Origin of the sequence: Dysosmobacter segnis (assembly GCF_014297285.1) — a bacterium.
Taxonomy (GTDB): Bacteria; Bacillota; Clostridia; order Oscillospirales; family Oscillospiraceae; genus Oscillibacter; species Oscillibacter segnis.
Genome location: NZ_JACOQI010000008.1, coordinates 1 through 57,671 on the forward strand (window position 1 = coordinate 1; position 57,671 = coordinate 57,671).

The 57,671-nt window shown below is 56.2% G+C and carries 54 protein-coding genes (1 of these 54 running past the window's edge); 39 read left to right on the forward strand and 15 right to left on the reverse strand.

Annotated elements, in window-relative coordinates; all coding sequences use genetic code 11:
* From H8Z83_RS09415 to H8Z83_RS20160, 9 genes are all read left to right on the forward strand, one after another.
* Positions 1-195 (forward strand): S-layer homology domain-containing protein (locus H8Z83_RS09415; protein WP_187014790.1); only part of this gene is annotated, 195 nt, incomplete at its 5' end.
* A gap of 205 nt (positions 196-400) precedes the next feature.
* The gene (gene tnpA / locus H8Z83_RS20375) at positions 401-682 is read left to right on the forward strand and encodes an IS66 family insertion sequence element accessory protein TnpA (RefSeq protein WP_418727570.1); all 282 of its coding nucleotides are present in this window, start codon (positions 401-403) and stop codon (positions 680-682) included.
* 220 nt (positions 683-902) lie between these two features.
* Entirely contained in the window at positions 903-1,460 is a 558-nt protein-coding gene (locus H8Z83_RS09420; RefSeq protein ID WP_187014791.1) for an RNA polymerase sigma factor, read from the forward strand.
* On the forward strand, positions 1,444-1,785 hold the full coding sequence (locus tag H8Z83_RS09425) for a DUF4179 domain-containing protein (protein WP_187014792.1): 342 nt from the start codon (positions 1,444-1,446) through the stop codon (positions 1,783-1,785). Before H8Z83_RS09420 ends, H8Z83_RS09425 begins: the two co-directional genes overlap by 17 nt.
* The gene (locus tag H8Z83_RS19570; RefSeq protein ID WP_243184876.1) at positions 1,778-2,401 is read left to right on the forward strand and encodes a histidine kinase; all 624 of its coding nucleotides are present in this window, start codon (positions 1,778-1,780) and stop codon (positions 2,399-2,401) included. Before H8Z83_RS09425 ends, H8Z83_RS19570 begins: the two co-directional genes overlap by 8 nt.
* Entirely contained in the window at positions 2,398-3,021 is a 624-nt protein-coding gene (locus H8Z83_RS19575) for a PrsW family glutamic-type intramembrane protease (protein WP_187014793.1), read from the forward strand. Before H8Z83_RS19570 ends, H8Z83_RS19575 begins: the two co-directional genes overlap by 4 nt.
* Before the next feature lie 324 nt (positions 3,022-3,345).
* Positions 3,346-3,687 (forward strand): glycosyltransferase, encoded by a 342-nt coding sequence (locus H8Z83_RS09440; RefSeq protein ID WP_187014794.1) that lies wholly within the window; start codon positions 3,346-3,348, stop codon positions 3,685-3,687.
* Positions 3,684-6,434, forward strand: a complete 2,751-nt coding sequence (locus H8Z83_RS09445) for a hypothetical protein (protein ID WP_187014795.1) — start codon at positions 3,684-3,686, stop codon at positions 6,432-6,434. The genes H8Z83_RS09440 and H8Z83_RS09445 overlap by 4 nt, the downstream gene beginning before the upstream one ends.
* A complete protein-coding gene (locus H8Z83_RS20160) occupies positions 6,421-9,222 on the forward strand; it encodes an S-layer homology domain-containing protein (RefSeq protein ID WP_187014796.1) in 2,802 nt (933 codons plus the stop codon). Before H8Z83_RS09445 ends, H8Z83_RS20160 begins: the two co-directional genes overlap by 14 nt.
* Positions 9,223-9,430: 208 nt before the next feature.
* Here H8Z83_RS20160 and H8Z83_RS09455 read toward each other — a convergent pair whose 3' ends face one another.
* The 4 genes from H8Z83_RS09455 to H8Z83_RS09470 form a co-directional block, all read right to left on the reverse strand.
* Complete coding sequence (locus H8Z83_RS09455) at positions 9,431-10,666, reverse strand: PepSY domain-containing protein (RefSeq protein ID WP_187014797.1); 1,236 nt, start codon at positions 10,664-10,666, stop codon at positions 9,431-9,433.
* Positions 10,663-11,238, reverse strand: a complete 576-nt coding sequence (locus H8Z83_RS09460; protein ID WP_187014798.1) for an RNA polymerase sigma factor — start codon at positions 11,236-11,238, stop codon at positions 10,663-10,665. Before H8Z83_RS09460 ends, H8Z83_RS09455 begins: the two co-directional genes overlap by 4 nt.
* Before the next feature lie 132 nt (positions 11,239-11,370).
* Positions 11,371-12,261 (reverse strand): Fic family protein, encoded by an 891-nt coding sequence (locus H8Z83_RS09465; RefSeq protein WP_187014799.1) that lies wholly within the window; start codon positions 12,259-12,261, stop codon positions 11,371-11,373.
* A 401-nt stretch (positions 12,262-12,662) separates the two neighbouring features.
* The gene (locus tag H8Z83_RS09470) at positions 12,663-14,033 is read right to left on the reverse strand and encodes an MATE family efflux transporter (protein ID WP_187014800.1); all 1,371 of its coding nucleotides are present in this window, start codon (positions 14,031-14,033) and stop codon (positions 12,663-12,665) included.
* Between the two features lie 221 nt (positions 14,034-14,254).
* On the opposite strand from H8Z83_RS09470, the gene nagB reads away from it, so the two are divergent.
* The 5 genes from nagB to H8Z83_RS09495 all read left to right on the forward strand — a co-directional run bounded on the left by nagB (position 14,255) and on the right by H8Z83_RS09495 (position 19,219).
* Positions 14,255-14,992 (forward strand): glucosamine-6-phosphate deaminase, encoded by a 738-nt coding sequence (gene nagB / locus H8Z83_RS09475; protein ID WP_187014801.1) that lies wholly within the window; start codon positions 14,255-14,257, stop codon positions 14,990-14,992.
* A gap of 349 nt (positions 14,993-15,341) precedes the next feature.
* On the forward strand, positions 15,342-15,548 hold the full coding sequence (locus H8Z83_RS20165; protein ID WP_366464093.1) for a GntR family transcriptional regulator: 207 nt from the start codon (positions 15,342-15,344) through the stop codon (positions 15,546-15,548).
* A 14-nt stretch (positions 15,549-15,562) separates the two neighbouring features.
* Positions 15,563-16,462: a dihydrodipicolinate synthase family protein gene (locus H8Z83_RS09485; RefSeq protein WP_187014802.1), complete on the forward strand. Its 900-nt coding sequence runs from the start codon at positions 15,563-15,565 to the stop codon at positions 16,460-16,462.
* 239 nt (positions 16,463-16,701) lie between these two features.
* Positions 16,702-17,451, forward strand: coding sequence for an acyl-[acyl-carrier-protein] thioesterase (locus H8Z83_RS09490; RefSeq protein WP_187014803.1), 750 nt, complete (start codon positions 16,702-16,704; stop codon positions 17,449-17,451).
* Between the two features lie 301 nt (positions 17,452-17,752).
* Positions 17,753-19,219, forward strand: coding sequence for a bifunctional metallophosphatase/5'-nucleotidase (locus H8Z83_RS09495; RefSeq protein ID WP_187014804.1), 1,467 nt, complete (start codon positions 17,753-17,755; stop codon positions 19,217-19,219).
* Positions 19,220-19,348: 129 nt separating this feature from the next.
* Here H8Z83_RS09495 and H8Z83_RS09500 read toward each other — a convergent pair whose 3' ends face one another.
* Positions 19,349-20,563, reverse strand: a complete 1,215-nt coding sequence (locus tag H8Z83_RS09500) for an ATP-binding protein (RefSeq protein ID WP_187014805.1) — start codon at positions 20,561-20,563, stop codon at positions 19,349-19,351.
* Positions 20,564-21,058: 495 nt separating this feature from the next.
* Between H8Z83_RS09500 and H8Z83_RS09505 the strand changes: the two genes are divergently transcribed.
* The 6 genes from H8Z83_RS09505 to H8Z83_RS09530 all read left to right on the forward strand — a co-directional run bounded on the left by H8Z83_RS09505 (position 21,059) and on the right by H8Z83_RS09530 (position 27,904).
* A complete protein-coding gene (locus H8Z83_RS09505; RefSeq protein WP_187014806.1) occupies positions 21,059-21,253 on the forward strand; it encodes a hypothetical protein in 195 nt (64 codons plus the stop codon).
* A gap of 372 nt (positions 21,254-21,625) precedes the next feature.
* Positions 21,626-23,344, forward strand: coding sequence for a biosynthetic-type acetolactate synthase large subunit (gene ilvB, locus H8Z83_RS09510; protein ID WP_187014807.1), 1,719 nt, complete (start codon positions 21,626-21,628; stop codon positions 23,342-23,344).
* Between the two features lie 18 nt (positions 23,345-23,362).
* The gene (gene ilvN / locus H8Z83_RS09515) at positions 23,363-23,908 is read left to right on the forward strand and encodes an acetolactate synthase small subunit (protein ID WP_187014808.1); all 546 of its coding nucleotides are present in this window, start codon (positions 23,363-23,365) and stop codon (positions 23,906-23,908) included.
* An 18-nt stretch (positions 23,909-23,926) separates the two neighbouring features.
* A complete protein-coding gene (ilvC, locus tag H8Z83_RS09520; protein WP_366464095.1) occupies positions 23,927-24,988 on the forward strand; it encodes a ketol-acid reductoisomerase in 1,062 nt (353 codons plus the stop codon).
* A gap of 19 nt (positions 24,989-25,007) precedes the next feature.
* Positions 25,008-26,669, forward strand: coding sequence for a dihydroxy-acid dehydratase (gene ilvD, locus H8Z83_RS09525; RefSeq protein ID WP_187014810.1), 1,662 nt, complete (start codon positions 25,008-25,010; stop codon positions 26,667-26,669).
* Between the two features lie 11 nt (positions 26,670-26,680).
* On the forward strand, positions 26,681-27,904 hold the full coding sequence (locus tag H8Z83_RS09530) for an ATP-binding protein (protein ID WP_187014811.1): 1,224 nt from the start codon (positions 26,681-26,683) through the stop codon (positions 27,902-27,904).
* 160 nt (positions 27,905-28,064) lie between these two features.
* On the opposite strand, the gene H8Z83_RS09535 is transcribed toward H8Z83_RS09530, so the two are convergent.
* A complete protein-coding gene (locus tag H8Z83_RS09535; protein ID WP_187014812.1) occupies positions 28,065-30,254 on the reverse strand; it encodes an extracellular solute-binding protein in 2,190 nt (729 codons plus the stop codon).
* A 259-nt stretch (positions 30,255-30,513) separates the two neighbouring features.
* On the opposite strand from H8Z83_RS09535, the gene H8Z83_RS09540 reads away from it, so the two are divergent.
* From H8Z83_RS09540 to H8Z83_RS09560, 5 genes are all read left to right on the forward strand, one after another.
* Positions 30,514-31,578 carry an ABC transporter substrate-binding protein gene (locus H8Z83_RS09540; RefSeq protein WP_187014813.1) on the forward strand — a complete coding sequence of 355 codons (1,065 nt, stop codon included), beginning with the start codon at positions 30,514-30,516 and terminating at the stop codon, positions 31,576-31,578.
* 125 nt (positions 31,579-31,703) lie between these two features.
* Positions 31,704-33,353, forward strand: a complete 1,650-nt coding sequence (locus H8Z83_RS09545; protein WP_187014814.1) for an ABC transporter permease — start codon at positions 31,704-31,706, stop codon at positions 33,351-33,353.
* Positions 33,354-33,370: 17 nt separating this feature from the next.
* Positions 33,371-34,459, forward strand: a complete 1,089-nt coding sequence (locus tag H8Z83_RS09550) for an ABC transporter ATP-binding protein (RefSeq protein ID WP_187014815.1) — start codon at positions 33,371-33,373, stop codon at positions 34,457-34,459.
* On the forward strand, positions 34,449-35,348 hold the full coding sequence (locus tag H8Z83_RS09555; RefSeq protein ID WP_187014816.1) for a ComEC/Rec2 family competence protein: 900 nt from the start codon (positions 34,449-34,451) through the stop codon (positions 35,346-35,348). The genes H8Z83_RS09550 and H8Z83_RS09555 overlap by 11 nt, the downstream gene beginning before the upstream one ends.
* A 304-nt stretch (positions 35,349-35,652) precedes the next feature.
* Positions 35,653-35,820, forward strand: a complete 168-nt coding sequence (locus H8Z83_RS09560) for a hypothetical protein (protein WP_187014817.1) — start codon at positions 35,653-35,655, stop codon at positions 35,818-35,820.
* A 225-nt stretch (positions 35,821-36,045) separates the two neighbouring features.
* On the opposite strand, the gene H8Z83_RS09565 is transcribed toward H8Z83_RS09560, so the two are convergent.
* Both H8Z83_RS09565 and H8Z83_RS09570 read right to left on the reverse strand, forming a co-directional pair.
* On the reverse strand, positions 36,046-37,476 hold the full coding sequence (locus H8Z83_RS09565; RefSeq protein WP_187014818.1) for a Na+/H+ antiporter NhaC family protein: 1,431 nt from the start codon (positions 37,474-37,476) through the stop codon (positions 36,046-36,048).
* Between the two features lie 21 nt (positions 37,477-37,497).
* Positions 37,498-38,481, reverse strand: coding sequence for a 1-aminocyclopropane-1-carboxylate deaminase/D-cysteine desulfhydrase (locus H8Z83_RS09570; RefSeq protein ID WP_187014819.1), 984 nt, complete (start codon positions 38,479-38,481; stop codon positions 37,498-37,500).
* A 609-nt stretch (positions 38,482-39,090) separates the two neighbouring features.
* Between H8Z83_RS09570 and H8Z83_RS09575 the strand changes: the two genes are divergently transcribed.
* The 4 genes from H8Z83_RS09575 to H8Z83_RS09590 are packed head-to-tail and all read left to right on the forward strand — an operon-like array spanning position 39,091 to position 42,432.
* Positions 39,091-39,771, forward strand: coding sequence for an amino acid ABC transporter permease (locus H8Z83_RS09575; RefSeq protein ID WP_207732034.1), 681 nt, complete (start codon positions 39,091-39,093; stop codon positions 39,769-39,771).
* Positions 39,772-39,778: 7 nt separating this feature from the next.
* The gene (locus tag H8Z83_RS09580) at positions 39,779-40,510 is read left to right on the forward strand and encodes an amino acid ABC transporter ATP-binding protein (protein ID WP_187014923.1); all 732 of its coding nucleotides are present in this window, start codon (positions 39,779-39,781) and stop codon (positions 40,508-40,510) included.
* Positions 40,511-40,560: 50 nt separating this feature from the next.
* Positions 40,561-41,589: an ornithine cyclodeaminase family protein gene (locus H8Z83_RS09585; protein ID WP_187014820.1), complete on the forward strand. Its 1,029-nt coding sequence runs from the start codon at positions 40,561-40,563 to the stop codon at positions 41,587-41,589.
* Between the two features lie 36 nt (positions 41,590-41,625).
* Positions 41,626-42,432 carry a transporter substrate-binding domain-containing protein gene (locus H8Z83_RS09590; RefSeq protein ID WP_187014821.1) on the forward strand — a complete coding sequence of 269 codons (807 nt, stop codon included), beginning with the start codon at positions 41,626-41,628 and terminating at the stop codon, positions 42,430-42,432.
* A 70-nt stretch (positions 42,433-42,502) separates the two neighbouring features.
* Here the strand turns inward: H8Z83_RS09590 and H8Z83_RS09595 are convergent, their stop codons facing one another.
* On the reverse strand, positions 42,503-43,879 hold the full coding sequence (locus tag H8Z83_RS09595) for a CapA family protein (RefSeq protein WP_187014822.1): 1,377 nt from the start codon (positions 43,877-43,879) through the stop codon (positions 42,503-42,505).
* Between the two features lie 186 nt (positions 43,880-44,065).
* Here H8Z83_RS09595 and H8Z83_RS09600 point away from each other — a divergent pair, with 186 nt between their 5' ends.
* The 4 genes from H8Z83_RS09600 (at position 44,066) to H8Z83_RS09615 (ending at position 46,892) form a co-directional block, all read left to right on the forward strand.
* The gene (locus H8Z83_RS09600; RefSeq protein ID WP_187014823.1) at positions 44,066-44,626 is read left to right on the forward strand and encodes an RNA polymerase sigma factor; all 561 of its coding nucleotides are present in this window, start codon (positions 44,066-44,068) and stop codon (positions 44,624-44,626) included.
* Positions 44,623-45,642: a DUF4179 domain-containing protein gene (locus tag H8Z83_RS09605; RefSeq protein WP_187014824.1), complete on the forward strand. Its 1,020-nt coding sequence runs from the start codon at positions 44,623-44,625 to the stop codon at positions 45,640-45,642. Before H8Z83_RS09600 ends, H8Z83_RS09605 begins: the two co-directional genes overlap by 4 nt.
* 411 nt (positions 45,643-46,053) lie before the next feature.
* Positions 46,054-46,314, forward strand: coding sequence for a hypothetical protein (locus tag H8Z83_RS09610; protein WP_187014825.1), 261 nt, complete (start codon positions 46,054-46,056; stop codon positions 46,312-46,314).
* Between the two features lie 179 nt (positions 46,315-46,493).
* Positions 46,494-46,892 carry a transposase gene (locus H8Z83_RS09615; protein ID WP_187014826.1) on the forward strand — a complete coding sequence of 133 codons (399 nt, stop codon included), beginning with the start codon at positions 46,494-46,496 and terminating at the stop codon, positions 46,890-46,892.
* Positions 46,893-46,940: 48 nt separating this feature from the next.
* Here H8Z83_RS09615 and H8Z83_RS09620 read toward each other — a convergent pair whose 3' ends face one another.
* The 3 genes from H8Z83_RS09620 to H8Z83_RS09630 form a co-directional block, all read right to left on the reverse strand.
* Positions 46,941-47,792 (reverse strand): IS3 family transposase, encoded by an 852-nt coding sequence (locus tag H8Z83_RS09620; protein WP_187014924.1) that lies wholly within the window; start codon positions 47,790-47,792, stop codon positions 46,941-46,943.
* A gap of 469 nt (positions 47,793-48,261) precedes the next feature.
* On the reverse strand, positions 48,262-49,572 hold the full coding sequence (locus H8Z83_RS09625) for an RNA/DNA-binding domain-containing protein (RefSeq protein ID WP_187014827.1): 1,311 nt from the start codon (positions 49,570-49,572) through the stop codon (positions 48,262-48,264).
* 816 nt (positions 49,573-50,388) lie between these two features.
* Positions 50,389-50,592: an Arc family DNA-binding protein gene (locus H8Z83_RS09630; RefSeq protein ID WP_187014828.1), complete on the reverse strand. Its 204-nt coding sequence runs from the start codon at positions 50,590-50,592 to the stop codon at positions 50,389-50,391.
* A 370-nt stretch (positions 50,593-50,962) separates the two neighbouring features.
* On the opposite strand from H8Z83_RS09630, the gene H8Z83_RS09635 reads away from it, so the two are divergent.
* Positions 50,963-52,441: an ATP-binding protein gene (locus tag H8Z83_RS09635; protein ID WP_187014829.1), complete on the forward strand. Its 1,479-nt coding sequence runs from the start codon at positions 50,963-50,965 to the stop codon at positions 52,439-52,441.
* Positions 52,442-52,585: 144 nt separating this feature from the next.
* On the opposite strand, the gene H8Z83_RS09640 is transcribed toward H8Z83_RS09635, so the two are convergent.
* Entirely contained in the window at positions 52,586-52,996 is a 411-nt protein-coding gene (locus H8Z83_RS09640) for a site-specific integrase (protein ID WP_187014830.1), read from the reverse strand.
* Positions 52,997-53,086: 90 nt separating this feature from the next.
* Here H8Z83_RS09640 and H8Z83_RS09645 point away from each other — a divergent pair, with 90 nt between their 5' ends.
* Positions 53,087-53,281, forward strand: coding sequence for a hypothetical protein (locus H8Z83_RS09645; protein ID WP_187014831.1), 195 nt, complete (start codon positions 53,087-53,089; stop codon positions 53,279-53,281).
* Here the strand turns inward: H8Z83_RS09645 and H8Z83_RS20170 are convergent.
* Positions 53,269-53,652 carry a transposase gene (locus H8Z83_RS20170; RefSeq protein ID WP_374044392.1) on the reverse strand — a complete coding sequence of 128 codons (384 nt, stop codon included), beginning with the start codon at positions 53,650-53,652 and terminating at the stop codon, positions 53,269-53,271. The genes H8Z83_RS09645 and H8Z83_RS20170 overlap by 13 nt on opposite strands.
* A gap of 222 nt (positions 53,653-53,874) precedes the next feature.
* Positions 53,875-54,786 (reverse strand): tyrosine-type recombinase/integrase, encoded by a 912-nt coding sequence (locus H8Z83_RS09655; RefSeq protein WP_187014833.1) that lies wholly within the window; start codon positions 54,784-54,786, stop codon positions 53,875-53,877.
* 634 nt (positions 54,787-55,420) lie between these two features.
* Between H8Z83_RS09655 and H8Z83_RS09660 the strand changes: the two genes are divergently transcribed.
* From H8Z83_RS09660 to H8Z83_RS09675, 4 genes are all read left to right on the forward strand, one after another.
* Positions 55,421-55,789: a hypothetical protein gene (locus tag H8Z83_RS09660; RefSeq protein WP_187014834.1), complete on the forward strand. Its 369-nt coding sequence runs from the start codon at positions 55,421-55,423 to the stop codon at positions 55,787-55,789.
* A 276-nt stretch (positions 55,790-56,065) separates the two neighbouring features.
* Positions 56,066-56,377 (forward strand): hypothetical protein, encoded by a 312-nt coding sequence (locus H8Z83_RS09665; RefSeq protein ID WP_187014835.1) that lies wholly within the window; start codon positions 56,066-56,068, stop codon positions 56,375-56,377.
* A gap of 659 nt (positions 56,378-57,036) precedes the next feature.
* Positions 57,037-57,429, forward strand: a complete 393-nt coding sequence (locus tag H8Z83_RS09670; RefSeq protein ID WP_187014836.1) for a type II toxin-antitoxin system PemK/MazF family toxin — start codon at positions 57,037-57,039, stop codon at positions 57,427-57,429.
* Positions 57,430-57,442: 13 nt separating this feature from the next.
* On the forward strand, positions 57,443-57,671 hold the 5' portion of the coding sequence (locus H8Z83_RS09675) for a helix-turn-helix domain-containing protein (RefSeq protein ID WP_243184879.1). The gene runs 17 nt beyond the window's last position; 229 of the gene's 246 nt are visible here — the first part of the coding sequence; the start codon lies at positions 57,443-57,445; the stop codon falls past the right edge of the window.

Below are 57,671 nucleotides of genomic sequence, written 5' to 3' on the forward strand. Positions count from 1 at the left end.
TACCGCGCACTGGGCACCGCGCCCACCACGGTGAACGGCTTCACCGACGTGACGGCCGATGCTTTCTATGCTGACGCAGTGGCCTGGGCCGTGGAGAGCGGCGTGACCAACGGTACGTCCGCTTCCACCTTCAGCCCCAACAACGGCTGCACCCGCGCCCAGATCGTGACCTTCCTGTATCGCACCATGAAGTAACTTCATACGCAAGCAGCGGGAAACCTCATTCGAGATTTCCCGCTGTTTTTTTCTGCCCGGCCGGGGCGCGGTTTACAGGGACCGACTCATCCGACTTTTGCAAAATGGTAACCGTCAAAGCTGAGGGCGGCTGGACAGACATGGGACAATAGTGGTGGGAAGTTGCGAAACGTTCCACCACTATTAACGTCAGGGGGGATACGCCATGACATCCATAGAGTTGAAGCACCAAGCACGGCTGCAGGAATGGGCGGGAGCCATTCGGGATTGCAGAAGCAGCGGATTGTCAGTCAGGCAGTGGTGCAGGGAGAGAGGAACCACACCAACTACATACTATCGCTGGGAACGTGAGCTATTGTCTGCTGCCAGTACAGCGAAGGCACTGTCTGAAACGCCTGCGGTTGCATTTGCAGAATTACCAGTACCGAAACAGGTGTGCTGCAACACAACGGAACGTTCCGCTACGCTGCGCGTCGGCAAAGAATGATTACCTACTGTCAAGAGATGGTAGGTAAAAGACGTTCAATGCGGAAATGAAGAAACCGGAATTGGCCTTCAAGCGTTTTATCCGCTTTTTGCTGGCACGGGCGGCGACGACCTGGGGCGTGGAACTGATGGCAGGAGCCTTTCGAGTATATCAATTCTATCGACAAGGGCGCATGGGGCGTGTTATAATCATGAAAAACGCGGCGAAGGGAGGCGGCGGAATGACGACAGACGAAACGCTATACCGCCGCTATCTCGACGGTGACGAGGACGCTCTGGGCGAGCTTATGGAGCGTTACGGCACCAAGCTGACCCTCTATCTGGACGGCTACCTCTGCGACCTTCACGAGGCGGAGGATCTGATGATCGAGGTCTTTGCCTATCTCATCGCCAAAAAGCCCCACATCCGGGACGGCGGCTTTCGCGCCTACCTTTACCAGTCGGCGCGGCACATGGCCCTGCGGCTGCTGCACAAAAAGCGGGCGGGAAATTGCTTTTCGCTGGACGCGCTGACGGAGGAACCGGAGGCGCGGGAGCTGGTGGAGGAAGCCGTGCAATCGGCAGAACGGGCGCGGCTCCTGCGGACCTGCATGACGGAACTGCACGAGGACTACCGGGAGGCGCTGTTCCTCGTCTATTTCGAGGGACTGAGCCACGCGGAGACCGCCGCCGTCATGGGCAAGCGGGAAAAGCAGGTGGCGGACCTCATTTACCGTGGAAAAATCGCGCTGCGAAAGCGGCTGGAACAGGAGGGGATCACGGATGCGTACAACGGCTGAACGGCTGGCCGCGGCCAAGCGGCGGGCAAGGGAACTGGAGCGGGAACGGCAGCGCCGCCGTGCCCGTGGGCTCCTCTGCGCCGGTACAGCGGCCTGTCTCGTTGTGATCGTTTCCCTCGCGCTGGTCATGCCCGGCATCACGGAGGGATTTTCCGACACGGCGCTGGGCGTCGGCATGGCCGCCGGCGTTTTCAGCGGCCGGAGCCTTGGCTATCTCGTGGTGGGCCTGCTGGCCTTCGCGTTAGGCGTGTGCGTGACGGTGCTGTGCGTCCGACTGCGCGGGCATGAGGAGGATTCGGCGGACGAGGAGCGGTACGATGATTGAGTTTTGGGACTATCTCTCGCAGTTTCTCGCCGTGACGGCGGGCTTCTGCGCCGCTTTGCGGGCGTATCTCAAAAGCCGCGAACAGCCGTGGTTTCTGCTGACCTGTTTCTACGGGACCTTCGCTCTGGGTACCCTCTACTGGACGCTGCACCTGCTGCTGCGGCAGGAGACCCCGCAGGTTTTTTACGTCTCCGACCTTGCGTGGCTGGCCAGCTATGTCTTTTTGCTCGCCCTGACGCTGACGCTGCTCGACGCAGGGGAGCGGCAGTCCCGGACGGGGCTATGCTGGCTGGCACCGGTGTTCTGCCTGCCGCAGTTCGTGCTGTACGTCACCCGCGGCGATTTGCTTCTCAACGTCCTCATGTGCGGCTTGACGATGATGCTGGCGTGGTGCGCGATGCGGGGGCTCGTCTGGGCGAAACGGACGGAAAACGGGCGGCTGCGCCGGTTTTACGGAACGGTACTGGCCTTCATCGCGCTGGAGTACGCCCTGTGGACGGCCTCCTGCTTCTGGGTGAGCGACACCCTGACGAATCCCTACTTCTGGTTCGATTTCCTGCTGACCCTCGTTTTGCTTTTGTTTCTGCCCGCAGTGCGAAAGGCGGTGGAGGCGTGACCTATATCGAAAATGTATTCGTCTGCATGGCGGCCCCGCTGGTGGTGGCGCTGCTGTCCTTAAAGCGGGGACAGCGCGCCGCGCTGGTGTTCTGCCTTGCGGGGATGGGGGCCTGTCTGCTCTCTGCCTACCTCAACACCTTCTTCGCCCGGCTTTATCAGGCGGACGCCGTCAATGCCGCCACCCAGATCGCGCCTGTGGTGGAGGAGATTATGAAGCTGCTGCCGCTGCTGTTCTTTCTGGCAGTGTTTGAGCCGACCTTCGCCCGCTTCCGGCTGGCCGCCGTCATCGTGGCCGCCAGCTTTGCCACCTTTGAAAACATCTGTTTCCTCACGCAGAACGGCGCGGACCAGATCCTATTTCTGCTGATCCGGGGCTTCGGCACCGGCGCGATGCACGTGGTCTGCGGGAATGTGTACGGCGGCGTCCTGCGCCCCGTGTGGGACAGCCGCCCCCTGCGGGCGGCCTGCCTGTTTGCGCTTTTGTGCGTGGCCATCATTTACCACGCCATCTACAATCTTCTGGTCAGCGCCGGGGGGACGCCTCAGCTCATCGCCTACTTTGTCCCGCTGCCCACGGCGCTGTGCTTCCGGCTGCTGGCGCGGAAAGCCGAGGCGTAAATACAGTCTCATCGGACCGTCCTGTTGGACGGTCTGATTCAGCGTGTCGAAAAAGTCTTTTCGCCCCGCTGAGCAAGTTTTCAGAACTTTTATAAAGTTCTGAAAACTTAGGATTTCAATGGCGCAGGACACCCTTCTTGGGTTTCCCGCGCACACCCTTCCTTTCCGTTGCGGAAAATCTCCCGCTTTATCGACAGCCTCCATCAGATCGTCCGACAGGACGGTCTGATTTTTTTTGAAATTTTTTCAATTTTTGGTGCATAGTTTTCTCCATTTTTGTCCCTATCAGAGTGTAAGGACTTTTTCGGGGAAGGAGGAAGGGGCATGTATGACACCACGGAGCGCGTCCGGCGTGTGAAGCAGACGGCCCTGCGGCTGATCCAAAAGCGGGAGCGGACGGCGCTGCGGCGGCTGGAAACCCTGTGTACCGCGCTGGCTCTGGGTCTGACCGGCGCGCTGGCTCATTTCATCGGCGGGGCACCCGGCGCCGCCGTCCAGGGGGCCTACGGCGCGACGCTGCTGGCGGACAGCGCAGGCGGCTATGTGCTGGTGGGTGTGGCGTCCTTTACGGCCGCCGCTGTCCTGACGGTGGTCTGTATGCGCCTGCATGAGCGAGAGAAACGAGAAAAGAACAACAAGACAGACAAGGAGGGAAACGCATCATGAAAAAAACGATCACCCTGTTATTGACGCTGTGCCTGCTGCTGTGCCTGCTGCCCACGGAGGCTGTGGCCTATTTGGGAGACATCCAGACGGTCGACAGCGGTACCGTGACAGCGAAAAAGCTGAACAGCGGGTCGTGGGAACTGCGAAACGATTATCTTCGCGTGATCGTGCGGAAGGACGGCACGCTCTCCACGGCCCCGGCGGCGGACAGCGCCGACCCCACAGACAGGCAGACGCCGTTTTGCAATTTTGTTACATTTAAGGGCCGCGGAGATAACAAGCGGGATATCGTGCATCCCGCCAAGCTCAGCCTGAAGCGCATCAGCTCTGTGGACAAAACGCTTAACGGCCCCGCAAAGGCCATCAAGGTGGAGTACGACCTGACGGCCACGGTGTCCGGGAAAACCGTCACAGGAACGACCACGGTCTACTATGAGATCGCAAAGCTGTCTTTGGACGGCACATGGGGCGTTCTGACAAGCGTTGACGCTATCAAGATCACCAGCGCGGATTCTAATGGCTCTCTGGGCATTGAGCTTGAGACGCGATGGGGCTATACCCTCAGCGGCTTTGCCGCCATGGGTCACAGAAACGCCGCTGACAGCCCCGCCCTCAAGCTGAGCCGCACCGTCTACGATCATACAACGAAGAAAGAGCTTTCCACCGAAAACTCCGTGCTTACCAGCAAGGTGGAAAATCTGGATACGGCGCAGGACTATCCGCCGGGGGGCAATTGGTGCTCCAATTACATCACCGAGGTCTATACGGACGGCTACAACTGGGCCAATCCCTTTGTGGGGCTGTCGAACTATTATGGATATAGATATAGCGACAGCAACAGCGGCACCATCAAGACCTATCTGCCGAACAGGGTCAGCGTAGCGCCGGCCAGCCGCCCCGGCGACACCCGGGTGGAGTGCGGGGATGAGATCGGTTATTATTTCGGTGATAGAAGCGATTACAGCATAGTTCCCTCACACTTCCTTTGGGGCTTCCGCAGCCTGACGAAGCTGACGCAGCCCATCCCCAGCGAACCGGACAAGGTGAATATCTCCATCAGTGCCAAGCGGCTGGCCGTTTTCTCCAGCGGCAGCGGCGTGACGGTGGAACACGTGGCCGACGACGCGGCGCTCGAGGCGCTGAAGCGGCAGTACAAGAAGGACCCCGCCGCCCTCATCAACGGCGATTATGAGAGCACAAACGGCGAAGCCTTCACCTTCACCGGCGGGGCGGCGCTGCTGTCTCCCTCCGTCACGGCGACGTGGGGCAGCGGCGGCAAGCTCGTCATCCACAAGAACGGAACCGTGGAGCAAAGCGGCGTGAGTTTGAACGCGCCTACCTTCAAATTCTACCAGCCCAAAACCGGAGCGGAAAATGACCTGAAAATCTCCCTCACGAGGGACGGCTTTACATTTGGCATTGCCCCCGAGAACAACGATGCCATCGTCTATGTGGACATTCCCTACGCCACGGTGAAGCTGAGGAACGCCGCCGCCGACGCGGCGGGAAACCTTGTGTTCAGCGGCGAGATCGGCTTTCAGACCATCTTCGACGGCGCGGAATTTTCGCTGGAAAAGCTGGGTTACGGCTTGAAGGGGAATGAATTCAAGGTCAACGGCGTCCACGCGAAAGGCAGCTTTGACACCGAAAAAATGCTGTCGCTGGAGCTTGCCAAGGTCAAGGGCGAGGTCAATACCTTCAATGGCAACAAGCGTTACGCCTTTGAACTGGAGCTGAACGTCTTTGACCTCTTTGAGACCAAGGCGGAGCTGGAGCTGACGCGCAGCAAAAAGGACGGCAGCCTGCTGCCCAACACGCTGTATTTCTATGTCAAGGCAAGCCCCGGCATCCCCCTTATTCCGCCCATTCCCGTTGGTCAGCTCAACGGCGGCGGCGCGGGCTTCATGGATCTGGCAAAAACGGTGAACGGCGATTACTTTGCCATTCCGCCCATCAAGCTGCGCGGCACGCTGACGGGCACCTATCTCCACCTCATCGAGGGCACGGGGGATGTGGTGATCGGCCCAAGTGAAATATCCCTCACAGCAAGTGACGTGGGCATTGTAGGCGCGAAGTTATCCATCATCGATAGCTTTGGCTACGCCCTCAAGCTCAACGGGCAGGAGCGGAAATATGGAAATGAAACCTACACGGGCATCTACTTTGCCGGCTCGGAGGCGCTCGAGCTCAATCTGCCGAGTACAGAGCTTGATGTGATCGTTCTGAAATCCTCCATCGAGCTGGGGGCCTTCGGCGGCGTGAATGAGAACAAGGACAAATTGTATCTCGGCATCGGCACCAACGGCAAGGTGCAGGGCATCTTGCAGATCCCCAGTAATTTCTTTATCCCCTGCCTCAGAGGGGCAAAGCTGTCGCAAACGGATATTCAGCTGATCATCGGCGGACAGACCACGGCTCGCATTAGCGGCATCAGCGTCAGCGAGGGCATGAAGGATGCGTTTAATAACATCAATGTCTACCTCGGCGCGATGGCACAGACGACGAACTGGCTCTATGATGTGCGCGCGTGGGTCATTCTTCCGAATATCATCAAAACCGACTTCGAAAAGGGTAAGGGATGGGATCTTGAGGGCAAGCTGATCAAAAAGCTGCCCGAGTGGAAATGGGAGGACCACGGCGTGACGCCGGTGGTGCAGGCGGTGTCGCTTGAGGACGGCGAGGAGGCTCTGATGCTGACGGCTCTGGAGCCCGTTGTGCTCACGAACGGCAGCAGTGAAAACTTCTAAGGTGATTGAGGTAAAAGTCACCGATCCGGCGGAAACACCGTATATCCTGCTGGCGTTTGACGAGAGCGTGAGCGAGGAGGATATCAAACAAGCTCTGATTGTTACGAAAAAAGATGAGACCAACCGCATCGACATCAACTGGGTGGGTGAGGACGGTCAAATCAATTCCACCTATGAGATCAACGCAGGCACCGACCTTATCGAGAATGTAGACGGAAACAAATACCGCGTGGTGCTGCTGCGGCTGAAGAGTGGCGGGACTTATGAGGTCAATACAGACTCCCTTACGCTTGTAAGGGAGAAATCTAAGGGAGTTACCGTTACACCGTTTGAAAAGCTGGATTTGAGCTTGCATAGCGGTGAGGTAACCGGCCAGGTCGAATACGCCGAAATGAACACAGAGTATACCCTGCGCACCTATCTTGCCGAGAAAGAGGGCGGCGCGGACTACCTGATCGACGAGCAAATTGTGACAGATTCCAACTTCATTTCCGTCACTGTTTCCCCCAGCGGCACACGCGCGCCCACGGGCGAGTACTATGTGACCTCCTTCCTAATGACGGAAAAGAGCGTTGAGGTCACCGAGAACGGAGCGAGCAAAACTGTGAACGCCCTTGCCGCCATCGACAGCTGGCAGTCTGACACCACGGTGGACTACACGAACAGCAATCAGCCTGCTGCTCCGGCAAACGTTACGCTGACCTTTGTCGGCAACGAGGTGATGAAGGCTGCATGGGATAAGGTGGACGACGCCGACGGCTACCGCGTGACGGTCTATCAGAAAGACGGCAACGAGTGGAAGGACACCGGCTTTGGCTATGACCTCAAAAAATCCAAAGATGGGCAGTTGGATAACTCCATCAACATGGCGCTGACCGTGGGCGGAAACGCCGTTAAGGCCAGCGGAGAGAACTCTGCTGTGTCCGTTCCCGCCGAAAATCTCGAGGCGGACAAGGACTACAGAATCGGCGTGAGCGCCTATAGAGAGGTGCCGTACTTCACGGAGAGTACAGGGGCGGGCTCTACAGAGAGTACGGAGACCGGCTCCATGGAAGGCGAGGAGACAAGCGCCGCGGAGGGTACAGAGGGCAGTACTGCGGGGAGCGGGGGAACCGGCACTCAAAAGGCGCTTACCGCGAAGTATTACAGCAAAGAAACGCAGTCTGCCGACGATGGAGTGTTCCTGCCAGAGTACAAGGAATTGAAGATCTCTTTTAAAGTGGGCGACAAGGAGTGCGACAAAGATAACGGTGTCTTCCACGCCTATGTGGGTGAAAATCCCGGCACGCTCACCGTGAATTGCGACGCCGACAGTATCACCATTACGCGGATGGATGATGAAGATTCCCCCACCACGCTGACGTCTTCCAACAGCTATGACATCCCCGATTTCACCGGCAGTCTGATGCTCCGGGTGGAAGGCAAGCAGAACAAGGACGTGACCAGCGTGTTCCTGCTGGTGAGCCGCGACGAAACGCCCCCCGTGCTGACCCTCTCCGACCCGGTGTTCTTCGCTGATCGGGACACCGGCGAGTACGCCGTCACCGGCACGGCGGATGCCGGCAGCGAGATCATTTATGGAAAAACCAGTCAGTCTGCCGCCCAGTCTGTCACCGCCGGCAGCGACGGCCGCTTTACCGTTTCCGGTGTGCTGCGTGGAGCGGATAATACCGGCGTCCTTTTCCTCAGCGCGAAGGACAGCGTGGGCAATGAATCCACGCAGCAGATGGCGATGATCACCCGGCAGACCCGGTACGCCGTCACTGTGAACGGCAGCTATGCGGATGTCTCCGGTGCGGGAAGCTATGCGGCGGGAAGCGTTGTCACCGTCCGCGCAGGCAGCCGCAGCGGTTACACCTTCAACGGCTGGACGTCCGGCAGCAATGTTGTCTTTGATGATCCCAACGCCGAAGAAACGATCTTCACCATGCCGGACGGCAGCGTGACCGTTACGGCAAACTGGTCGAGGGACGGAGGTTCGCCCTCGTCCGGCCGGGATGACTCTGATCCCCGCTATGCCGTCGGAATTCCGGATAAGACGGAAAACGGCAGCGTGAGCGTCAGCCCGAAGAACGCCAGCCAGGGCGACCGCGTGACCGTCACGGCGGAACCGGACGAGGGCTATGAGCTGGACAGCCTCAAGGTGCTTGACAAAAACGGCAAGGAGCTTGAACTGACCGACAAGGGCGATGGCAGATTTACCTTTATCATGCCCGCCGGAAGGGTGGAGGTCAAGGCTGCATTCACGGAGGAAGCGAAGATCAGCCCCTTCCGGGATGTTCCCACCGATGCGTATTACTACGAAGCTGTGAAATGGGCGCAGAAGAAGGGCATCACCGGCGGCATCGGCGACGGCCTGTTTGGTCCCAATCAGCCCTGCACCCGGGCCCAGATCGTCACCTTCCTGTGGCGGGCGGCGGGGGCTCCAGTGGTGAACTACGCCATGGATCTAACGGACGTTCCCAGTGACGCTTATTATGCGGAGGCCGTTCGCTGGGCGCTGAGTCAGGGTATCACCACCGGCACGGCTGACGGCCGGTTCGCCCCCGACGCGACCTGCACCCGGGCTCAGGGCATGACCTTCCTGTTCCGGGCGTCCAAGGCGTCCGCCGACGGTGCGCCTGCCTTCAGCGACGTGGCCGCCGACGCCTACTACGCCGAAGCGGTGAAGTGGGCCACGGACAACGGCATCACCAACGGCACAACAAGCTCCACCTTCAGCCCCGGCAGCGGCTGCACGAGAGCGCAGATCGTGACGTTCCTGTGGCGGCTGTACGCGGAGAAGTGATCGCAATATATGTAAAGTGGACTCCCTTGACTGCAAAAGCGGTCAAGGGAGTCCCTTTCAACCTATAAAACGGATTCTCTGATGTGGGTTTGCGGCTTCGGCACCTGCTGTGTATGCCGCGGGTAAGCGGTTGATGTTTTAAAAATCGGCTTGCCTAATACACGATCCGAAAGTAATCCAAATATGCTTTACTGGAGTGCTTTGCGCGTCAGTCATCCAACTCCGACTCATGCTTGAGGATCGCGCCGGTGGCGGCGTTGATCTCGTAGTCATATTTCATATTGCCGGATTTGAACTCGACCTCGTAGACGAGTATTCCATCCTCATCGTCCAGTTCGATATCCATGTCATACGCTTCATTTTCACTCACACCTGCGTGATTCAGGGCAATAGATTTTGCCTTGGCGTAGCCAATGTCCTGCGCTGTTCCGGACGGATCGGGTTTCTGATCAGAGGGCTTCGTTGTCACATTTGGCGTGGAAGGCGTGGAAGCAGTGGTCAGCAAGTCCTTCTGTCCGCTGATCACCTTTCCCGTGTAAGCATCTACCAGATACTCGAACTCGCCCCATGCCGTGTGCAGCTCCACCTCGTAGTGGGCGGGAAATTCGTCCAGTTCGGAATCGACCTCCGCTGTAACGGAATCCACCGCCGTCGTTCCGGCATACTCCTCCGCAGCGGTACGGGCTGCATCCATACCGATCGGCATGGCAGGCGCACCCGCTTCCGCGAGATCCTTTAGTTCCTCGACGGAGAGCTTTGCCAGCGCGTCAAACTTGAGTGCGGAGTTGAGTGCGAGCACGTGGTTCACCAGCGCCGCTTTTCCGGTGGAAATGTTGTTTTCCCGGGCCTGCTGTTCCCGCCCCGCGTCCTGCGTGAGCGTCTGCGTCAGGACGGCGGCCTTTGCTTCGCTCGTCTGCAAAACACCGTCCACAGTGCTGGTCAGCTCACGCTGGAGCTTTTCCGCACGGGCGGTATCCTTGTCCTCCACTGAGATCATGATGGCGGAGGAAATGCTGTCGAGATAACCGTTGCGCACGAGACTTCCCACGATGGCATTTACCGCCACATCGAGCTTTGCCCCCTTGAGGTCAGCTCCATTGCTCATATCCGCAAGGATGGCTTTTGCATCCTCGTTGAGCGGCGTACAGACGAGAACCTTTTCGCTCCGGTTCACCTTCAGCTCAATGCTCGGGTTCACATCCAGCGACACCACGGACGCCACCGCGTTCGCTCGCTGGTAGAACACGCCTCCGCCGCCCAGCAGCATTACAGCAAGGCAGGCGGCAATGAGCGATGTCCATTTTCTATTTGCCGTTTTCTTTGTTGTCATGGGAATTACCGTTCCTTTCCGCTCTTCACAGCGGGAGAGAACGCCGTTCACATCATCCGGCGCGGTCTTTTCAAGCGCCGCAGCCAGCCTCTGCTCCATTTTTTCATTGGTCATCGGGCGTCATCTCCTTCCAGAAAGCTGCGCATCTTTTTCAATGCTCTGTGATATTTCGACAGGACGGTGGGAAGCGGCAGCTCAAGAAGCGCCGCGCTCTCCCGGTGCTTCAGGCCCGTGACAGCGTGGAGCAGCACGATGCGCCGCTCCTCGTCAGCGAGGCTTGCCAATGCGCCTTGCAGCAACGCACGCTCGTCGGCGTCCAGTCCGCACTCCCGCGCGGGAATGGCGTCCCATTCCTCCTCGCTGAGGGCGGCATGGCGTTCTTCCCGCCGCAGGCGCGTCAGGCACAGGTTTCGGCATACGGCCAGCAGCCAGCCCATGGGCGAGCCGGTGGGCCGGTACTGCGCCGCGCAATCCCACACCTGCACATAGACGTCCTGTGTGAGATCCTGCGCGTCCTGCGCGTTTTTGAGGTACGACAGCGCTAAGCCGTACACCGCCGATCTCGTGCGCTGATACAGCTCCGCCAGCGCTTCACGCTCACCGCCGGCAATGTGGATCAGCAACTGCTGCAGCTCGTGCCGATCCTCTGCCGGAGCATATTCGGTTGTCATCAGCATACTGAGCATAGGTTTCCATCTCCTGTCATCCGTGTAATGCACGGAAAGGACGATTTATTGCATGGGATTTTATTTTTTATGATTCTTCAAGTTCAAATTGCCAGTTCTTTTCTGCTGACATAGCTGCACCTCGCTTCTTGCTTAATATGCAATCCTAAAATAATCCAAATACGCTTTATACTTATCCTGTACGGTCAGGCAGGTATCTGTCAGATAGCCTTTTTCATTGTTCCATTCCTTCAATCCACGGTAATAGAACATCTTCAGATCGTCCTCAATGATGAACGGAACGATATTGTATTTCAGACACTCCTTAAACATGATCAATCTGCCCACACGACCGTTGCCGTCCTGGAACGGATGAATCTGCTCAAATTTCACATGGAAGTCCAGAATATCCTCAAAAGTCTTTTTTTCCTTGGCGTTGTATTCCGTCAGCAAGGCCTTCATTTTATCGGCAACTTCTTCCGGAAGGGCTGTATCTCTGCCGCCGACTTCATTCGGGAGTTTCTTATACTCGCCAACAGCAAACCAATCTTTTCTGGAATCGCTGGTGCCGTTTTTCAAAACCAAGTGAAGTTCTTTGATGAACTTCTCCGTCAGAGCTGCTTTTGCATGATCAATAATCATGTCAATGCAGCGGAAGTGATTTGCTGTTTCGATCACGTCATCCACATTCAGCACTTCTTTTTCTACGCCGATGGTGTTGGTTTCAAAGATATATTGGGTTTGATCGTGTGTCAGGCGGCTTCCTTCCATATGGTTGGAATTGTATGTCAATTCGATCTGTGTTTTATGGTAGATCCCACCGGAACATTTACTTGCCTTCTGTTCTTTCAGAATATCCAACAGAGTAGTCGGTTTATCTTTTCTTTTGTTGGTACGCTCCGGCTTTTCTGCGTTTTCCGAAATGTTCCATGTCTTGCCGGTAAGAAACGCACCGTTCACACGCCCCTGGGCGCAGTAATTTCTAACACTGCGCTCGGACACATCCCATTTTTTCGCTATTTCAGCAACTGAAAGATATCGCATCCATGATCCTCCACCATAAAATCCATCAAAAAACCACGTTAATCTATTACATAGTATACCATGCCATCGGCAAAAATATCAATAGCATTCAAAACGAAATTGTTGTACTTTTTGCCGACACAGGAAATGCTGCTTCTGGATATAGAAATCCGGACTCCATCGAAAATGAAGTCCGGTAAGATATTATCTATAAACTTGACCTCGATCTCAAAATTTTTGTCACATTGAGACTCACTGGTGTAGCAGTGGTGTAGTAGCACTACCTTCAAGCCTGAAAAACCTTGATATTACAGGGGATTTTAGAGATTTCTGCAAATAATGCCGTGACACACAAAAAGCAGTTTTGCCAAAACGCAATTCCTCTTATGAGAAATATAAAAATCCGGAATGGGAGCCGCTGCTTATCGGGCGGCCGTGTTCTCCACCATCAGCCTGCGGCGGTCACGCTCCAGATAGATCAAGTGGATCAGGAAAGTCAGGAGCCAGCTGACCGGATAGGACCAGTACATGCTCTCCACGGTGCCCACCGCTTCAAACACGGTGTACCGCCAGACCACCCGCAGCAGACACGCGCCGATGAGGGTGGTGACGGTGGGATTCATGGAGTGGCCCAGTCCCCGGAGGGTGCCGCAGGCCGTTTCCATCAGGCCGCCGACCCACTGGAACCGGCTGAGTGCCAGAACCCGGACCACACCGGCGGCGATGACCGCGTCGTAGGCCGGATCGGTGGACTGGACGTACAGTCCCAGCAGGGGCGCCTGAAAGATCTGGGCCAGTGTGCACAGCACAATGCCCAGCCCTGTTGTCAGGGCCAGATTGATCCGAAAGACCCGCACGGCCCGGCGGGGATCGGAGGCCCCGATGCTCTGGCCGGTGAAGGTGATGGCGGACTGATAGAAGGTATTCAGCGCGGTGTGGATGAAGTTCTCAATGCCGGAGGCGGCGGAGCTGCCCGCCATGACCACGGAGCCGAAGGAGTTGATGGCAGACTGGATCATCACGTTTGAGGCGGAGAAGAGAACGCCCTGCAGCCCGGCAGAGAAGCCCAGCCGCAGCATCTGGCCCGTCCGGTCCGGATACAGCCGGATCTTCCGCAGCTCCAGACGGCACGGTCCCCGGAAGGTACACAGGCGGACCGTCACCAGCACTGCGGAGAGCAGCTGAGAGACAGAGGTGGCAATGGCCACGCCGGCCACATCCAAAGGGATAACCACCACTAACAGCAGATTCAGCGCGACGTTCAGCGCGCCGGAGACGATCATGAACAGCAGGGGGTAAAAGGTGTCGCCCACCGCCCGCAGCAGAGCACTGCCGAAGTTGTAGACCACCAGAGCGGGGACGCCTAAGAAGTAGATTCGCAGATACAGCACCGACAAAGGCAGAACGTCCTCCGGGGCGTCCGCCCAGCGCAGCAGGGGAGTGGAGAGCAGAAGCCCGCACACGCAGGCCAGCAGTCCGAGAATAACGCTCAGCAAGGCGGCGCAGTGTACCGTCCGGAACAGACCCTTGTCATCCTGGGCACCAAAGTCCCGGGCGGCCATGTAGTTCGCGCCGATGGAAACGCCGTTGAACAGCGTGATGATGAGGAAAATAATAGAGGTAGTGGAACCGACGGCCGCCAGAGAAGCGTGGCCCGCATAGCGGCCCACGATGATGGAATCCGCCGTGTTGTACGCCAGTTGCAAGATCCCCGTCAGCATCAGCGGAATGGAAAAGCGAAGAATAGCGGGAAGCAGAGGCGCTTCCCGGGGATACCCAGTTTGTTTCAACATGTTTCCTCCCATTCGATCCGGCGGATGCCGAAGCTCCGCCAGCTAAAGATGAGTATTGCAGAAAGGTCGGAGCTTGTCAATAGCCGGGGAAAGAGGGGGAAGCGCCGCAGAAATGGCCGTATCGGCAGATGAACGCCGTATTGACAGGAACGGGCGCGGCCCTTATAATTGTCCGTGAGAGAAATACAACCGGAAAATCGGAAGTTTGTGAAGGAGGTCCTATGAGACTGATTCGTGCGAAAAATTATGATGACATGAGCCTGAAGGCTGCGAACATCATCGCTGCGCAGGTGTCCCTGAACCCCAAGAGCGTGCTGGGCCTTGCCACCGGCTCTACCCCCATCGGCACCTACCGCCATTTAGTTGAGTGGTATCAGAAGGGCGAGCTGGATTTCGGGAAGGCGGTTTCCATCAATCTGGACGAATACTGCGGCCTGTCCGGGGAGCATCCCCAGAGCTACCGCCGCTTCATGCGGGAGAATCTGTTCGACCATATCAATATCCCGGCGGACAGAAGCTTCCTGCCGGACGGCACCCAGACCGACAGCGTCTTGGAGTGCGCCCGGTATGACCGGATCATCGAGGAGCATAACGGCATCGACTTGCAGCTGCTGGGCATCGGCCGCAACGCTCACATTGGCTTCAACGAGCCGGACAGCTGCTTTGCCTGCGGCACCCATCAGGTGATCCTGACGGAGAGCACCATCGCCGCAAACACCCGCTTCTTTGAGGACGAGGCACAGGTGCCCCGGAAGGCGTACTCCATGGGTATGCAGGCCATTATGCAGGCCAAGCGGGTCCTGCTGATCGCCAGCGGCGCGGACAAGGCGGAGGCCATTCGGAACAGCTTCTTCGGCCCCGTGACGCCTCAGGTCCCGGCGTCGATCCTGCAGCTCCACCGGGATGTCATCGTCATCGCCGACGAGGCGGCTCTGGCAGACTGCCCGGCAGAGGCGTAAGTGAATCGCTGCCCGTTAAGAGGGCGGTAAACATATAGAGTTTCCCGGCCGGCAGTCAAACTGTCGGCCGTTTTTTCGTGCAGACGCTGTTACGCACAGGCGTGAGCCGTGGGAAACACCGCACCGCCGGCGGCGGTGGATACCTTGCGCACCGCTGCTTGCACCTGCGGATAGATTACCATATTCTAGATGCAAAACGGTGAACTGACCGTTGAATTATTCTTTACATTTCCCGTATGGGTATGGTACAATGCCACCGGAATCAGGAGACACGAGGGGGACCTTTTATCCAAAAGGAGCAAACTACGGCAGAACTGATTAACATTAAAATCAAGCGCTGACAGAGTGCATTGAGGACAATCTCATCCGGTATATTCTGGATGAACGGCTGGCGGTGGGTGCAAAGTTGCCCAACGAATATGAACTGGCGGACCGGTTCGGCGTCAGCCGGGGAATGATCCGGGAAGCGGCTGAAGCTGCTGGCCTACGAGGCCATCAACGGCCTTGCTATGATGGCCGCCAGCACACTGGTGTTCGATGTACTGAAGCTGGCTGATTAGGAGGATTTCTATGGCAAAAATCATCGCGCCTGTTGTCACGATTTTCAACGAAGAGGAAAAGCCCGACTACGCAGGCAACAAAAAGGTTATCGATTTCCTGATCGAGGGCGGGCTGGACGGCATTCTTGTGCTGGGTTCCGCCGGAGAATTTCCGGATCTGAACGAGCAGGAGCGTCTGGACTTCTTCCGCTTCTATGCGGAGTATGTCAACGGACGGGTGGAGCTGCTGGCCGGTACCGGCTGCATCCGCTACGCCGATACGCTGGCCCTGTCCAACGCGGTGTATGAGCTGGGCTACACGCCCATGGTCATCAGCCCCTACTATTTTGAGATGGATCAGGAAAAGCCATTCGTCTACTATGACCGTCTGGCCAAGGACGTGAAGGGAGACCTGTATCTTTACAACTTCCCGCCCCGCACCGGACATTCCATCGCTCCGGAGACGATCCGCCGCTTGATCGACGCGAACCCCAACATCATCGGGCTGAAGGATTCCGTGTCCACCCCCGGCCACACCAATATGGTGTGCCGGGCGGTAGAGGGGAAGCCCTTCACCGTGTACTCCGGCTTTGACGACCAGTTCCTCAGCAACATCGCCAACAACGGGGGCGGCGGGTGCATCGGCGCGCTGTCCATCATCGTACCGGAGATCTGGAGCAGTCTGGTGAAGGCTGCCAACGAAAGGGACTTTGATCGCACCTTCGCCCTGTACCACCTGATCCAGAAGCTGATGCCCATTTACGATATGGACACCAACTGTTCCCTGATCCTCAAAAAGCTGCTGGTGCACCGGGGGCTGGAGATCAGCGACCGGGCCGTTTGCCCCTTCAACCAGATGAACGCCGCCATCTATCAGAGCGCCGCGGACCTGCTGGACAGCGTGTTGGCTGAATACCGGTCCATGCGCTGACGGGGAAACCGATTCAAGGCTGGCCCCTCGGTCGGCAAATACAATAACAGTAAAAGGGCAGGGCCGGACAGAAATTTTTCTGTCCGGCCCTGCTTGCTGCGTTCTTCCTCGCACCATTTCCGGCAAATTCACAATACGGTCATTGCACCGCAGGGCGGGGCGTTGTCCAACTCGGGCATTGTGAAAAACCGCGGTTTGTGGTAAATTAAGTCCATAAAACAACGGAAAGAGGAATACACATGAAGGATTTCCGGCAGGAATTATATGAAAACGGCTATTTCCGGCAGGAGGAGCTGTGCTTTGCCGACTGTGACCGATATCAGCGGGCAAGGGTCTCCGGCCTTTTGAACAAGGCGGCGGCCTACGCGGGGTATGACTACAACGCCCGGGGCCTGACCCATGACGTGCTGTTTGAAATGGGGGAGGTGTTCCTGCTCTCCCGGCTGGCCATGCGTATCCACCAGATCCCTATGGCGGGGGAGGTGCTGGACATCGCCACCTATGAAAACGGGATCAAGGGCGCGCACATGCAGCGGGTCTACGAGATGAGGGATCAGACCGGCGAGGCGCGGGTGTCGGTGAAAAGCGACTGGATCTTAGTGAACCCCGCCACCCGGAAGATCATGCGGCCCTCCGCCTTTACCGCCAAGCCCATACAGACCTGCGGCCGGGTCATCGACTGTCCGGACCCGAAAAAGCTCCTGCTGCCCCACGAGGGGGTGGAGGAGCTGGGGACCCGGCAAGTGGTCTGGTCCGATCTGGACGGCAACGGCCACCTTTACAGCGCCAACTACGGCGACATTATCTGGGACTACCTGCCCTGTGACTTACAGGAGCGGACGCCCCGGGAATTCTACATCAATTACAACCACGAGGCTACCCTTGGCGAAACGCTGCGTCTGGTGGGCTTCCGGAACGGGGACGGCAGCTATCTCATGGAGGCCCTCGGCCCGGACGCCGCCTGCTTCACCGCACTGTGCGTGTTTTAATTTGGAATCTTTAATACAAGGACAAATATTTCTGGCAGAAATGCAAATTGTTTTTGCAATTTGCGGCGATACCCGATATCATGTTATTATAATAAGTAATACCATTTGGGTGGTTGCACCGCAAAGGTGATGTCAAGCGGGCCTGCCGCCCATCTCTTACAAGTGAATAGGCGCAGGGGGTGCGGTGCGGAAACCGGCGCACCCCCTGTTCAAACTGCAGTCAGCCCCCTGAGGGCTGTGCCGGAATCGGGAGGAACGAACGAGCGGAGAAGCGATCGGCTGCGGAAGAAAGGAGCGGTGTATGAAAAATCTGAAAAAGCTGACGATCCTGCACTCGAACGATATGCATGGCGATTTTCTGGCCGAACAGATCGACGAACGGCTGGTAGGCGGCGTGTCGCTGTTGTCGGGCTATGTCAATAAAGTGCGGCGGGAGGAAAAGAACGTAATCTACGCCGTGGCGGGCGATATGTTCCGCGGTAGCGTCATTGATTCGGAGTACAAGGGCACCTCTACCATCGGCATCATGAATCTGGTGGGGCCGGACGTGGCCACCATCGGCAACCACGAGATCGACTACGGCCTCGCTCATCTGCTGTTTCTGGAAAAGTGCGCGGATTTCCCTATCATCAACGCCAATCTGCACATCAAATCCAACGGACGGCGGATGTTCCGGCCCTTCTGGATCGCCCATATCGACGATATGAAGATCCTGTTCATCGGCATCATCACGGAGGAGGTGCTGGCCGCCACCAAGACGGACGAGCTGATCGGGTCCTTTGTGGACATCGGGGAGGCGGCCCGGGAGGTGGGCAACATCTGCAACGCCTACAACGCCATCGACATTGATTTCACCGTGCTGCTGACCCACATCGGCTTTGAGGAGGACAAGAAGCTGGCGGCGATGTTGGACCCGGACTGGGGCGTGGACGTCATCATTGGCGGCCACAGCCACACAAAGTTAGAGGAGCCCTTCAAGGTCAACGACATTTACATCGTGCAAGCGGGCACCGGTACCGACGAGATCGGCCGGTTCGACATCATGGTGGACACCGACCTCAACGCCATCGACACCTTTACCTGGCAGATGGTCCCCATCGACGATGCCCACTGCCCCCGGGACGAGGAGGTGGAGAACTTCATTCAGCGCTACAGGAGCGCCACCTCCCAGAAGTATGACCGCATCATTACCCGCTTTTCCTGTGAGCTGACCCATCCCAAGCGCAATCAGGAAACGGCGCTGGGAGACCTCATCGCCGACATTCTGCGGGACAGCTTCGGCATCGACCTGATGCTCATGGGGTCCGGGGCCATCCGCAGCTACTCCCTCGGCCCGGTGGTCCACTATGCAGACCTTGTGGAGTGCCTGCCCTATGACGACGCGGTGTATATGCTCAAGGTCACCGGTACCCAGCTGGAGCGGATGATCCGCCATATCCTGCGGGACGAGGCGTTTCAGGGGGAGCACACGGAGTTCTACCAGTTCTCCCACGGGACGCACATCGTCTGGTCCCGGAGCGAGCAGGCCTTCCGCACCCTGACGCTGGACGGCGAGGCCCTGTACGCCGAGCGGCTCTACACCGTGGCGGTGCAGAAGTACCACTACAACAACCTCAAGCCGTTTTTGGACATCACGCTGGAGGAGGTGGAGAAAAACGGCAAGATTCGGGTGCTGTCCACCTCCGCCCGGGACGTGGTGGAGGAATACCTGACGGTGAACCAGCACCTCAGCCGGGAGGTGGAGGGCCGCCTGGTGATGGAGGACTGAGGGCCGCTCCTGGAAAAGCGACGAGTTTCCTGAACGGATCTCTGGTACAGAAAAGCGGAAACGAGACGGCGTTCTCTGATGTGCCGCATAAAAACCCGCCGCAGTTTTTCACTGCGGCGGGTACTGATATCAGTTCCATTCCTCAGCCAAGAGGAAGTCGCGGATATTCCGGTGTTTGATCCCGTTTCGGCTCATATCGAACTCATCGAGAGAAACAACGTACTTCGGGAAGTTGTCGCGGATAGAGTCATACGCACCAAACTCACGGTTGACGGTTTCTTCCGATGCCAGCAGGTAAGTGACCTGAACATACAGCTTTTCTCCGCGCTTGTCGCATACAAAATCAATTTCCTTATCGCCCGTTCTGCCAACGGTCACTTCATAGCCCCGGCGCAGTAGCTCCAGATACACGATATTTTCCAAAATGAGATTGATGTCCCGCATATTGCCGCCGAAGACCGCCTCGCGGATGCCATGATCGGCAATATAATACTTCTCATTGGAGGCAAGGATCTGTTTGCCCTGCAAATCCTCCCGCTTCACCTGATAGAACAGGTACGCCTCACAGCAGTATCTGATGTAATTCAAGATCGTTTCCGGGGCAACGGTGCGTTGCTCGTTTTTCAGGAACTTCGCAAGCGAGGTCGCAGAGAAGGTCGTTCCCACATTGGCGATCACATAGGCAATGATTCGTTCCAGCAGGTCAACATCCCGGATTTTATTCCGCTTCACGATGTCCTTGAGCTGGACAGAGTTGAACAGATCGTGAAGATATTGCTTGGACGGCGCATCCGCATAGCGGAGGTTTGCGAGGTAGGGCATCCCTCCGGCAAGCAGATACGTTTGGAAACTCTGCTGGATGGACGCATCGGGTGTGATCGTGCGATACAACTCCATGAACTCCCCAAAAGAAAACGGATAGATCACAAACTCCACATACCGACCGCCCAAATAAGTCGCAAGCTCACCGGACAGCAGCTTTGCATTGGATCCGGTGATGTAGATGTCGCAATCCAGCGAAACACGGAGAGAGTTGATGCACTTCTCCCAGTCCTTGACCTCCTGGATCTCATCGAAAAAGAGGTAGACCTTGCCACCGATCTCCTTGGCGCGTTTGGTGATCTCATCATGCAGCGCCTGTGCGGTTTGCAGGTGGGAATAGCTCATATCTTCAAAATTGATGGAGACAAACTGCGTCGGGCTGACACCGGACTCCGTGAGTTCCTGCTTGATCAGCTCCAACATGACCGACTTCCCGCAGCGGCGAATACCGGTCATGACTTTAATCAGCTCTGTTCCGATAAAAGGACGGATACGGCTCATATACAGTTCGCGTTTGATCATAAGTCTTAGCCTCCTTTCCGTGGCTGACTATAGTATAGCACACTTACGGTTGAAATTCAATAGAGAAATTGTGAGTTTATAAGTTATAACTGATAAAATATAAAGTTTGACACAAAGCGACAGCTACGAACAGAAAATGTGCGGCCGATCATCAAAAGGTTCCAATGTGCTTGCGGAGGTGGAGGACTGAGGGCCGTTCCCGGAAAAGCGGCGGGATTTCCTGAGCGGATCTCCGGAGCAGAAAAGCGGAAACGAAACGGCGCTCCCTGTCGGAGAAGGAACTCCGGCGGGGGCGCCGTTTTGGGTGCTGTATAAGTCTGCGGCCCTTCCGCAGAACTGATCCGGGATTGGCTTTTTATGGCAAAATTTACAATTCCAATTTGCCGGGATTCTGCAAATTTTTGGGAATGCTACGAAAGATAGGTCGATCTATCAAAACCGGATTGACAAAGCGCTTCATGAGTGGTACTGTAACCACATCTTACGAGAGGGGATGTGGACAGGATGATGAAGTTCTTCGATCATACTGTTGCAGCGGCTGCCAAGGCAGACGCCGTATCCTCTTGCGCCGCAAGCTCCCGCTCTATGATCGCCATTATTATGGACGCCATTATGGCGTCCATTTTTGTTGCCATTATTTCCATTATTGGCACAATTCCATATGGCTGGCGTGGGGTACAGAACGGTTGAGCTTGTAAGAAAAACGAGCCGAAAGCGGTCCCGCTGGTCAGCGGGGCCGCTTTTTTGTATAAAGAAAACCACCGGCAATGCCGGTGGTTACAAAGAGCTTTAGCTATGCCCAGAAAAAATATCCGAGCGAAGCGAGGAACAAGTCTGGAAAGCGGGCGATAAGGTGTGATTCAAAAAGACGGATAACCAGGGAGAAACGAAAAGCAAAATGCGCCAAGCCGCTATTTCAATAGCAGTAGGGCGCATCATGCAGTAGAAAGAAGATTCGATGAACCTATAGGTTCGGCTGGTAATAGGCCCCAAGGGGGCCTGTGCAAACCACCGGCACGGCCGGTGGTTATGATTTGCTACTTGTACGGGGAGGTAATCGACATGAAACTCACAGGCGCGCGGATCTTGATGGAATGTCTGCGGGAACAGAAGGTGGATACCATTTTCGGGTATCCCGGCGGCACGATTTTGAACGTGTATGACGCTTTATATGACTATAAGGAGATCACCCATATTCTGACTTCCCATGAGCAGGGGGCCGCTCACGCGGCGGACGGCTACGCCCGCAGCACCGGCAAGGTGGGCGTGTGCTTCGCTACCTCCGGCCCCGGCGCCACGAACCTGACCACCGGCATCGCCACCGCGTACATGGATTCCTCCTCTGTGGTCTTTATCTCCTGCAACGTGCCCCAGAACCTCATCGGTCGGGACGCGTTTCAGGAGGTGGACATTACCGGCATTACGATGCCCATTACGAAATCCACCTATCTGGTGCGGGATGTGACAAAGCTGGCGGACACGGTGCGGGAGGCCTTCGCTCTGGCCCGCAGCGGCCGCCCCGGTCCGGTGGTCATCGACATCACCCGGGACGTGACCAGCGCCGAGTGCGACTACGAGCCGCTGCCTCTGGAGCAGCACGCTGCCACCGGGCATCTGGCGTCTCTGATTCGCCGGGCCTACACCAGCAGCCTGAAAATGCCGGAGGCGGATCTGGATGACGTGGAAAAGCTGGTGGAGATGATTGCGGAATCCAAAAAGCCCATGCTGATCTGCGGCGGCGGTGTGGTCCGCAGCCGGGCCCACGAGGAATTCCGGCAGTTTGTCCGCCGGATCGACGCGCCGGTGGCCATCACCGTGATGGGTGGCGGCGGCGTTTCCGGCCGGGATGTGATGACTACCGGCATGATCGGGATGCACGGTTCCGTGGCCTCCAACATGGCCTGCGACAACTGTGACCTGCTGATCGCCGTGGGCTGCCGGTTCTCCGACCGGGTGGCGTTGAAGCCGGAGACCTTCGCGCATCAGGCCAAGATCGTCCATGTCGACATCGACCGGGCGGAGATCAACAAGAACGTCCAGACGGACCATCACATCATTGGCGACGCCAAGCAAGTCCTGAACCTGCTGCTGGAGCGCCTGCCCCAGTACGAGCATAAGGAGTGGAAGGACTTCGTGCTCTCCTTCCCCCGGGAAACGGAGTACGGCGAAAGCGAGAGCGTCCTGACGCCGAAGCAGGTGCTTTCCACCATCGCCCGGAAATGCCCTCAGGATTCCATCGTGGCCACGGACGTGGGCCAGCACCAGATGTGGGCCATCCAGCACCTGCATTTCGACTATCCCGGCCAGCTCCTGACCTCCGGCGGCTTCGGCACCATGGGCTTCGGCCTGGGGGCCGCCATCGGCGCCAAGCAGGGGAACTCGGACAAAACGGTGATCCACATCACCGGCGACGGCTGCTTTCGCATGAACGGCAATGAGCTGGCTACCGTGGCCTATTACGGGCTGCCGGTCATCACCGTGATCTTCAACAACCGGAATCTGGGCATGGTCCGGCAGTGGCAGAGCCTGATCTATGACCACCGGTATTCCCAGACGTCTCTGGAAAACCGCAGCCCGGACTTCGTGAAGTTCGCGGACGCCTTCGGCCTGAAGGGCCGCCGGGTCACCCAGCCCAGCGAGCTGGAGGAGGCCATCACGGAGGCGCTGGCGGAAAGCGCTCAGGGCCGGGGCTACGTCATCGACTGCGCCATCAACGCTGACGAGATGGTGCACCCCATGGTCAACGGCGGCCATCACATCACGGAATTCCTGCTGAGCTGAGGAGAGGAGGACAACATCATGGAAACGACATTACGCACCTTTTCCGTCCTGGTGGATGACGAACCCGGCGTGCTCTCCCAGATCTCCCGGCTGTTTTCCCGCAAGGGGTTCAACATCGAGTCTCTGGCCGTCGGCCCCACGGAGGAACGCGGCCTGTCCCGCCTGACGCTGGAGGTCCTGACGGACGACCAGCAGACGGAGCTTTTGTGCAACCAGCTGTCCAAAATGGTGCCGGTACATTCCGTCCGGCTGCTGGCGGAGGAACACTCCATCCGCCGGGAGATGGTGCTCTGCAAGGTCCGGGCGGAGGAGCGGAGCGTCCGCAGCGAGCTGATTCAGCTGGCCAACGTGTTCCGGGCCTCCATTCTGGACGTTTCCTCCATCTCCATGACCCTGGCGGTCATCGGGGAGGAATCCAAAAACGAGGCGCTGACGGATCTGCTCCGGGAGTTCGGTATTCTGGAAATGGTCCGCACCGGCATGGTGGCGCTGGAGCGGGGCCGGTACACCATTCAGGACGAGCGGAAGGAAACACTGGAATTCAATCTTGGAAAAATGCTGTAAATTGTGCATTTATCATTCATTTCAACACAAAACCATTATAAAAAGGAGAAATCTACCATGGCTAAGATGTATTATGAAAAGGACTGCGACCTGAACTATCTCAACGGCAAGAAGATCGCCGTGATCGGCTACGGCTCTCAGGGCCATGCCCATGCCCTGAACCTGAAGGACTCCGGCTGCGAGGTCTGCGTAGGCCTGCGGGAAGGCTCCAAGAACTGGGCCCAGGCAGAGGCCGCGGGGCTTACCGTCAAGACCGTTGCCGAGGCCGCCAAGTGGGGCGACATCGTGATGATGCTCATTAACGACGAGGTGCAGGCCGACGTTTACAAGAAGGATATCGCCCCCTATCTGGAGGAGGGCAACGCTCTGGCCTTTGCCCACGGCTTCAACATCCGCTACAAGCAGATCGTGCCGCCCACCGGTGTGGATGTGTTTATGGCGGCGCCCAAGGGCCCCGGCCACACCGTCCGCTCCACCTATGTTTCCGGCAAGGGTGTACCTTGTTTGGTGGCCGTGGAGCAGAACGCCACCGGCCGGGCCTACGAGATCGCGCTGGCCTACATCGCCGGCATCGGCGGCGCCCGGGCAGGCATCATGGAGACCACCTTCCACGATGAGACCGAGACCGACCTCTTCGGCGAGCAGACCGTTCTGTGCGGCGGCGTGGTGGATCTGATGCAGTGCGGCTTCGAGACGCTGGTGGAAGCCGGTTACGCCCCGGAGAACGCCTATTTCGAGTGCATCCACGAGATGAAGCTCATCATCGACCTCATCAACAAGGGCGGCGTGGCCGCCATGAATTACTCCATCTCCGACACCGCCGAGTTCGGCGAGTACGTCTCCGGCCCCCGGGTGCTGCCCCACGAGGAGACCAAGGCCCGGATGCGGGCGGTGCTGGCGGACATTCAGGACGGCACCTTTGCCGGCCGCTGGATCGCGGAGAACAAGAGCCGGGGCCGCACCTTCTTCAACTCCAAGCGGGACCAGCTGGCCAAGCACCCCATGGAGCAGGTGGGCGAGGAGCTGCGCCGCAACATGATCTGGGGCGGCGACAAGGACCTGGACACCGCCTCCAACTGACCGAGGGGAGGAGAAGCGTATGCGTTCTGAACAGATCAAGACCGGCGTAGAGCGGACGCCCAACCGCAGCCTGCTTTACGCGCTGGGCTATACCGATGAGGAGCTTGCCCGGCCCCTCATCGGCGTGGTCAGTTCCTATAACGAGATCGTCCCCGGCCACATGGGGCTGGACAAGATCGCCGAGGCTGTAAAGGCCGGTATCCGGGCCGCAGGCGGTACGCCGGTGATGTTTCCGGCCATCGCCGTGTGCGACGGCATCGCCATGGGTCATGTGGGTATGAAGTATTCTCTGGTGACCCGGGACCTCATCGCGGATTCCACGGAGGCCATGGTCATGGCCCACCAGTTTGACGGCCTTGTGATGATCCCCAACTGCGACAAGAACGTGCCGGGCCTGCTGATGGCGGCGGCACGGCTGAATATCCCCACCATCTTCTGCTCCGGCGGCCCCATGCTGGCGGGCCGCCTCAAGGATGGCCGCCGCACCTGCCTGAGCCACATGTTTGAGGCGGTGGGGGCGTATCACGCCGGAAAGCTGGACGAGGCCGGGGTGGCGGATTACACGGAAAACGCCTGTCCCACCTGCGGCTCCTGCTCCGGTATGTACACCGCCAACTCCATGAACTGCCTGACGGAGGCCATCGGCATGGCCCTCCGGGGCAACGGCACCATTCCCGCCGTGTACTCCGCCCGGCTGCGGCTGGCCAAGGAGACCGGCATGAAGATCATGGAGCTGGTGGAGAAAAACGTCCGGCCCCGGGATATTATGACGGAAGCCGCCTTCCACAACGCCGAGACCGTGGACATGGCGCTGGGCTGTTCCACCAACACCATGCTGCACCTGCCCGCCATTGCTCACGAGGCCGGGGTGGAGCTGGATCTGCGCATGGTCAACGGCATCAGCGACAAGACCCCCAACCTCTGCCATCTGGCTCCTGCCGGTGACACCTATATCGAGGATCTGGACCGGGCCGGCGGCGTCTGGGCCGTGATGAAGGAGCTGACCAAGGCCGGTCTGCTGGATACCTCGCTGCCCACCGTGACGGGTAAGACCGTAGGGGAAAATCTGGAAACGGCGGAGAATCTGGACACCTGTCTCATCCGCCCGCTGGAGGAGCCTTATTCCAAGACCGGCGGCATCGCCGCCCTGTTTGGCAATCTGGCCCCGGACGGCTGCGTGGTGAAGCAGAGCGCCGTGGCCCCGGAAATGCTGCGGCACAAGGGTCCCGCCCGGGTGTTCAACAGCGAGGAGGAGGCCATCGCCGTCATCTACGCCGGGGGCATCCGCCCCGGCGACGTGGTGGTGATCCGCTACGAGGGTCCCAAGGGCGGCCCCGGTATGCGGGAGATGCTGAACCCCACCTCCGCCATCGCCGGTATGGGACTGGACAAGGACGTGGCCCTCATCACCGACGGCCGGTTCTCCGGCGCGACCCGGGGAGCCTCCATCGGCCACGTCAGCCCGGAGGCTGCCTCCGGCGGCGTGATCGGTCTGGTGCAGGAGGGGGATCTCATTGAAATCGACATTCCCGGCCGGTCCATCCATCTGTGCGTGGAGGACGCGGAGCTGGCGGAGCGCCGGAAAACCTGGGTCTGCCCGGAGTCGAAGATCAAGAGCGGCTATCTGACCCGCTACGCCAAGCTGGTGTCCTCTGCCGACAAGGGCGCTATTCTGCAATGAGGGCGGAACTTATGCACACAGTTGAGGCATTAGACAGCCTGATTTTGTTCCGGCAGAAGCCGGACAGCCTTCTTCGGCGGCTTATGTCGTCGGAGGAAGCCATCCGCGTGGCCGCTCAGGGGGAGCTGGTGGCGCTGGCCGTGGAAAACGGCTGGCAGGGAGACCTGTGGCGCTGCTGCATTGCCCGGGAGCTGGTGTCAAGTGAAAACCCTTTCTCCCTCGCGTGGGAGCGGCGTTCCGGCGGACAGGACACGCTGAAAGCGCTGGCGCTGGCAGATATGAAGCTCTTTTTTGAGCTGGTGAGCGCGCCGCCGGAGGGCGGGGCGTGGCCGCTGCTGCGGAACTTCCGCCACGAGAGCCGCCGTACCGCAGATCGCGCCTCATTTATGGCGTTCAGCGGGGAACTGGCCGCCGCCGGTTCCCCGGAGGGGCTGCTGGACCGCCTGACGGCGTTCTACCAGACTCAGGGCGTCGGTCTGCTGGGCATGGGGCAGGTGTTCCGGGCCAGAAGGACAGGGGACGGCGCGGAGCTGGTCCCCGTGGAGGACCGTCCTCCTGTGCGTCTGGCGGATCTGGTGGGCTACCGGCAGCAGAAGGATCTGTTGATCCGCAATACGGAAGCCTTTCTGCGGGGGAAGGGCAGCAACAACGTGCTGCTCTACGGCGATGCCGGTACCGGAAAATCCACCAGTATTCAGGCCCTCGTCAACGAGTACGCCGATCAGGGATTGCGGCTCATTGAGCTTTACAAGGAGCAGTATGACCTGATTCCCGACATTCTGCGGCAGGTGAAGGGCCGCAATTATCGCTTTCTTCTGTTTCTGGATGACCTGTCCTTTGAGGAAAACGAGACCTCCTATAAATATCTGAAGGCCGTCATGGAGGGCGGGGCGGAGGCGCCGCCGGAAAACGTGCGGATCTGCGCCACCTCCAACCGCCGCCATCTGGTGCGGGAGGTGTGGAGCGACCGCGGCGATGTGGAGCACAACGGCGACATTCACCGCTCCGACACCGTAGAGGAAAAGCTGTCTCTGGCCAGCCGCTTCGGCTTGCAGATCTTCTACCCGGCCCCCACCTTCGAGGAATACCAGCAGATCGTCTCCGCGCTTTCGGAAAAGGCGGGGATGGATCTTCCGCCGGAACAGCTCCGGGCCGCAGCCGCCACCTGGCAGGTCCGCAGCGGCAGCCGTTCCGGACGGACGGCCCGGCAGTTCGTGGACCAGCTGGAGCATTGAACTGATTAGATGTAATTGCGAGGTCCTCTCGGTCCTTATTTCGGTGTATCTGCACGTTTTCGGGGAATGAAAACGGTATAAGCACAAGGGGCATAAAAGAAAAACACGGCATGCTTGCCGTGTTTTTCTTTGCGCTTTTTCACTCTAAGCCGCGCCATTATCAGAGAAATTCCGAATTTGCGGTAAAATGTGCGTCCATTTCCGCTTGCGCCTGCGCAAGGGCCTCCTCCGGCGTACAGACGCCGAGGACTGCCCGCTGCACATAGGCTGCCAGGATATTCTCCATTTGCAGCTCGCTGAAGTTGCTGTAATAGGCACTTCCACTCCGGCGCTGGGCGCTGGGAAAGCTGCGGCGGGCCGCAGACAGCCAAGGATACCGCTCCTTGATGTCCCGGTTGCTGTATGCCGAACGGCAGGGTGACAACCCGCCCAGTAAGGTGAACGCCGGTGCGGTCTGGTTGGAATACAGCCAGGACAAAAACGCACAAGCCGTTTCCGGGTGCGCGCAGCTTCGGGTGATTCCTACCACGCCGCCGCCTGACAGGGGCTTGCCGCCGGGTACCGGCGCAAAGCCAAGCTTGCCGGCGATGCTGGACATCTTGGAGTTTAAAATGTGGGAGGCATAGTTGATAAACACCACCGTCATGGCGGCGGAGCCGTCCGCAAAGCCTTCCAGCACGTTTTTCCAGATGTCATGCACAGTCCTGTCGGAGCAGGCATACGTTTCCCGGTAGTTTTTCAGGGCTGTCAAGGCTTCCGGGGTGTCGACAGTGATCCGGCCTTTGGTATTGAACAGCTTTCCGCCCTGCTCAAACAAACGGGGCAGAAATTCACTGGGGCTTACCACCACGTTGCCGATGGCTACGGTCGTACCATACTGCACAGGGGAAGCCGGATTGAGGCTGCGGGTGAAAAAGCCTGCAATTCGATTGTAGTCTTCAAAGCTCTTTGGAACCTCCAGTTCCCGCCGGTAGGCTTCAAAATACATTCGCTTGTAGGTGGGATCGCAAAACAAATCCCGCCGGTAAAACATAAGCTGTGTGCTGGGATCGTAGGGGACGCAGATGCGCTCTCCGTTGACGGAGGTATAGCTGTCTCCGAACTCCGGCAACGTCTGCGCCAGCAGACCGTCCCAGTCAAAGGGAATTTGATGGAGCGGCCGAAACAGCTTTTTAGCAAGCTCGTCCATCCAGGCCACATCCATCCGGATCAGATCATACCGTCCGCTGCCGGAGGATTGGATCACCTCGTAGACATCTCTCAGGGAAGGGAGCACCGTCAGTTCCAGATGAATCCCTGTGCTCTTTTCCAGATGCGGCAGCAGGCGTTTCAACGCTGTGGTGGAAGGGGACGCCATCGTGAGCATCCGCAGGTTTGATTCTGTCAACTGCGGCACCGGTACCTGATTTCGAAAACCATTGTTCTCCATAAAAAGGGTCGGCGGCAGGGGGGATCGCGTTTCCAGACGTGCCAGCAGAGCCTTAACGATCCGGTGCGCCAGACGCTTGTAATCCAGCTCATATGCCAACGCCAACGGATCGGTCACAGCAGACCGGGGGGCAGCAGACACGATCAGCGGCAGCGGCCGACGGCTGGCATAAGCACAGGCCGCCCGGACAGTCGATTCCCGGCGTTGATCCGTGCATACGATGGCATCAAACGGTTCGTCCTCTTCAAAAAGCTCAAAGGCCCGCAGATCCACCTGATGATTTGGGCAATCCAGAACACTTGTCTCATCCGCGCAGACCGTCCGGAATCCATTTAGAAACAGCGCGGTATCCGGAAATGCGGCGGGCTCTGTAAAAATACCAATCCGCCGCAGTCCTTTCCGCCGCAGATGCCAGGCGATGTCTGTTCCCATTCGCTCGGGATCGAATGCGGCATACATAACATTTTCGAGTGCACGGCTTTCCCGAGAAAGGAGTACAATTGGAAGCTCCGGGGCCTCTGCCCGATAATACGCTGCGGCATCCAACAGACACGAACGGCTGATGACCGCGCTGACCCGCTCAGCCAGAGCGGCAGCCAGCAGTTCTTTCTCGGTGGTCTCCATAGAGCGGGTGGAATATAGCTGAACTGAATAGCCGTGCCGGATAAACTCGTTCTGGAACACCTCATACATGGCCGCCCAGCGGCGGTCCTCAATGCTCGGCAGAAGCACCGCAATGCTGCGGTCCTGCCCCTGCCGGAGGCTTTGTGCCTTGCTGTTGACCTTGTAGCCCAGCTTCTCCGCAGCCTGCCACACCAGTTGTATCTTCTCCACGCTGACGTTGCCCCGGCCGTTGATAACGTTGGAGACCGTCCCGTGGGAAACACCCGCCTCTCGGGCAATATCTTTGATGGTGGGCATACGTCATCCTCCCCCTATGCTTGTGATACATTTATTTTACTATGATTTTGCTGCTGCTTCAAGTCAATGGGCGCAAGAGCGCACTGTGCAATGCGCCGATTGTTGTTCATATTATATATGCATAGCGACGAAAACTCATTCAGATTTTGCGAAATGTCAAAAATCTAATTGACACGTTCCAAAATATTTGGTACGGTATAGATACAGAAACGCACCGCGTTTTCCTCAAAATCAATATGATGAAAAGGAGCTGTGTCCCATGAAGAAGTTTTTGAGCTTAGCACTGGCGCTGACTATGGCGCTGACTCTGGCCGCATGCGGCGGCAAAACGGATACCCCTCCCGCAGACACGAATGACGGCAGCACCGCAGGACAGACCGGCGGCAAGCTGGTGGTCTATTCCGCACTGAACGAGGACAATACCATCGCCATCGCAGACCAGTTCAAGAAGGATACCGGCATTGAGATCGAGTACATCTCTCTGGGCGGCGGCGATGCCGTGGCCCGTGTGCAGGCAGAGATGGCCAATCCAAAGGCAGACATTCTGGTAGGCGGCTCTGTGGACCTGTATGGCTCTTTGGCCACCGCAGGTGCTTTTGAGGCATATGACTCTCCCAACAATGACAGCCTGGATGCCCGCTTTAACGATCCCAATCATTTCTGGCAGGGCTGGTACATGGGCGTTCTGAGCATCATCATCAACGAGGAGCGCTTTGAGAAGGAATTGACTCCCAAGGGTGTCAAGATGCCGGAAACCTGGGATGATCTGCTGGATCCCAACTATAAGGACGTGTTCGTGTGGGCCAACCCCACCACGGCCGGCGGCGCTTACATCGCCACTGCCTGCCAGATCTTCCGCTTGGGCGAGGACGCTGCGTGGGATTATCTGAAGACTCTGGATCAGAACGTACATCATTATTATAAGGGTGCCGGCGATGTCATCAGCCCTGTGGCTACCGGTGAGTTCATCGCCTCCATCGCCTGGGCTCATGATAGCTTCAAGATCCAGCAGCAGGGCTATCCGCTGAAGCTCATCATCCCCAAGCAGACTGCTTATGAGATCGGCGGCTCCGCCATCATTAAGGGTGGCCCCAACACCGAGAACGCCAAGGTGTTCATCGACTGGCTGCTAACGAAGGAAGCGCAGGAACTGAGCGTTGCCACTTCCTACCGTTATCCTGTCCGCACCGATGTGGCAGCCCCTGCCGGTTTGCCCACTCTGGAGGAAGTAGACCTTGTTGACTATGACCGTGATCAGGCCGCTTCTATGAAGGAAGCCGTTCTGGAGAAGTTCGACGCTGAGATCATTTCCAACCGCGCCTGATTTCGTTCCTTCATTCTTCTTTGGGCCGCCTGCCTGCGCTGTGGGCAGGCGGCCCATGCTATTTTTAGACACCCTATACTTTCAACGAACCTCTTTTATCACCTTATCGGAAGGAGCTGATCCTTATGGCCTCCGGTGTTGCGCTCCGGGAATCGGTCAAAGAAATGAAGCGGCTGAAAAACGAACCGCTTTTAATGCTGGCCATTATCGCGATTATCCTTTTCGTTGGATTCTTCGTGGTATACCCGGTGATCCGGGTTATCACGTTCCCCAGCGGACAGGACTATATGCAGCTGTTCCAGAAAGCCCGCTGGTTCACAGCCCTGAAAAACAGCCTGTTCATGACCCTGATCTCCACGGTGTCCTGCACGGCGGTGGCATTCCTCTTTGCATACGTTATTGCCCGGTTGGATGTTCCCTGTAAGGGCCTTTTCAGATTTGTGACGCTGCTGCCCATCGTGTCCCCGCCTTTTATCGTGGCACTGAGTTATATTCTGCTTTTCGGCGTACAGGGTATCGTCACCAAACAGCTTCTGGGGCTGCATGTTGATATTTATGGTCGCCTGGGCCTGTGGATCGTCCAGACCGTCACGTTTTTCCCGTATGCCTATTCTGTCATTTACGGCGTGATCCGCTCCATTTCCACCAATTTGGAGTACGCGGCCTATAACATGGGCGCTCCCCGCTGGCGTGTATTCAAGGATGTCTTCTGGCCGCTGTGCCGCCCCGGCGTGGCTGGCGGCGCATTGGTGGCTGCCATCAATGTACTCACCGACTTCGGCAATCCCCAGATGATTGGCGGAGACCTGGCCCTGTTACCCACAGAGGCCTATATGCAGATCTCCGGTTGGTACGATATGAAGACCGCCTCTGTGCTGGCGGTGGCACTGCTGGTCCCTGCGGTGGTGTTATTCCTGGTGAAGAACTTCTGGGTGGGCAAACGGTCTTATGTGACGATCACCGGCAAGGAGATCTCCTTGAACCCCTTCCCGGTCCCCAAGTGGGTCAAATGGGGGCTGTTCAGCCTGACGATGCTGATCTCCCTCTTTATCCTGCTGGTCTACGGCACGCTTTTCTACGGCGCGTTTACCAAGACCTGGGGCTATGACTGGTCGCTGACCATGAAGAATATCCAGTATGTATTCCTGAAGGGAAAGCAGATCTGGAACTCGATCCGCTATGGCTTCCTGGCTTCTCTGGGAGCTTCGTTCCTGGCGATGGTCCTGGCCTACATCGTGCAGAAGAAGCAGGTGGGCATTAACCGCCTGTTGGATTTCCTGGGTATTCTGCCCGGCGCCATTCCCGGTATGTTCCTCGGCATCGGCTTCGTGATGGCCTTTAATGCGCCGCCCCTTGAGCTGACGGGAACCTCCGTGATTATGGTTCTGGCCCTGCTGTTCTGGAATATTCCCACCTGTTACAGCTCTGCCACGGCGGGGCTGCAGCAGATCGGCGCATCTGTGGAGGATGCGGCGCTGAATCTGGGAGCCAACAGCTTCCGTTCCTTTAAGGACGTCATCATTCCCTTGCTGAAAGCGCCCTTTATGTCCAGCTTTGTGTTGTCCTTCCTGCGGTCCGTCACCTGCCTGAGCGTGGTGATCTTCCTGTATGCGCCCTCTACTACTGTGGGTACCATCTCGGTTATGGTGCTGGTGCAGAGTGGACAGTACGGTGAGGCGGCAGCCTTTACCATCGTACTGATCACCATTGCGTTCACCGTTTTGAAGCTGGCGCAGTGGGTTTTGGGTAAGCAGGGCATTGAGCTGGAATTGTAAACAGGAGGCGAAGAGATATGAGACCTTACATTGAATTTAAAAATGTTGTTAAGCAGTTCGGAAACTTTACGGCACTGGATCATGTGTCTCTTGAGATCCCAAAGGGTGCTTTTGTGACGCTTCTGGGCCCCTCCGGCTGCGGTAAAACGACCCTGATGCGCCAGTTGGCCGGCTTTTCTGAGCCGGAATCGGGCGATGTGCTGGTAGACGGCAAACGGATGAACGGACTGCCGCCTTTTAAGCGCAACACCCCTCTGGTGTTCCAAGAGTACGCACTTTTTCCCCATATGACTGTCTATGAGAATATTTCCTATGGCCTGAAGCTGAATAAAACTCCTAAGGAAGAGATGGACCGCCGGGTTCAGGAAATGCTGAAGATGTTTAACCTGGTAGGGCTGGAGAAGCGATTCCCCAAGGAGATGTCCGGCGGTCAGCAGCAGCGGGTGGCCTTTGCCCGGGCACTGGTGATGGGCCAGGAGATCCTGCTTCTGGACGAACCCCTTTCCAACCTGGATGCCAAGCTGCGTGTGGACGTCCGCACGGAACTGCGGCAGATCCAGCAGAAGCTGGGCATCACCACTATCTATGTTACCCATGACCAGGATGAGGCACTCTCCATGTCCGACATCATTGCGGTCATGCGCAGCGGACACATCGAGCAGATCGGCTCTCCTTGGGAGATCTATTTCCGGCCTGCCAACCGCTTTGTGGCAGATTTCGTGGGCACGGTCAATTTCCTGACCGCCAGAATTGTGTCTGCTGAAGGCGGCACTGTTGCCGCTGACCACAACGGGATGCTCCTCCAGATTCCCACGGAGGTCCCTGTGGAACCTGGCGAGACCGTGACGCTGGTGGTGCGGCCGGAGTGCATCCGTCTGGCGGAACCCGGGGAGTCTGTGCCGGAAGGGAAGAGTCTGGAAGGTCAGATCGAAAATTACAGCTTTCTGGGCCGCATAATCCGCTACTGGGTGCGGGTCGGTGAGGAACAGTTTATTATCGACGATGCCAATGTGGACCTGAGCGGAGCCAGAAGTGGAGCCGTGCAGCTCTGTCTGGATACCCGAAAGCTCCACATCCTGAAGGATGGAGGGAGCCATGACACTTGATTTTATCAATGTGGGCTATGGGGATGCCATTTTGATTCGTAGCGGCAGCTTCACCATGCTGGTGGACTGCGGCGATTGGACCGTCGGCGATGGGGGGCCTGATTCTCAGCGGATCTCTGCCGCGGACTTCCTGCGGCAGGAGGGAATAGATACTCTGGATCTGCTGGTGCTGACCCATCTTCACAGAGACCACAGCGGCGGTCTGACGGAATTGCTGGAGTGCGTTGCGGTCAGGAGCTTCCGGTGCAACTATCTTCCGGACAGAATCTTCTGGGGGAAACGTGTACCGGTACCGGAGGGGTTTTCCGCCGGAGCCAGATGCCTGCTGGAATCTCTGAATGTATTCTTAAGCGCACTTGCGATTATGGAACAGCAGGGAACAGAGGTTTCTCTTGCGTCCCCCGGCACGTGGCCGCTGACACCGGAACTGACGGCAGAATGCTTCTTGGAAGCGCAGCCTATTTTTGAGCGTCAGGCCGCCATCTGGCAAAATGTGCTGGAAGACCGGGCCGACAACAGAGAGCTGGAAGAGTTGGACGGCTTTATCAACAACACCAGCATCCGCCTGCGGCTGATCTGCAAGGAAACTGCCGTGGAGCTGCCCGGCGATATGTATGCCGACTGCTGGGAGAAGCATGAGATCCCGCCCTGTACACTTGTCAAGCTACCGCATCATGGCCACCGGGATTCCATCACCCCACATCTGCTGGATATGCTGGCCCCGAAGACGGTTGTGATCTCTGTCTCCAACACCCGTACCGATGATTGTCCCGCTGCCTCCGTCCTTCAGATGGTGCGGGAGAAGGGCTGCGCGTTGTATGTTACAGATGCGATCCCAGATAGTAACGGGCACGTGAGTAACCATCTAGCCATTCATTTTGATATCTAAACCGGCAGTTGCCTCCGCTGCGTTCAAGCCGGATCAAAAAGTCAGCGATCGATTAAAATACTACTACCGCCAAAACGAACAGCGTATAAAATTACCCTGCCGATTCCGGCCAATGTCAGTAAGTTAAGCTGACAAATCCTCCTACCCTCAGAAATGAGAGGGTAGGAGTTTTTTTCGTAATAATTCAAAACAGGGCTTGACAAAAGCATCATTTCGTGCGGCCATTTTGCTAACTTTGGTTAGCAAAATGGCCTTTGTAGTTAGAAGCGTGTTCCGACACGCCAAACTACGAGGAGGCTTACTTGTGAATCCAAAAACTGTAAAAAAAGCACTGAAAGATGCAATTCAAGCTACGAATCTGGATGCATCCGCTTTCCCTTTACATGATATTAAGAGGCTTTATGCGATGCGCTGGGGTATTGAGAAGCTAACGCAGAAATCTTCTGCCAGCTTCACCTGTAGAGTAGCATAATTCATGTGATTTGAACATTCTTTTTAAAGCGGATTTTCCGATCCGCTTTGTTGTCATGCCCTGATGTCGCAAAAAACAGCACACAGCTTGCTTTCGCTTTGCTGTGTGCTGTCTTTGTGAGGTTCCTTACTTGCTAACTAAGTGACATTGGCCGAAACCGGCAGGGTAATTTTGTGGGCTGCTTATTTTAGCGGTCAAGCACGGTGATACGAAAGCGCCCCGCTGTTACAGGATCAGACCGAAGGCGATATAGAGGGCCGCTGTGCACACCGCAGTCACCAGCGCGTAGGGGAGCTGCGTTTTTACGTGAGAATACAGATCGGTGCCCACGGACATGGAGGACAGGATCGTGGTATCGGAAAGGGGAGAGCAGTGGTCGCCGAAAATGCCGCCGGACACCACTGCGCCGATGGTCAGCAGGATATTGCCGTTCATAGCCACTGCCATGGGGACTGCAATGGGCATCATGATGGAGAACGTGCCCCAGCTGGTTCCCGTGCAGAAGGCCATCAGCGCACCCATCAGGAAGATGATGGCCGGGCAGAAGGCACCGTCAATGCTGTCACCCAGCAGGCTGGCAAGGAACTGGCCGGTTCCCATTCCCTTGATGACCCCGCCGATGGAGAAGGACAGCACCAGAAGGATCACCAGACCCATCATGCTGCTGACGCCCTTCATAACGCTGTCGCCGAACTCCTTGGCGGTCATGATCCCCTGCTTTGTATACATGACGCACATAATGAGCAGTGTGATAACAACAGAGTAGAGGATCGCCGTGGTTCCGTCGCCCGCCGCCAGATTTCCTCCGCCGGTGACCAGCAGGCCGATGAAAGCGCCGCCGATCAGGGTGATGAGCGGGAACATCATGTTCCACTTGTTCTCTTTGCCTTCCTCCACCAGTTCCTCAAAGCCGTCATTGTCGTTGAGCAGCGGCGTTACTCCATCATCATACAGCTTGCCGGTGTTCCGCACCCGCAGCTCTGCCTTTTTCATGGGGCCCCAGTCTTTTCCAGTGACAATATAGAACAGCACGAACAGCAGGGAGAGGATGCTGTAAAACTGGAAGGGAAGGCTCCGGATCAGCAGATTCATAGGCTCGCCCTGGATATATCCGGAGGCGATCTCCGCGGAGATCAGGCCCATCAGCATAGCGCCCCAGGAGTTCAGGGGAATGATGGCGTTGACGGGCGCGGAAGTCGCGTCGCAGATGTAGGCCAGCTTTTCACGGGAGACCTTGAATTTGTCGATCAGCGGGCGGGTCACCACGCCGGTGAACATGATGCTGAGCAGACCGTCGATAAAAATGATGATGCCGATCACATAGGCGATGAGCATCGCCATCCGCGGGCTCTTCACGCGCTTGCTCTGCTCGGTCAGGTAATTGACGAAGCCCTTGACGCCGCCGGAGATGCGCACCAGGATCACAAACGCGCCCATCAGCGCCGTGAACAGGAAGGTTTTCAGATTTCCGGTGTCGGCGCAAACACTTAAAATGCCGTTGACGCTTTCGTTGATGGCGGCAAACGGATTCCATCCGCAAATAATCAGTTGTCCGGTAAAAATGCCCACCAGCATGGCCAGCGGCACCTTCCGCGTCGCAATGGCCACTGCCAGCGTCAGAATCGGAGCAACCAAAGTCAAATAGCCGTAATCCATAAGTTTTTCCCTCTTTCTCGATCAATACTGCGCAAATAAGGAGCCGAGCCCGCCTGTATGCAAATAGCAGACGGGGCCGGACACTTTTTCCTGTTCGATCCAGTCCATCATCCCCACCAGGACCTTGCTGGTATAGACGTTTTCGATGAAGATCCCCTCACTGCGGGCAAAGGACAGGACTGCCTGCTGGCTCTCCTTTGTGTTTTCACCCCAGCCGCCGCCACGGTAGGCGTCTGTGATCTCTGCCGCCTGTTCCACCGACACATCCATGGGGAGACCGGTGATCTCCTCCGCTTCGGAGATGGTGGAGCGGATATGCGCCGTCAGCGTTTCCCGGTCATCCTCGACGCTGACGATCACAATGCGGAAGGGCTGGCCCATCAGCTGATTTCCGTAGATCAGCCCGGCCGCGACGCCGCCGTTTCCGCCAGGGGCGAAAATCGTCATGCGGCCAATTCCAAGATCCTCGCACTGCCGCTTCATTTCCACCACTGCGGCGGTATAGCCCAACGCGCCCCGGCCGGTGGTCGCGCCGTTGCGGACCACATAGACCTGTTCGCCGGCGGACTGGTAAGCGGCGGCCAGCTCCTCCATGCGGCGGTTCCGAACCGTGCCGTCACAAGGGCCGAGGAAGTGTATTTTGGTACCCAGCAGCTCCTCCAGCAGGAGATTTCCCTCTTTGCGGGCTGGCTCCGCCGCGTTGATGATAAGCTCACAGTCCAGCCCGGCCTTGGCACAGGCCGCCGCGGTCAGAGCGCATAGATTTGACTGCTCCGGTCCCGCTGCCAGGATTTTGGAAGCCCCCTTGGATCTGGCTTCCCCTAAGAGGAACTCAAGGCTGCGGATCTTATTTCCGCCCGGACCGACACCGGTCATGTCGTCCCGCTTGATGAGGAGGCTGACATCCTTTCCTGAGGGCTGGTAATGCATGGGGTGCAGGGGCGTTGGCATAGGCATGAGCGGCACGCGGTCTGTCTCACGCAGAAAACGTTCAATCGGTTTCATGCTCTTTCTCCAATTAGCCAAGTAGTAATTTACTTGCTTAAAGAATAACAGGCATTTTGCCGAATGTCAATCTTTTTCGGGGGCTCGCCGCCAATTACCATGAAACGCACAGAAACCTCCCGGACCTGCTTCTGTTTATTAGAAGATATACGCAATCGCGGGCGCTTTTTTCTTGTTTTGGGGGCGCTTGCGGTTGTGCGTGCTTCGGAGGGTCTGAACAGTGTTAGAAAAGGGATAGAAGAGGGAAGGGCCTGTATTGCCCCGCTGTCACATCGTTTCCGCTGCGCTTTCGGGATGGTTGGACTGACGGTCCGCTTCGTGAGGGCGGGCATTCCGCCGATGTCCGATAGGCAGGTGCATACGCATAGTATGTATACAAATACAAATATACTGTATAACATTTATGTTTGCTTATAGCACCCACTATGCGCTTATACGCATGAAACACAAATGCTTCCAGTGTATACAGCCATATTCTCGTATATATTTACAATAATTGAATAATTATACAAATTTTTGCAAATTTGCTATTGACTTTCAGTGTGAGAAAATATACAATCCGTTCATCCGAAGCACACAAACGGTGCAAGCGAGAAGGAGGAGAACGCCATGGGCATTACAGAGATATTTTTGAACTACTACCAATACTTCCTCCGAGGAACGCAGACCACCGTCATCGTTTCCCTGATCACCGTTCTGCTGGGCACGGTCCTCGGCTGTCTCATCGCGCTGCTGCGATTGTCAAGATTCAGGCTGTGCTCCGGGTTTGCCAAGCTGTATATCACCGTCATCCGGGGAACGCCGCTTCTGGTGCAGCTGTACATCGTTTACTATCAGCTTCACTTCATTCCGTGGCCGGAGGGTTCCATTCTGGGCGTGGAGCTGGCGCGGGTCATGCCCTGCATCCTGGCCCTGTCCATGAACTCCACAGCTTATGTGGCGGAGGTCATTCGTTCCGGTATTCAGGCGGTGGACTTCGGGCAGACGGAGGCCGCGCTGTCCTGCGGTATGACCCGGACGCAGGCGATGGTGAACATCATCCTGCCGCAGGCGGTCAAGAACATTCTGCCGGCGCTGGGCAATGAGTTTGTGACCATGATCAAGGAGACGTCCATCATCCAGTACCTCGGCGTCGGCGACCTGATGTACAACAACGGCATCGTCGTCACCGCCACCTACAACCCGCTGCCTTGCTACTATATTTCCGCGATCATCTACCTGACCCTGAACATCGTGCTGGGGAAGGGGCTGGATCTTTTTGAGAGGAGGATGAAGTGCAGTGACCGCTGACAACGTTCTGTTTGAGATCAAGGGACTGAAAAAGAATTTCGGCGATCTGGAGGTCCTCAAGGGCATCCACACCACCATCCGAAAGGGGGAGGTCGTGGTGGTCATCGGGCCCTCCGGTTCCGGAAAGTCCACCTTCATCCGATGCCTGAACCTGCTGGAGACCCCCACGGAGGGCCAGATCTTTTTTGAGGGCAGCTGCATCACCGACAAGGGCTACGCCGTCCATAAGCACCGGGAAAAGGTGGGGATGGTGTTCCAGCAGTTCAATCTGTTCAACAACCTGACGATCCTGGAGAATGTGACCATCTCCCTGAAAAAGGTAAAGAAGGTCCCGGCACCGGCGGCAGAGGAAAAAGCCAGAGCGCTGCTGCGGCGCGTCGGTCTGGAGGACAAGGCGGATGCCTATCCCGCTCAGCTGTCCGGCGGACAGAAGCAGCGGATCGCCATTGTCCGGGCTATGGCGATGGAGCCGGACGTGATGCTCTTTGACGAGCCCACCTCCGCGCTGGACCCGGAAATGGTGGGGGAGGTGCTCTCGGTCATTCAGGACCTTGCAAAGGAGGGCGTCACCATGGTCGTGGTCACCCACGAGATGGGCTTCGCCAAGAAGGTGGGGACCCGTATCCTCTTTATGGACGGCGGCGTGATCGCCGAGGAGGGAACGCCCCAGCAGATCTTTGAGGACCCCCAGAATGAACGGACCAAGGACTTCCTGTCCAAGGTCATCCATGTAATCTGAAACAACACAGCCGCATCAAGTGGCTTACAAAAAAATTGGAGGAATTTATTATGTTAGGTACGATCAATCCCGAAATTCTGTTTCTGCAGCAGGAAGACCAGATCAAGGCCGGTCTTTTGGATATGAAGATGATCCTGAAAATCACGGAGGATACCTATAAAATGCTGGGGCAGGGCCAGATCCAGAATCCCCCGAAGGTCCATCTGGGCATCCCGGAGGGGACGGAGTGGGAATCCTTCTTCAACACCATGCCCAGCTACATCGGCGGCGATCTGAATATCGCCGGTATCAAGTGGGCCGCCGAGTCCAAGAAGAACGCCACCACCCCCGGCATCCCTTACGGCATCGACATTTCCATCCTCAGCGACCCCGTCACGGTCCTGCCCTTCTGTATTCAGGACGGCACCATCATCACCGCCATGCGGACCTCTGCTGTGGCGGGCCTGCAGGCAAAATACTGCGCCCCCTCCGACACGGATACCGCGACGCTGATCGGCGCGGGCGTCATTGGCCGGACCATGATCATGGCGATCTGCGAGGCGATCCCCACGGTCAAGACCATTTACCTCTGCGATTTGGATCTGGAAAAGGCAGAGCAGGTGGCCAAGGAGTCCGAGGGCAAGTACGGCGTGACCATCATCCCCACCTCCGACAGCAAGACGGCAGCGGCAAAGTCTCAGCTGATCGTGGGCGAGACCACCGCCAGAACGCCCTTCATCGACAAGAGCTGGGTGAAGCCCCACAGCGCCATCGTCTGCGTCTCCAACGAGGCCACGACGGACGTGGTAAAGGCTGCGGACGTGAATGTGGTGGATTACTGGAAGCAGATCATCACCTTCAAGAACAAGGCCATCACGCAGGTGTTCGACGCCGGTGAGATCACCAAGGAGGAAGTGCTGGAAACCAGCGACCTGGTGCTGGGCAAGCCCTGCAGAACCTCTGACGAGCAGTTCATTTACGCCTGCTCTCTGGGTCTGGGCGCGCTGGACATCACCGTGGCCTACGCCCTGTACCAGAACGCGGTCAAGCTGGGCCTTGGCACCAAGGTCAAGCTGTGGGACAAGCCTCTGTGGGAATAAACGCCCCGGTCGAAAACGAGAAGAGGAGAGAATAGCATGAAAAAAGCGATTGCTTTGCTGCTGGCGTTGGTAACGCTGCTGTCCCTGACGGCCTGCGCCGGCAAGGAGGATGCGGCCTCGTCTGCACTGGATCAGATCAAGCAGAAGGGGGAGCTGGTGGTCGGCACCTCCGCGGACTACCCACCCTATGAGTTCCATACGGAGGTGGACGGGAAAGACACCATCGTGGGCTTTGACATGGAGATCGCCCAGGCCATTGCCGACAAGCTGGGTGTATCCCTGAAAATTGTAGATATGTCCTTTGACAATCTGCTGATGAGCCTTGCCAATGACGAGTTCGATCTGGTCATCGCCGGCCTGACCGCGGATGAGGAACGGCGCAAGACCACCGACTTCTCCGATCCCTATCTGGAAGCCAAAAACCTGATTCTGGTGCGGGCCGAGGATGCGGACAAGTACGCCAGTCTGGATGATCTGAAGGGGGTCAAGGGCGGCGCGCAGACCGGCTCCAAGCCCTATAACAACTGCGTTACCTACTGCGGTGAGGAGACCACGGTCGGCCTTGCCAAGGTACAGGATCTGGTCATGGAGCTGGAGGCCGGAAAGCTGGATGTCGTATTTCTGGACTACATGACCGTGCTGTCCTATGCGGACGCCAAGGAGGATCTGGCCGCCGTGGATCTCGGCATCCCGGAAACCAGTGACGGCTACTCCATCGCCGTCAAGAAGGGGAACACGGAGCTGGCCGAGTTCATCAACGGCGTTCTGGCAGAGCTGAAGGAGCAGAACACCATCGAGCAGTTCATCGTAGAGGCCAAGAAGCTGGAAAGCGCGGCGGAGTAACGCCGGAATCAACGATTCAAATTTGAGCTGACACAACAAAAAGAGCCGCGTCAGCGGCTCTTTTTGCGTATTATTCTTCCGGTTTGGCTGGGGGGTCACCGATCACGCCGCCGTCCGGCAGGGGGGAGAGGAGTTCTGCACCGAGCGTGGGTTCCGGCGGCAGAGGGGGGGTCTCCGCTGCCTCAGGCTTGGGGACCGGGGGACGGAAGGTGCCGTCCAGCTTCTGAAAACAGCGCCGGTAAGCCGCCGTATCCGGCGGATAGGGGGTGGGCCGGTAATCGTTCCGGGTGGAGACGCTGCTGACGCAGCAGGGAATATAGGACATCTCCCACGAACGGTCCTCGCCGCTGCCGGACACGGTGAGCTGGGCGATGACCGTATCCTTGTCCGAGGGGCTGCGGTTGCCGCCGAAGCAGAAATTGCCGATGCTGTACAGGATCACGCTGCCCTGATAGGCTTCTATGGGCTGTAAAACGTGAGGGTGGGTCCCCACCACCACATCCGCGCCGCCTTTCACGGCGGCATGGGCCAGCGCCGTCTGCCGCTTGGTGGGGACGTAGGTTTTTTCGGCCCCGGCGTGCATGAAGGCCACAATGATATCCGCCCCCTCGTCCTTGAGCCGTTTGCAGCCATCCTCCATCTGCTTGGCGGAGCCGTTGAAGGGGTGGACGTAGGCCCCTAGCCGCAGGGTGTCCCCATTGCCGTGGCGCAGCTCGAAGCACTGCTCCTGATTGCCGGGGATCCCGGCAACGCCGTATTCCGCCAGTGCGGCCTCAGTGTCCCGGAGGCCGGCGTCACCGAAATCGCGGGTGTGGTTGTTGGACAGGGTGACAGCCTCCACACCGCCCAGCACCAGAGCCTGCACATAGTTGGGATCGCCGCAGAAGGCGTATTCCGAGTCGGACTCCAGACGGCGGGGGGAAAAGGAACATTCCAGATTGGCCAGCGTCAGATCATCAGCCAGCAGAAGCTCCGCCACGTTGGAAAAGGGATAAGCGTAATCGTCCCCCACCAGCTTTTCAAAGTGGTTGGTGTGGTGGCTGGAGGTCAGGGTGCAGTCCCCCAAAAAGGAAATGACAAAGGGCGCCGGTTCAGCTGAGGGTTCTTCTTCCTGCGGCGGGGCCGGGGGAAGCTCCGGCTCCGGGGAGACTTCCGTTCCCGCAGAGGTGTCCGGCAGAGTGGCTGTTCCCCCGGAGGGAACGGACGCGTCAAAAGGGCGGAAGTGCCAGAAAAGCGTCCCCGCGAGAAAGCCGGCGGCAAAGATCAGGACAAACAGCAGAAACGGCGGGCGCTTCCGGGGCAGTTCCCGTTTTCCGCGCATGGAGACCTCACTTCCTTTCTGACCGGTCAGCCGCGCCGTGACGGAACGCGCTGATAGGTGTGTTTTCTCATCGCCGCTGCCGCCGGGAACCGCAGGTTTCCGGTCATTGCCGCGGTTATTCCGCATTATAACACGTTTTTCGCCAGACGGAAAGATGGTCGTAAAAAACAAACATAACTCTGTTATCCCCGTTTGCTGTCGAAACGGGGATAATTTTTTGCTATAATTTTTGAAACCATGTAACCTGACTGCCCCAAAGGGTGCTTATAGGGGTGAAGGTCCTTCAATCAAAACCGGAAGGAGATGAACGCCATGGATGACCGCAGCATCGTCGCGCTGTACCTGCGGCGTGACGAGACAGCCGTCCGGCAGACCGCCGAGAAATACGGCAGCCGTCTGCGCACGCTGGCCTACGGGATCGTCAATGATCTGCAGACGGCCGAGGAGTGTGAAAATGACACCTACATGGAGGCATGGCGCACGATCCCGCCCCATGAGCCAAGCGATCACTTCTACGCCTTCCTCGCCCGGATCACCCGCCACATTTCCCTGAACTGCTGCCGTGACCGCAGCCGTCTGAAGCGCAGCGCTTTTATCTGTGAGCTCAGTGCGGAAATGGAGCAATGCATCCCGGCGCCTGATGACAGCTCGTGCCGCATGGATGATCTGGCACTTCGGACGGCCATCAATGACTTTCTCGGCAAACTGGATGAGGAAAAACGGAACATGTTCGTCCGCCGGTATTGGTATCTGGACTCCGTGGCCGACATCGCCAAGCGCTATGGCATATCCGAAAGCAAGGTGAAAACAACGCTGTTCCGCTGCCGCAACCGGCTGCGGGAGCATCTGAACAAGGAGGGTTACACAATATGAGAGGAAATGAACTGTTAGATAAACTGGAACGGATCGACCCCGCCTACATCGAAGCGGCGGACACCGCGCCGAACAAGCGGAAAAGCGTCTGGGCGAAGTGGGGAACGCTGGCAGCCTGCCTCTGCCTGGTCTGCGTGCTGGCCGTCCCCGCCATGGCGGCCTTCAGTCCGGCATTTTATGAGTTGCTGTACGCTGTCACCCCCGCCACGGCCCAGTTCTTCAAGCCGGTGCAGCGGTCCTGCGAGGACAACGGCATCCGCATGGAGGTGACGGCGGCTTACATCCACGAGAATACCGCCGAGATCTATCTCTCCATGCGGGACCTCACGGGAAAGCGTTTCGATGAAACGGTGGACCTTTTCGACAGCTATCGGCTCCACACGCCCTTTGACTGCACGGGCCACTGTAAGCTGGTCAACTACGCCCCGGACACCCACACCGCCACATTTCTTGTGACCCTTGAGCAGTGGGACCGGCAGAGCATCGAGGGTGAGAAGCTGACGTTTTCCGTTCAAAAGCTGTTGAGCGGTAAGAAAAGCTGGGAGGGTACCCTTGACGGCGTGGATCTGGGCGGCAGCCTGACCTCCGCCACGCAGACGGTCCAACCCCGGGGTCTGAGCGGGGACCTGTTCGGCTCCGACGGCGGAAAAAGCGTGACGGTGCTGAAACCGGGTGACGCGATCGCATCTCCCGTGGACGGCGTGACCCTGACGGGGATCGGCTATGTGGACGGATGGCTCCATGTGCAGGTGTATTACGCGGACATCCTCAAAACGGACAACCACGGCTCTATTTCTCTGGTAAACCGGGAGACCGGCGAGCAAATTGAGTGTGACGGTTCGGCGGCCTTCTTCGATGATGCGGGGACGGGCAGCTATGAGGATTATGTGTTCACCGGTATTGAGGCCTACGCCCTTGACACTTACGCGCTGTACGGGATGTTTGTCACATCCGCTGGGCCTGTGGAGGGAAATTGGAGCGTGACGTTCCCGCTAGAGAACACCGCGGGCAACTGAGGGACCGGAGCGTACCCAAACCGGTTTCTTCTTCATTCTTCTGTTTCACTGTCCTATAGCGGCAAAAATCCGACGCTTTTCAGCGTCGGATTTTTTGTGGGAGAAAGCCCATACTTTCCGGAGACTGTGGAGGGGGCAACAGGCGCAGACCGCTTCTGCCTCGTCACCCTCACAAAGGGTGAAGCAACCCCCGCTCCTCTCACCGGGACGCAGTTCCCTGTGCTGGCCATCTCGCCCGGCCTCGGCTGTTTGACAGGCCGGATAAAGGCGTTCCTTCTGTAATTTTACGGCCAGAAAAGGCAGAAAAATACGGATGATGTTTACACTTGCGGATAAAACCGGTATAATTACATACAAACCGCAACCGTTATAGACAAAGAAGCCTGTTGAAGCGCATCGGAGGGCGGAACCATGCCGAAACCGAAATGGAATCTGAATACCATTTACATATCCGAGCGGCTGCAGGAGAGCCTGCGGCCCATCTCCCGCTGCGCCATGACCACCGTGGTCGCCCCCATGGGCTACGGAAAGACCACGGCAGTGAACTGGTATCTGGAGGAGCGCGCCAAGGCGGAAACCCTGAAAATGATCCGCATCAGCGTATACTCCGACAACCTCGCCATCTTCTGGAAAAGCGTACAGGAGGCGTTTGCCCCAATGTCACTTAGTTAGCAAGTAAGGAACCTCACAAAGACAGCACATAGCAAAGCGAAAGCAAGCTGTGTGCTGTCTTTTGCGACATCAGGGCATGACAACAAAGCGGATCGGAAAATCCGCTTTAAAAAGAATGTTCAAATCATAAGAATTATGCTCTTACTACATTTGACTACATTGCTCCCAAAGATCCCAAGATGTATGATTTGCGTTTCCGTGTTGTTCGCTTCCGAATTTCTGGTGGATGCTACGAGACCGTCTATACGAATCTTGATTCAGAGACTTTTCCCATTGGAAAAATCAAAGAACTTTACCGTCTCCGTTGGGGAATCGAAACTTCCTTTAGAGAGCTTAAGTATGCCATTGGGCTATCTTGCCTGCATGGCAAGAAAACGGACTTTTTACTACAAGAGGTTTTTGCGCGATTGATCCTATATAATTATGCTTCGCTTATTGCGCGGAAAATACCCGTCCCACAGGAAAAACAAATCAACTTTACCACCCTTCAAATCTATAACCATTATAACACAATAGATTTGGGGGTGGTAAGGTTGGCTACGAATTATTCCATTTTCAGAAATTTCCTATACTTTTGACCCCGGCATCATGACATTGCCAGAATTCTGGACACATGAAAAATTGAATTAGGTGCACATGGATGCCTCTCTGAATTTTGTAGGAGGCATCCATTTTGTTTTCTCTTGGATTCTTTCGTTGTTGTAGTAATTTATGTAGCCGTCAACAGCCTTGGCAAATGTTTCAAAAGAGGAATACTCTTTTTCATGCCCGTAGAACATCTCGTTTTTCATCCGTCCAAAGAAGGTCTCCATGATGCAATTGTCGTAACAGTTGCCCTTCCTTGACATGGATTGAATGATTTTGTGATCTTTAAGTGCCTGCCTGAAGTACACGTGCTGGTACTGCCACCCTTGATCAGAGTGAAAGATCAGGCCATCTACAGAGGGAAACTTCGTAAAGGCGCCGGCCAACATTCTCTGGATCTGTTCCATATTGGCACTTTGAGATAAATCATAAGAAATGATTTCGTTTGTGTTCATGTCGAGTATGGGAGAGAGATAACACTTCCCCCACGAAAAACCGAACTGAGATACATCGGTAGTCCATTTTTGCATAGGAGCTGTCGTGCTGAAATCCCGGTCAAGGATATTCTCAGCAACCTTGCCGACCTCGCCCTTGTAGGAATGATACTTTTCCTTTGGGCGCTTTCCTGCCAACCCCATAGTGTGCATAAGCCGTTGTACCCGCTTATGATTGACCTTGTGGCTGCGCTTTATCAGTTCCTGATATACTCTTCGCACACCGTAGCGGCCTTTATGCTGTGAGAAAATGTCCTTGATTTCATCTGCCAAGCAATGGTTTCGAACAGCAACTTGATCGGCCTTGCTCAACTCAAAATAATAGGTAGACCGTGCCATCTGCATAGATTTCAACAGATATTTCAATTGGTATCCTTTTTCACGCAGCTCTTTGATGATCGCTGCTTTCTCGCCTTGAGTTGCGCTGCGTGCCTCTCTTCTCTCAAGGCGATCTCTTTTTTTATAACTTCATTCTCCGCCTTTATGGACGAGGCAGAATAAAAGGAAGTCATAAAAGATGACGGTAAGGAGTATTACTCTCTTACCGCCATTTTTTTGTTTCTATTTCAGACAGATCCTCGGCAGCACCCCCAGGAAATGTCGGCCAATCTTCTCGGGGTCCATATCAAGCACCTGAGACGGATTGGTGTCCTTTTCTGTCCAGCGCACAAAGCGCTCTTTGCAAAGCATAAAGTTATGGTAGATATGAGTATCCTCATCCATTTCATCAATCTTATCTTCCTACAGGAGAAGAAATTGGTTGTTGTCTGATTTGATGGGCTTCAGCTTAACCTTGAATTCCTCGTCGCAGTATTTGTTGTGTAGATACTGTTCTTCGATTTCGTGGTAGCAATCATCATTTTTGCCCTCACTTCAATCGATATCTTTTTCCCGCGCCCCGGCCGATGATGTCAATCAACCCATTTTCATTCATCTGGCGGGAAAGCAGGTAGGCTCTTGTCTTTTTGATATTCAGCAGCTCCTGCAGATCTTCATCGGTCATTTCGCCATACTCCGCCAGATAATCCATCACCGTTTTCATCTGGGGAGTGATGGCAGCAGTAGACTTGCCGGTTGTTGCCGGTGTATCCTCGTTTGCAGCATCGGTAGCATTCATGTTGGGCAACACGATTCTGAACGCATTGGTCGTTGCCTCAATGCTGGGCTGTACAGGGCAGTTTTCGTACAGCTTGAAAATGCGGCGAATACCGGTGCCATAGCTTTCAATCAGGCGCAGGCGATGGAACACCTCTGCCAGCTTTTTGTTCCTCGGCTGAGAAACACCGATGCGAATATCCTCGGTAGAAAGGCCGGAGAGTAGACCGCCAAGAGAGATAAACTCCATTTTGCTGTCGTTTACATTGATGATAATACTGCCGCTGAAGCTGTAATCCCGATGCACAAGCGCATTGAGCAGGGCTTCACGAATGGCTTCCTCGGGGTAGTCCTGCTTATCCGTGCGAACAAGTCCTTTGATCGTGGAAACAGTCTTGTTGCACAGAGCGAGATAGTCTACCACATCCTCAAACTGCTTGAACACAGACCCGCCGAACTCCTTGCTGTCACGGAACTCTGTGCAGAATTCATCCTTGAACACGGCAACTTTGATCGTGTGATGGCACTGGTCGGAAAGCAGCAGCGCAAGATTGGTGTAAATATCATTCTGTGTAATACCCAACGCACGATACTTCTCAACGGAAAACTCTACGCCGTACCGTTCAAATGCGGTTTCTGCGGCATGGAATGTTAAATCTTGTTCCAAACTGCGGGAGTCCTCATAACTGTCTCCGTCCGACTCCTTGATCATCTGACGAATCTGCTCGGGAGATGCCTGAACACTGGATGTCCCCTGACGGACATAAACACCGGCAGGCTTCATACCTTTGGATTTCAGATAGTAAGGCTTATAGCTGCCTTCGGCAACCTCGATCTGAATTACCTTATTATCCTGGAGGACATACCGCACGAACATGGTCACATCCGGTGCGATTGCATCGCGGATGCCGTTGGTCAGGCGCGTGTAGGTTTCATCCACATTATCAATGCCAATCAGGTTGCCTTTGTCGTCAATACCGAAATAGATCACGCCACCGTCCGTATTTGCAAATGCGATGACCTCCTTATAGATGTCATCGATCATTTGGAATTTGTATTCAATGCGCTCGCTTTCGTATTGCATACGCAGTACCTCCATTGTTGCTTACTTATATTATACTCATATTTTCACAATCTTCAACACCATAAGGTGAAAATTCACTTTTCGTTCACTTTGTGGTGTGAAGAATGATCTATTTCTCATTCAAGGCCTGCCTGCGATTCTTACAAAAATGCAAGAATCGCAGAAGGGCTCATTTGAAAATATCAGAAAACTGCGCAGACCCGATTAAACCACTACGCCAAAAGGCGACAGACATCATTCGGAAATTGCCGTACCTACAGAGAAGCACAGTTACGATGATGTGCCTCGCCCATGGTTCCCACGACATACAAAAAGGGCTCCCTTGACCGCAAAATCGGTCAGGGGAGTCCTTTTTACATAGATAGCAGTTGCTTTCCTGCGTACAGTTTCCACAGGAACATCACGATTTGCGCTCTTGTACATTTATTGCCGACGCCGAACAGGTCGTTGCCGATCCCGTCGGCGATGCTGTCGTGTGCGGCCCCATGTCACAGTGGCTGCGTAGTAGGCATCCGCTGTGACATCACTGAACCCGGTACAGCCACTTGCAGCGGGGCTGCCCACCGCAAGGTAAAGTCTCTCTCGACACCACTGCATCCGTGGCTTAGACCCTCGCAACACAAAAGAATCCTGCTGAGAAATTCTCGTTAGGATCCTTTATATTTTGCACAGAGGGCACAACCATCAAGGCTGACGGCCTATCTGTATTATCTGGACGCCATCCGCGCCACGGTGTTTCGAGAGCAACTGATCGAATAATTGAGGCCGGGATAATTGATACTGGTCAACTTCCGGCCATAAACCTTTCCGCTCTGATCATTCTTCTCTATCAGCTTTCTCGTCCCGCTGGATGGCTTCCATCACGGTGCGATAAACAAAAGCGTTTGTGGACTCTCCATGCTTCTCGGCGTGGCTTTTAATGATCTCTTTTGAGCCTTTCGGCACTCTCAGGTTAATGGTCTCCACTTTTTCGGACAGCCATTTGTCCCGTGCCCGGCGTTGGGCATCCGTTGTCGGCATAATGCTCCCTCCCATTCAATTGCTATCTATTTTAGTATACCGCAGCTGCCTGATCCCGTCTATATGGCAATGATCAACATATATACAACCGTATATTTGTGCAACATTCCGGCTTGATATGCGCAACCGTATATGCTATGATATATCCAGAAAGTAAAAACACGGCAGTACAAAGGAGTTGCCGCTCCTTTGCACCTGCGCAGGTGACATGACCACCTACACAACGGGATTCCCCGCACCGATAGGGACAGTATACCCTTTTTCGGCGGGCGGGGCAAGAGGAATGTTGTAAGATCCTCCCGCACGATGTAGGGCAACGACCTGCACCGTGCGTTTTGTTTTCGAAAAAACATTTTTTGGAGGAACTATTATGCGCGAAATCATCATTCGAAACATCGACAACGCCCCCAACGGCAAGGAGTTTTTCGCCGGCATTTCCGGCAACTTCAAGGACTTCGGCCAGACCCTCTGCGAACTGATCGACAACCCCATTTCCAATTTCCGCGCCCATAAGAGGCGCGGCCGGGTGGAGATCGTTCTGGAGGAGCAGGGAGATTATGTGGACGTCATGGTCCGGGACAACGGCACCGGCATTGAGAACATGGACGCCGCCCTCACCATTGCCGCCCGCTCCTGCGCCGAATCCACGCTGAACGAGCACGGCATGGGCCTCAAGCACGCCCTGGCGTCCATCAACGCCGGGGAGGATCAGCATTGGAGCATCCAGACCCGGACGGCAGAGGACGTGGCCAATGACCGCTACCAGCGGGCGGAAGGCCCCTACGACATCCACATGCCCGTGTCGATGATCCCCGGCAGCGGGGAAGTGGCAGGCGGGACCGGAACGGTGGTGCGGGTGCGCTGCCCCATGCACAAGTTCCTGACCCTCAAGCCCGCCTCCAAAAAGGAGGAGCCCACCTTTGGGCAGATGGCGGCCTACCTGCGGGAGACCCTGCGCTACACCTACGCCAACCTGCTGCGGGACAAGGCGTTCATCATCCTCTTCACCGCTATTGACAAGAACGGCGCTTCCGACAGCGGGGAGATCCCCGGGGCGCTGGAGCCCAACTGGCGGGACGGCCAGATGACGGAACTGCCCCCGGTGGAGACCGATCTGGGCGGCGGGCCGGTGACCATCTGCTGCCGCTACGGAAGCATCCGCCGCAGCAAGGAAAACGCCTTCTATTACCGGGCCAACATGGCGTCCAGCGGTGCGGAGATCCGGATCAACGGCCGTGCCATCCAGCACGGACTGTACAACGAGATCTGGGGGAAGGCCCTGCACCCCAGCCAGAACCGTTTCCTCGCCCAGATCGATATTCTCAGCGATCAGGCGGAGGCCCTACCGGATACCAAGGCGGCGAAAAACGGCCTGCGGGAGGACGATGAGAAGGTGGCGGCGCTGTTCAGCTGGATCCGCGCCAACATCCCTGAGCCGTTCAAGGAGGAGGGACGGGAGCAGATGCTGGTGCGTCTGCTTGCGGAGAAAAAGTCGGCGGAACCGGGCGTTCTGCGGGTCTCCACGGAGAAGAACCTGTATCAGTGCCTGAACCTGCAAATCAAGTCGGATCTGTTTGTCAGCAGCACGGAGGGCGTCACTCTTTTTGAGGCGAAGGCCGGCGGCAGCAAGGCAGAGGACCTGTATCAGCTGCGGATGTATCACGACGGCTGCGTGGCGGACGATATGGAGGTGCGGGAGGCCGTGCTCATCGCCCAGCGCCACCCCGACACGGTGAAGGCTCTGCTGGCGGAGCTGAACCGCCAGAAGGACAAGAAGGGCCGCCCCTACCACTTTGCGCTGACCACCTGGGACGAGGAGGGCATCGTCCTCCCGCCCGACGCGGCGTAAGCCCCAAAGCCCAAACTCCATAGAACCCAGCCGCGGCCGGAATCTTCCGGCCGTGGGGAAGAACAAAGACCCCCGGTTCGTGCGAACCGGGGGTTTTCCTGTGTTCAGTGCAAGGGCGCACAGGGAAGGGGGCTTTTATTCGATTCAATTTGACGCCGACTTTGAAGTGTTTAGCTGTCGGTATCCTGCACACATCCGGCCTGTGGATGGGAGATTGTCTGTAACAGTAATTCCGCGATCATAGAGATAATGGAAAAGCTGCCTGAGATGGTTGGCACTGTTATGGCGCATCGCAAGCTCATAATTCATTGATTTGAAAAAAGCCTCGATGCAATCGACAGACAGGTCATTAAAGGACAAATCAAATCGTTGCAAGTACAGATTAAATGCGCGCAGATATATTTCGCGGGATTCGATTGTTTTTTCAGAACGACCAATAGCGCGCTCATGCTGTATAAACTGAGTGATCAAATTTCCCGTTTCGCCGGAAAAGATTCTTTCCACCCGAGGAGATTGAAATCCGAAATTACCATTCTTCTGATATGAGATCAGCATTCGACATGCTCTCAGCCGAAGTTTTTGCCTGGGAGTCATGCCTTCCACTAGCCTGGGCTTGTGCAAGTAATGAATACGGAGGAATAGAAAATGACAGTCGGCGATTTGATCACTATGCTACGCGCTTACCCTAATGATGATGAAATTGAAATTCAAGTTTTTGAGACGAACTCAGGTGAGTTGATTGATTCTACATCCGCCATTGGAATTGTAGAGGAAGATATTTTTGGCCCTACTTTTTCCATTGATATTGAGGCGGAGAAATTTAGGAACTACATCAAATAAGTCCAAAAAAATGTCCTCACCCCCGCAGTGGTTTTCCTGGCGAACGCTAACACTGTTTGGGTGTAAAGCATTTTAAGAACCTCTTGTAGTAAAAAGTCCGTTTTCTTGCCGTGCAGGCAAGATAGCCCAATGGTATATTTAAATTCTCTAAAGGAAGTTTCAATTCCCCAACGGAGACGGTAAAGTTCTTTGATTGTTCCAATGGGAAAAGTCTCTGAATCAAGATTCGTATAAAGTGGTATTGCTGGTTCCGCCAACAACCTTATTGGAAACCGCCCATGCAAAGCCGTTGACCGCATACGCGGCAACCTGATTTTTGTCATTGAACGTAGAAAGGGCAGAGGTGTCTGCTTCGGGATGCCCCGCCACATTGTAAAGAATTGCAAATAAAAGACAAATCCGAACCCATCCCCGATTAGGAACAAGTTCGGATTTTGTCGTTTTGGCAGAGACTGCTGGACTCGAATCAGGCACTGCCTTTTATCATGGCAAAAAAGTTATTGGCTAACCAGCAAAATCAAGGTTTGTGAACTTCTGTAAAACATTATTTGGCTCGTCCAAAGGTCAAGTGTGTACTTTTGTGTGTACCTTATTCATGGCTCATCTTCCTCAGCTGACGCCAGATATATCTTCGTCACGTCTGCCCGACCGTGGCCCAGCAAGTGAGACACATCCAGTTTGGCGCGGTGTTCTGAAGCTCCACCGTCCACGGCCGTCTGGTACTGCCGGATGGCGTAACTATGCCGGAGCCCATGATGCGTCAGTGGCCGAGGATTTGTCCCTTGATCCGGACGGTGCTCCCGAAGGAAGCTCTGGAAGGCATAGATATAGGCATCGGTGGCCGTATCATCCGGCACAAACAGCTTGTGCCCGCGCTGGACTGCGGCTCGCCGGTCACGCAGCGCCTGTTTTGCTGCTCCTGCCTCCACAGGCACGCTCCTGACACGTCCGCCTTTGCCCTTGACCGTCAACAGCCCTGTGCGCTCCCACGCCTCCACGGCAGCCGTATCAAGACGGCAGACCTCATGGATGCGCAGACCGACATAAAAGGTGAGCGTGGCAATATCTGCATAGTCAGTCCGGCCCGCTTCCCGGCAAACCGCCACGAAGGCCGTGAACTGCTCCGGCGTCCAGTGCCGGTCAGTCCCCTGAAGCTTTCGGCGCTCCAACGGCGCCTGATCTGATAGATCCCCGTTGGAGGGCAGCTTATGTTTAGTATTGGAAATTTGGTCATGCCAGAACCGAATCGCCGCCAGCTCCGTCTTGATGGTGCTGGCCGCCTTACCGTTCTCCTGCAGGTGGCGAACGTAGGCAACCAGATGCTTGCCGGAGATGTTGGCCAGCTTCTGCAGGCGGTACTCCTCCGCCAAATAGCGGCAAAACCGCTGCATGGCCTCATAGTACCGCTGCCGGGTCTTGTAGCTCTCCTGCCGGTTGTGCCGGGCCAGCTTGTCCAATTGGGCGATGAGGGCGCGGTAGATGCCCTCGTTCTGAGTGTGGATCATACGCAATATCCTTTCTGGGTATAGTACCCCCAATAGTCCGCGGTCCCTGTTTCCGCCTCGTTTCCGGAAGACGGATGCGTCAAAGCCTTGCCGCGTAAGGCTCCGTGGGTGACGCTTGCCCACTGTCTCTGATTGGTTTTGGTGAGTAAGACGCCGCATGGGACGCACAAACGTCCTGCTGTAGCCAGTGGCCACAGCGGCGGCAGGCACTACCGTGCAGACGGATGCGGCCAGCGGCCGCGCGTGCCATGTGCTGCCGGCAGACAGCAATGCCGGGGTAATGCTCCCACGCTGCCGGACATGAGAGACAAACAATTTGATTCGCATACGCTCTACCTCCTTTCGAAAAATATAAAGAGCTAAAACAACCTAATCAGGTTTGTTTTAGCTCTTCGTTTTATATATTCTCTTTGCTCTTTGTTAGAATGAACTCTCTTGTACGATATCACTTCGCGATTCAATAGTAATATACCGTCAATCACGAAAACAGTCAAATTTAGAAACGACTGCCGCAAGCAGCAGGGAAGAAACGTGCCCATAACAGGCTAAGAGAGACATTTACAATATGATTATACGGCGCGCACTTTCAGGAGTCAAGAAAAAAATTCGCCCGCGGCGCAGGGCGGTTCTCGTTTTGGTTTTAGGCCGGGTCCGGGCAGCCGGGCTGGGGGCAAAAACCTTTTACAGGGTCACGAGCGTCGCACAGCTGGCCGCTTTGCAGAGGCCGAAACCGGCCTCCCGGAACACCCACCAGACAAAGGCCATAGCCATTGGCGATGGCGGCGGTATCGGCCTTGGCCGCTGCGATCTCTTCGGCGGTCAGCTCATGCTTACCGGGTTCCAGGCGGATATTGGCATTCAGCTCTGCCGGGACGACGTACTCCGCCAGACTGCCAGCCCCCTAATGACGTACCATACCGTCATCCAAATGAGGCAGCGGATGCGTGTTTCTTCTTCATTTTCTGAGCAAAAAAGATGTGGAGAACGCTCCGCTCATTCTTAATTTTCCTCCGATTTTCGTAACTGCGGAGCATCAAAACAGGGGAGAGCTCCGCAGTTGAATTGCATCAAACCCTGTCAGGAGTACTCAAAAAAAGAGACGGCAGAATGTGTTTTTTTTCTCACGCAGGACGCGCTTTGCGACTCACGCAGGACACATTCCGCCGACTTTTTTCTCTCATAAAAGGGCCGATAAACAAACTTTTCCGATGAGAATTCAGATACTTTCAGTCATCTTTATAGCGTGCAAAGTAGCTAAATGCAAAGGCAAAAACGCTGATTGCGAGCGCAAAATCATCAGAAAAAAGCCGCCATCGTTGGCGCGCTTGAGCGGAAATTCCGCAGCATTTTTGCCAGCAAAACAGCTTGCATATCGTGCGCGCAAGCAGCCGCAGATGCGTCACTCAGCGGTCGAACTGCGCAGATCGCACAGCTTCATTCCGCTGAAAGCAGCGTCAATTCCGGCGAAAAACCGGCTGGGTTCTATGAAGAACTCACTCAAAAAACAGAGCCGAAATTCGTAAAAACGAGTTCAGTTTTCTTCGAAACCGACGATATTTTTCGTGCGTGTTTCGCTATAACTCATCTCTAAAAACAGAGGACTGCCGTGTCAGAACCGTCGAATAATTTGCGATTTCTCATTAAAAAAAGCGGCAAACACGCCGCCGGAAACGCTTGAAAAAAATGAAAACACACATCTTATTTATATCAATTTTATCTGCCAGTGAGCTTTCAGAAGCACGAATTGCATTGCCGTTCTTTCAATAAAATTGCCGCACGCAGCAGCGCCGCCGCTCGTTTGTGATCGCGTAATTTTTCTATCATTGCACAATCAAATTGACAAAGAGAACTATTTTTGTGTCTCCTTTTTTGACTGCCACACAGTACCTGCCGGCCACCTGACTTACACAAAAAACAGGAATGTCCACCTCGGACATTCCTGCCTGTTCCACGCAAATTGAAATTTTTTCCCGCCGCGCGCGATGGCCCGATGCGGGTTGCACGGCCTATCAACAAGTGGTATAATGACGATGAAAACAAAATAGCACGGCAGCGGCAGGGTGTTACCAGCACCCTACCGCCTGCAGCAGGCGACACGACCGCCCGAAGCAGCAGAAACTCTGCACCGCAGGGATATTATACCCATTTCGCCCCCCCAAGGCAAGAGAATCTTCCGCACTGCACGGGACTACTATAGCCTGTGCAGTGCTTTTTTGTTTCCAAATATCTTTTATACGAGGAGACAAAATTATGAAAAAGCGCAAGCAGAACCTTCCCCGTCCCGCCGTGCACCGTATGGAGCTTTGGTGGGCAGCCCTGCCGACTGTACCAGGCCACGTCCAGCGCGGCACCCGCCCGGTTGTCATCGTCAGCAATGATCTGGGCAACGCCTCCAGCCCTGTCGTGTCGGTAGTACCCTGTACCACTCAGCGCCACAAGCCCGCGCTGCCCACCCATGTATACCTCCGGGGTTACGGCCTTTCCAGCGGCAGTATCGCCATGTGCGAGCAGGTGATGCCACTGGACAAGTCCTGTCTGCTCCGGCACATCGGCACAGTATATGGCTGGTATGACCGGCTGGCTATTCAGCACGCTCTGGCCACACAGCTGGGCATCGACCTCTGTATCAATCTGGCAGCATAATAGAGGCGGCATCATGCGAAGCATCAGCATGGCCTATCCGACCATTGACCTTGCGGCTACCGGCGCGCACATCCGCCAGCTGCGGCTGGAGCAAGGGTACTCCGTTCAAGACTTACAGACCTATTTAGGGCTCGAACATCCGCAGGCGATCTACCACTGGCAGCACGGGCGTAATCTGCCCAGCGTAGATAACCTGTATGCATTGAGCAAGCTCTGGGGCGTCCCCATGGACAAGATCATTG

What these genes read in the sequence shown, in the direction of transcription:
- H8Z83_RS09485 (WP_187014802.1), top strand. Translation starts at nt 15,563, where the DNA reads ATGGCAAAAATCATCGCGCCTGTTGTCACGATTTTCAACGAAGAGGAA.
- H8Z83_RS09420 (WP_187014791.1), top strand. Translation starts at nt 903, where the DNA reads ATGACGACAGACGAAACGCTATACCGCCGCTATCTCGACGGTGACGAG.
- H8Z83_RS09470 (WP_187014800.1), bottom strand. Translation starts at nt 14,033, where the DNA reads ATGTTGAAACAAACTGGGTATCCCCGGGAAGCGCCTCTGCTTCCCGCT.
- H8Z83_RS09595 (WP_187014822.1), bottom strand. Translation starts at nt 43,879, where the DNA reads ATGCGGAATAACCGCGGCAATGACCGGAAACCTGCGGTTCCCGGCGGC.
- H8Z83_RS09635 (WP_187014829.1), top strand. Translation starts at nt 50,963, where the DNA reads ATGCGCGAAATCATCATTCGAAACATCGACAACGCCCCCAACGGCAAG.
- H8Z83_RS09615 (WP_187014826.1), top strand. Translation starts at nt 46,494, where the DNA reads ATGTATGATTTGCGTTTCCGTGTTGTTCGCTTCCGAATTTCTGGTGGA.
- H8Z83_RS09625 (WP_187014827.1), bottom strand. Translation starts at nt 49,572, where the DNA reads ATGCAATACGAAAGCGAGCGCATTGAATACAAATTCCAAATGATCGAT.
- H8Z83_RS09455 (WP_187014797.1), bottom strand. Translation starts at nt 10,666, where the DNA reads ATGACCAATGAAAAAATGGAGCAGAGGCTGGCTGCGGCGCTTGAAAAG.
- H8Z83_RS09495 (WP_187014804.1), top strand. Translation starts at nt 17,753, where the DNA reads ATGAAAAATCTGAAAAAGCTGACGATCCTGCACTCGAACGATATGCAT.
- nagB (WP_187014801.1), top strand. Translation starts at nt 14,255, where the DNA reads ATGAGACTGATTCGTGCGAAAAATTATGATGACATGAGCCTGAAGGCT.
- H8Z83_RS09460 (WP_187014798.1), bottom strand. Translation starts at nt 11,238, where the DNA reads ATGCTCAGTATGCTGATGACAACCGAATATGCTCCGGCAGAGGATCGG.
- H8Z83_RS09570 (WP_187014819.1), bottom strand. Translation starts at nt 38,481, where the DNA reads ATGAAACCGATTGAACGTTTTCTGCGTGAGACAGACCGCGTGCCGCTC.
- H8Z83_RS09545 (WP_187014814.1), top strand. Translation starts at nt 31,704, where the DNA reads ATGGCCTCCGGTGTTGCGCTCCGGGAATCGGTCAAAGAAATGAAGCGG.
- H8Z83_RS09440 (WP_187014794.1), top strand. Translation starts at nt 3,346, where the DNA reads ATGTATGACACCACGGAGCGCGTCCGGCGTGTGAAGCAGACGGCCCTG.
- H8Z83_RS09550 (WP_187014815.1), top strand. Translation starts at nt 33,371, where the DNA reads ATGAGACCTTACATTGAATTTAAAAATGTTGTTAAGCAGTTCGGAAAC.
- H8Z83_RS09565 (WP_187014818.1), bottom strand. Translation starts at nt 37,476, where the DNA reads ATGGATTACGGCTATTTGACTTTGGTTGCTCCGATTCTGACGCTGGCA.
- ilvD (WP_187014810.1), top strand. Translation starts at nt 25,008, where the DNA reads ATGCGTTCTGAACAGATCAAGACCGGCGTAGAGCGGACGCCCAACCGC.
- H8Z83_RS09585 (WP_187014820.1), top strand. Translation starts at nt 40,561, where the DNA reads ATGTTAGGTACGATCAATCCCGAAATTCTGTTTCTGCAGCAGGAAGAC.
- ilvN (WP_187014808.1), top strand. Translation starts at nt 23,363, where the DNA reads ATGGAAACGACATTACGCACCTTTTCCGTCCTGGTGGATGACGAACCC.
- H8Z83_RS09535 (WP_187014812.1), bottom strand. Translation starts at nt 30,254, where the DNA reads ATGCCCACCATCAAAGATATTGCCCGAGAGGCGGGTGTTTCCCACGGG.
- H8Z83_RS09490 (WP_187014803.1), top strand. Translation starts at nt 16,702, where the DNA reads ATGAAGGATTTCCGGCAGGAATTATATGAAAACGGCTATTTCCGGCAG.
- H8Z83_RS09605 (WP_187014824.1), top strand. Translation starts at nt 44,623, where the DNA reads ATGAGAGGAAATGAACTGTTAGATAAACTGGAACGGATCGACCCCGCC.
- H8Z83_RS09645 (WP_187014831.1), top strand. Translation starts at nt 53,087, where the DNA reads ATGACAGTCGGCGATTTGATCACTATGCTACGCGCTTACCCTAATGAT.
- H8Z83_RS19570 (WP_243184876.1), top strand. Translation starts at nt 1,778, where the DNA reads ATGATTGAGTTTTGGGACTATCTCTCGCAGTTTCTCGCCGTGACGGCG.
- H8Z83_RS09655 (WP_187014833.1), bottom strand. Translation starts at nt 54,786, where the DNA reads ATGATCCACACTCAGAACGAGGGCATCTACCGCGCCCTCATCGCCCAA.
- H8Z83_RS09590 (WP_187014821.1), top strand. Translation starts at nt 41,626, where the DNA reads ATGAAAAAAGCGATTGCTTTGCTGCTGGCGTTGGTAACGCTGCTGTCC.
- H8Z83_RS09600 (WP_187014823.1), top strand. Translation starts at nt 44,066, where the DNA reads ATGGATGACCGCAGCATCGTCGCGCTGTACCTGCGGCGTGACGAGACA.
- H8Z83_RS09610 (WP_187014825.1), top strand. Translation starts at nt 46,054, where the DNA reads ATGCCGAAACCGAAATGGAATCTGAATACCATTTACATATCCGAGCGG.
- ilvB (WP_187014807.1), top strand. Translation starts at nt 21,626, where the DNA reads ATGAAACTCACAGGCGCGCGGATCTTGATGGAATGTCTGCGGGAACAG.
- H8Z83_RS09540 (WP_187014813.1), top strand. Translation starts at nt 30,514, where the DNA reads ATGAAGAAGTTTTTGAGCTTAGCACTGGCGCTGACTATGGCGCTGACT.
- H8Z83_RS09670 (WP_187014836.1), top strand. Translation starts at nt 57,037, where the DNA reads ATGAAAAAGCGCAAGCAGAACCTTCCCCGTCCCGCCGTGCACCGTATG.
- H8Z83_RS09575 (WP_207732034.1), top strand. Translation starts at nt 39,091, where the DNA reads ATGGGCATTACAGAGATATTTTTGAACTACTACCAATACTTCCTCCGA.
- H8Z83_RS09425 (WP_187014792.1), top strand. Translation starts at nt 1,444, where the DNA reads ATGCGTACAACGGCTGAACGGCTGGCCGCGGCCAAGCGGCGGGCAAGG.
- H8Z83_RS09500 (WP_187014805.1), bottom strand. Translation starts at nt 20,563, where the DNA reads ATGATCAAACGCGAACTGTATATGAGCCGTATCCGTCCTTTTATCGGA.
- H8Z83_RS09640 (WP_187014830.1), bottom strand. Translation starts at nt 52,996, where the DNA reads ATGCTGATCTCATATCAGAAGAATGGTAATTTCGGATTTCAATCTCCT.
- H8Z83_RS20170 (WP_374044392.1), bottom strand. Translation starts at nt 53,652, where the DNA reads ATGTGGCGGGGCATCCCGAAGCAGACACCTCTGCCCTTTCTACGTTCA.
- H8Z83_RS09445 (WP_187014795.1), top strand. Translation starts at nt 3,684, where the DNA reads ATGAAAAAAACGATCACCCTGTTATTGACGCTGTGCCTGCTGCTGTGC.
- H8Z83_RS09465 (WP_187014799.1), bottom strand. Translation starts at nt 12,261, where the DNA reads ATGCGATATCTTTCAGTTGCTGAAATAGCGAAAAAATGGGATGTGTCC.
- H8Z83_RS09530 (WP_187014811.1), top strand. Translation starts at nt 26,681, where the DNA reads ATGCACACAGTTGAGGCATTAGACAGCCTGATTTTGTTCCGGCAGAAG.
- H8Z83_RS09555 (WP_187014816.1), top strand. Translation starts at nt 34,449, where the DNA reads ATGACACTTGATTTTATCAATGTGGGCTATGGGGATGCCATTTTGATT.
- tnpA (WP_418727570.1), top strand. Translation starts at nt 401, where the DNA reads ATGACATCCATAGAGTTGAAGCACCAAGCACGGCTGCAGGAATGGGCG.
- H8Z83_RS09630 (WP_187014828.1), bottom strand. Translation starts at nt 50,592, where the DNA reads ATGCCGACAACGGATGCCCAACGCCGGGCACGGGACAAATGGCTGTCC.